Below are 41,824 nucleotides of genomic sequence, written 5' to 3' on the forward strand. Positions count from 1 at the left end.
TGCCCTAACTATATTTAGTTAGCATTCACACGTCGTTCCGGCGGAGGCCGGAACCCAAGTTCCGCAAAGTTACCGAGACGCCAAACTTGGGCCCCGGCCAAGGGGGACGCCGAGTCCCGGGGCGACGGTCTTTAAGCTAACTAATTTCAATAGCGGCGCGGGCCTGCTTTACTCTTCCGGCTTCTCGAACACCAGCTTCTTGTCCGCGTCGAGGTGGAACACCCCCAGCGCCTGGCCGGTGACGGCGTCGGCCTCGGGGGCTTCCAGCCGGGTGCAGCCGCGCGTCTCGACCTGCCAGGCCTCGTCGTCGGCGCGCAGGGTATAGGTGCCGTTGCCGTTGTCGAACAGCTCGATTTCCAGGCCGGGCAGGCGCACTTCGCCCAGTTCCATCTGGCGCTGGCAGTCCGGCATGCGCGAGACGATCAGGCGCAGGCTGGCTCGCTTGCTCCAGAAATAGTCCTGGTCGATCCGCACGATGAGGGCGTGCTGGCGGTCGTCGATGGCGTAGCTGGCCGTTTCGCTGATGCAGCCGGCCAGGAACAGGGGAGCCAGGAAGATGAAGGGTAGGCGCATGGGAGTCCGTTCGGTAATGCAACAGTGCATTTCCCGCCGAGTATAGAAGCGCCACCGGCCGCACGCAAGGCGCGAGCGGCCTCAGAAGTCCGTACCCACCGTCAGCGAACCGAAGGTATGGCGCGGCACCCGGCACGGCGAGCAGAACTCGGGCGAGCGCCGGGTCGCGCGGAACTGGATGAACCAGGGACCGTGGCCGGTCCCGCGCGTGTGCGGAAAATCGAGGCGCAGGCCGGCCATCAGGTCGCCCACCTTGCGGCGCGGCGGCACGTCCGGATCGTCGCGCCAGGGCCGGCCCTGGAGGAACAGGTTGTAGGCCATGTAGCGCCCTTCCACGCCGGCGAAGGCGGTGCACTGGAGCCAGTCCCACAGGCAGGAGCTGTCCTGCTTGCCGCTGCTGAGGCTGTGCGTGATCCCGGGCGGCATCGGCGATACGGCCGGCAAGTCCTTGCCGATCGCCACCGTGAGGCCGGCGGCGGCATAGCTCATCAGCGTGCCGGCGGCCAGGCGCCAGTAGGCATTGGTCCGCAGCTGCACGCCGGGGCCGATGTCGCCGGACAGGAAGGAGAGCGCGTGGCGCCGCTCCACCGACAGCACGAAGGCCAGCGAGTTGCCTACCTGGTGGTCCCAGCCGCGCGGCTCCGGACGGTCGAGCACGCGGTGCACGAACTTCTGCGTCTGCTCGGCCAGCGATGCGCGCCCGGTGAAGCCGGCCTGGCCCGTCAGCGTGGTCAGCGCCTTGCCGTCGGGCGACAGGAACAGGTGGTCGCGCTCCAGGTAGAGAAAGCCGGCATAGGGACGGTCGTGGCGCTGGTAGTTGGGGGTCTCGATATTGCCGGGTGTGTACATCAGCTGCCCGGCACTGTTTTGCGTGAACAGCAGGCGCGCATCGGCGCAGCCGAGCCAGCGGCACAGGCCGTCCGTGAAGCTGCGTTCGCCGGGCAAGCGTGTGTCCTGGGCGTGGCGGGACGCGAACTGGATGCCGCTGGTGTAGTAGCGGTCGGTATTGAAGAACTTGTCGTTCTCGTAGGTGACGAAGCCCGAGTCCTGGGCGCCGGCGGGGCCGGACCAGCATGCTGCGCATAACAGTGCGGTGGACAGCGGCAGCGGCAGGGCCGCAAGGCGGGATAGCAAGCTCGGCATGGACGCCCCCTTTGTTCGAAATCTCTTTCAGTGTCGAACTTGCGCGCAGGATGTGTTTGATCTGCAACAGCCCAGGCTGCCGATCGGGACGCGTTTCAGCAGGACTCCACCAATTTTCGAATTACGCGATGATAGGCCGCATGGACCAGAATGCGTACGAACTGCTCGGCGGCGCCAAGGGACGTCCGGTCAAGATGTGGACCCGCGGCGTGCCGGTCGAGGCGGAAGCGAAGGAACAGCTGTCCAGGCTGGCGCAGCTGCCCTTCGTGTTCCATCACGTCGCCGTCATGCCGGACGTCCATGTTGGCAAGGGATCGACCATCGGCAGCGTGATCCCGACCCTGGGCGCGGTGATCCCGGCGGCGGTGGGCGTGGACATCGGCTGCGGCATGATGGCGGCCAAGACCACCCTGCGCGCGGACGACCTGCCCGATAACCTGAGCAAATTGCGCAGTGCCATCGAACAAGCGATCCCGCACGGCATGTCGCCCAAGACGCGCAACGCCAAGGGCCGCGACGTGGGTTCCTGGAACAATCCGCCGCCTGCTGCCGAGGCCGGCTGGATGAAGCTCAAGGACGAGTTCGACGAGATCTGCCGCAAGTATCCCAAGCTGCGTGGCAGCAACAACTACAAGCACCTGGGTACCCTCGGCAGCGGCAACCACTTCGTCGAGGTCTGCCTGGACGAGGACAATTTCGTGTGGCTGATGCTGCACTCGGGCTCGCGCGGCGTCGGCAACGCCATCGGGACCCACTTCATCGAACTGGCGCGCCAGGACATGCGGCGCCACATGGTCAACCTCCCCGACCAGGACCTCGCTTACCTGGAAGAGGGCACGCAGCACTACGACGACTACGTCGAGGCGGTGGGATGGGCGCAGAAATTCGCCCGCATCAACCGCGAAGTCATGATGCACAACCTGGTCCACGCGGTGCGCAGCGTGATCAGGAAGCCTTTCGAGACCCACGTGGAGGCGGTCAACTGCCACCACAACTACGTGCAGCGAGAGCGCCACTTCGGCAAGGATGTACTGGTCACGCGCAAGGGCGCGGTGTCGGCACGCGAGGGCGAGCTGGGCATCATCCCCGGCTCGATGGGCGCGCGCAGCTTCATCGTGCGCGGCAAGGGCAATCCCGAGAGCTTCAACAGCTGCAGCCACGGCGCCGGCCGCCTGATGAGCCGCACCGAAGCCAAGCGGCGCTTCACCCTGGCCGACCAGGAGCGCGCCACCGCCGGCGTGGAATGCCGCAAGGACGAGGGCGTGATCGACGAGATCCCGATGGCCTACAAGGACATCGACGCCGTCATGGACGCCCAGCGCGACCTGGTGGAAGTGGTCCATACCCTGAAGCAGGTGGTGTGCGTGAAGGGATAAGGTTTTCCGACCGCGCGGACGCGACAAGGCGCCGCGATTTTTAAGCGAGCAATGCCATGCAAGACGACCAGAAGCTGACCAGCGGGCGGCGCACGTCCGCCCCCGAGCGCATGCGCCGCGGGCCGCGTTCCCTCCTGCCGGCGCCTGCCGGCGAGGCCGGCCACGGCCACGATCCCTGCGCGGGGGAAGACGCGGCGCTGTGCCGCGACACGACCTATGCCGGCCTCGTGACCGCGGTGCGCAGCGCCGTCGAGCGCAACGCGGGCTTTGGCGCCTGAGCCGGGGCGCTCAGGCGCACCGCAGCGACAGCAGGTCGCCCGGTGCGGTGAACTCGTGCTGGGGTTCGCTGCGGCGCAGGGCCTCGATCGGCGCATAGCCCCAGCTCACCGCCCCGAACGCCACGCCGGCCTTGCGCGCGGCGTCGGCGTCCGTGGTCTGGTCGCCGACATAGAGCGCCTGGGCCGGCGCCACGCCCGCCACCCGCAGCACCTTGCGGATGCGCGCGGCCTTGCCGAACACCGACATCCCGCATTCGTACTGGCGCACCAGCGCCGCCAGGTCCGGGCCCAGCACCTGGCGCACGTTCTGTTCCGAATTCGAGGACACCACGGCCAGTTCCAGGCCGCTGCGCACCAGCTCGCGCAGCATCTCGCCGACGCCGTCGAACAGCGGAATGCGCGCCGTATTCTCGCGCATGCGCTCGATGAAGGAACGCGAGGCCAGCGGCAGCTTCCAGGCCGGCATGCCCACGTGGCGCATGATGTCGCGCGGCCCGTAATGGCGCAGCCGCTCGGCCTGCTGCGCATCGACGCGCCGGAAGCCGTGCTGGTCGGCGATCTCGTTGAACACGCTCATAAAGAAGGGGAACGAGTCGGCCAGGGTGCCGTCGAAGTCGAAGATCGCCAGGCGAATGGACATGCGTGTGCGCGGGAGTCGGAAATAGCCGAATTATAAAGTCCTCCAGCGCCGGCGCTCAGGCCAGGCCGCCATTGGCGCGCAGCACTTGCCCGTTGACCCAGCCCGAATCCGGCCCGGCCAGGAAGGATACGACCCTGGCGATGTCTTCCGGCTCGCCCAGGCGCTCTAGCGGCGGCATCCTGGCGTAGTACTCGATCTGTTCCGGGGTTTTTCCGTTGAAGAATAATTCGGTGGCGACCGGCCCCGGCGCCACGGCATTCACACGCAGCTGGCGGCCGCGCAGCTCCTTGGCGAAGATCCCGGTGAGGGCTTCGACCGCCGCCTTGCTGGCGGTGTAGGCCGCATAACCCGGCAGCCTGGTGGCCACCACGGTGGTCGAGAAGTTCACGATGCGCCCGCCGTCGTTCATGCGCCGGGCCGCTTCGCGCAAGGTATTGAAGGTCCCTTGTACGTTGACGGCGAAGGTCTGGGCGAACAGCTCGTCGGTGGTCTCGGCCAGCGGCATGGTTTTGAGGATGCCCGCATTGTTGACCAGCACATCGATCTTGCCCAGCTCGCGTTCCGTGGTCTCGAACAGGGCGCGCACCTCGTCCGGCCTGGACACGTCGGCGCGCACCGCCAGCGCCACATGGCCGGCGGCCTGCAGGCCCTCTACCGTCCGTTCGGCCTCCTCTACATTGCCGGCGTAGTTGACGGCCACCTTGTAGCCGTCCTCGGCCAGCCGCCAGGCGATGGCGGCGCCGATGCCGCGCGAGGCCCCGGTGACGATGGCGACTTGTTGTGTCCTGGCGTTCATGTTTCCTCCTGGTTTCGTTGAATGGATGGATACATGATGGACTGTTAGCCGAAAAAGATCATTGCCTCTGTATGCGCATCTTCATTCCATATTCCTTAACAATAAGTCCTTGTTCAACTGTGTGTTTCTTCGGGACGCCCAGCCTTACAATAGTGTCAATTCTCTTGAGGAGGCGTTGACCACTTATGGCCTACATCCATCCTGCCGGCTGGCGCGAGATGTCCGTGACCGGCGCCGCAGCGCGCGAGATCGAAACCCTCGCCTACCTCGACCAGCGCCTGTCCGACGCGCCCTATCACGTGTATCACGGGGTGCACTGGACCAATGTCGAGCAGGGCTATTCGGTCTACGGCGACATCGACTTCATCGTGGTGGCGCCGAATGGGCGCATCCTGGTGATCGAGCAGGTGGCGGGCTTCCTGACCGAGACCAAGGACGGCCTGGTCAAGAACTACCTGGGCAAGCCGCGCAAGATCCGCAACCAGATCCTGTCCACCATCGAGGGCCTGACCAAGCGCTACCAGGGCGAGCTGTCGATCGACTACCTGCTCTACTGTCCCGACTACATCGTGCGCGACCAGCAGCTGGCCGGGATCGACCCGCACCACATCATCGACGCCACCAACAAGCCGAAACTGGCGCGGGTGATCCGCGAGGCCCTGCCGCTCACGCCCAAGACCGACGAATTCGACAAGGTGACGCGCTTCCTGGGCGACACCCTGAACCTGCGGCCCGACCCGAGCTCGATGATCGGCCACGCGGTGAGCATGGTGACGCGCCTGTCGGGCGGCCTGGCCACCTGGGCGCGGCGTCTCGAGTTCGAGCCTTTCCGCCTGCGCGTGGTGGGCACGGCGGGCAGCGGCAAGACCCAGCTGGCGCTGGCCGAATTCACGGCCGCGATCGACGCCGGCCTGCGCCCGCTCTACGTCTGCTTCAACCGGCCCCTGGCCGACCACATCGAGCGCCTGGTGCCGGCGGGCGGACGGGTCGCCACCTTCCACACCTTGTGCGACGCCTGGCTGCGCGCCCAGGACCTGACGCCCGACTATTCCTCGCCGGAGGTCTGGACCGAGATCGAGAAGTCGCTGGCGGCGGCAGACCTGCCGGAGACCTGGCAGTACGACGTGGTGATCGTGGACGAGGGCCAGGATTTCTCGACCGTGTGGCGCGACATCGTGCTGCGCATGCTGAAGGAAGGCGGACGCGCGATCTGGCTCGAGGACCCGGACCAGAATTTATATGGCCGCGAGATGGTGCCGCTGCCGGGCTGGGTGACCCTGCACTCCAACACCAACTACCGCAGCCCGCGCCAGATCGTGGACATGCTCACCTCGATCGGCGCGGCGCGCCAGCCGGTGGAGGCGGGCAGTCCGTTCAAGGGGGCGGATATCGAGGAACTGACTTATCCGGAAGGCGATACGGAAGCCATGCTGTCGCAGACGCGGCGCGCGGTGACCCTGTGCCTGGCGGCCGGGTTCGGGCGGCAGGACATCGCGATCTGTTCGTTCCGGGGGAGGGAGAAGTCGACCATCCTCAAGCTGGACAAGCTGAGCGACGCGCACACGCTGCGCTCGTTCACGGGCGGGTATGACTTGTTCGGGAATCCGCTGTTCCGCGAAGGGGGGCTGCTGGCGGAATCGGTGTACCGCTTCAAGGGGCAGTCGGCGCCGGCGCTGATCTTTACCGAGATTGATTTCGAGGAGCTCGACGAGCTGTCCTTGCGCAAGCTGTTCGTAGGGATGACGCGGGCGAGGCTGAAGCTGGTGCTGGTGATGAGCGAGAGGGCGTCGGTGCAGATACTGGATCGGGTCAGCGTTCATTGAAGTTATTGGCTGCGGAGCGAACTTGGGTCCCGGCCTTCGCCGGGACGACGTTGTTTGCGTTAGCCTCTAACTTCAAGACCGTCGTTGCGGCGAAGGCCGGAACCCAAGTTCCTTAGCAGTACCCGAACGCGATTCAAGCCGCGATCTTCCCCGCTTCCACCCCCGAAGCCGCCACATGCCGGTTCACCGCCGACAGCACCGACTTGAACGACGCCGTCACGATATTGCTGTCGATGCCGACCCCAAACAAGGTCGGCCCATTCCCCACGCGCAGCTCCACATAGCAGGCCGCCTTGGCATCCGCCCCCGAGCCGATCGCGTGCTCGTGGTAGTCCATCAGGCGGATCTCCAGCCCCAGCGCGTTCACGAACGCATCGATGGGCCCGTTGCCGGTTCCCTTGAACGCCTGCGGCGCATGATGGCGCGCCACGTTGACCTCCAGCTGCACATCCTCGCCACTGGCTTCCGTCATGCGGTGCCCGATGTAGTGATACGGCTCGTCCTGCTCCAGGTATTCGCGCGCGAACAGCGCGTGCAGGTCGCTCGCCGCGATCTCGCGGCCGCTCTCGTCGGCCACGCGCTGCACGGCGCGCGAGAACTCGATCTGCAGGCGGCGCGGCAGCTGCAGGCCGTATTCCTGCTCGAGCAGGTAGGCCATGCCGCCCTTGCCCGACTGGCTGTTGACGCGGATGACCGCATCGTAGCTGCGCCCCAGGTCGGCCGGGTCGATCGGCAGGTAGGGCACTTCCCAGATCGCATCCGCCTTTTGCTGCGCGAAGCCCTTCTTGATCGCATCCTGGTGCGAGCCCGAGAACGCGGTGAACACCAGGTCGCCCGCATACGGATGACGCGGGTGCACCGGCAGCTGGTTGCATTCCTCGACCAGCTGGCGCACCGCGTCGATGTCCGAGAAATCCAGGCCCGGATCGACGCCCTGGGTGTAGAGGTTCATCGCCAGCGTGACCAGGTCGACGTTGCCGGTGCGCTCGCCGTTACCGAACAGGCAGCCCTCGACGCGGTCGGCGCCGGCCATCACCGCCAGCTCGGCCGCCGCCACGGCGGTGCCGCGGTCGTTGTGCGGGTGGACGCTGATGACCAGCGACTCGCGGCGCTCCAGGTGGCGGCACATCCACTCGATCTGGTCGGCGTACACGTTGGGCGTGGCCGCTTCCACGGTGGAGGGGAGGTTGACGATCATCTTGTTGCCTGGTGTCGGCTGCCACACGGCGCTGACGGCGTCGACGATCTGCTTGGAGAAATCGAGCTCGGTGGTCGAGAAGGACTCCGGCGAATACTCGAGGCCCCACTGGGTTTGCGGATGCCGGGCCACCAGCTCCTTGATCAGCTGCGTGCCCTTGACCGCGATCTGCACGATCTCGTCGCGCTCCATGTTGAAGACCACGCGGCGGAACACCGGCGCCACCGAGTTATACACGTGGACGATGGCGCGCTTGGCGCCGACCGCCGATTCCACGGTGCGGCGGATCAGCTCTTCGCGCGCCTGGGTCAGGACGATGATGGTGACGTCGTCCGGAATCCGGTTTTCCTCGACCAGCATGCGCACGAAATCGAAGTCGGTCTGCGAGGCAGAGGGGAAACCGACTTCGATTTCCTTCACGCCGACCTTGACCAGCATCTCGAAGAAACGCAGCTTCTTTTCCGGGCTCATCGGCTCGATCAGGGCCTGGTTACCGTCGCGCAGGTCGGTGCTCATCCAGATCGGCGGCTGGGTGATGCGGCGGCTGGGCCACTGGCGGTCGGCCAGGTCGACGGCGGGGAAAGGACGGTATTTGGCGGCGGGGTTCTTCAACATGATCGGTGCTCCTGAATGGTGGTCACAAGGGGGAATGTGTGGCGGAGGCTGCCGGACGGGCCACGAACGCTAGGCCCGGCAACCGATCGGTAGCTTTAGCAGCAGGCGGAACTGCGCGCGCATGCCGACCGCCAGGAGGAGCCCTGGATGACGAAGCGACGGTGCGATACGGAGATTGGGTGACATCGGTACAACTTTCCTGGCTGCTGGGGAGGCCGGCGGTGGCCGGACGGGGCGGCGGTGATTACGCGCGTAGTAGCAGGGCGGCCAGCGATAGTGCGCCGGCAGCAGGTAGGGAAGTCGACAGATGCAGTGGGAAGGACATAATTTCGACTTTATGGGATGCTGGACCGTATGTCAAGCGGATAATAGTCGAGTGTGGCGAAGAAAGTATGGGATTTAAAGAAGTTCCCTGGGAAGGCGGCCACGCTGGCGGGGCGCAGATTATGCGTGTCTCATGGCCGGGGCATAGGCGGGCAGGGGCGCCGCGTGCTAGCATCTTCGGCAACTTCCTCTGGAGATCTCCATGCGTTGCAAACCCGCCACCCCGGCCGCCCGCCTGCGTCTGAACCTGATTGGCGCGGCCGCGCTGATGCTGCTGTGTAGCGCGTGTGGCGACGGCATCCCGAAGGACAGGGGCGACGACGACGACGATCCTCCGCCGCAGTCGACCGCCATGACCGTCTTTGCGGGAGACGCATCGGTGAACGGCACCATGGACGGCACCGGAACGGCCGCGCGCTTCAACAATCCGCGCGGGCTCGCCATCGACGCCGACGGCAACCTCTACGTCGCCGACACGGGCAACGCCACGGTCCGCAAGATCACGCCGGCCGGCGTGGTCACCACGATGGCGGGTGCGGCGGGGATGACCGGGACCGCCAACGGCAGCGCCGCCAATGCGCGCTTCGAGAATCCCGTGGCCGTGGCGGTGAACAAGGACGGTACGGTGTTCGTCGCCGACAACCGGAATATCCGCAGCATCACGACGGGCGGACAAGTGAGCACCTACTCGACGCTGCCGATCGGAACGGGCGTCGCCCCCGGCAGCATCCCGGACGTGGCAGCCGGCGCGCTCGCGCTCGACGCCGACGGCAACCTGTTCATCACCAATGCCTATGGCAGCCGCAGGCTGGCTCCCAACAAGGAATTCGTGATGATGGAGGGCCAGTCGGTGGTGAACGGCCTGTCCGGCACGCGGCAGCTGCTGCCGCGCGGCGTGGCGACCGACGCCAACGGCAACACCTACCTGTACGACCTGGACGGGAGGATCAGCAAGTGGGCGCTGACTTCTTTCAATACGATGACCCTCACGGGGCTGGCGGGCGCGCCGGGCACCAAGGGTGCGGCGAACGGCACCGGCACGGCCGCCCGCTTCGAGCAGGTGGTGGGGCTGACCGTGGACCCGAAAGGGAACGTGTACGCTGCCGACACTACCAACAACCTGGTGCGCAAGATCACGCCGGCCGGCGTCGTCACGACCCTGGCGGGCACGACGCGGGCCAATGTCCTGACCCCCGGCGGACTGCCGGGCAGCCTGGCCGAGGTCCGCGGCATCGTCACCGACGGCAAGGGCAATCTCTACGTCACGTCCGGCAACGCCATCGTCAAGATCGTCCTGCCCTGAGCGTTCACAGCGCGCGCACCGCGCGCACGAACTCGTCGCTGAACTTCGGCAGTTTGGCGTCCTGCTGCGCCAGCTCCTGGTAGCGCAGCAGGAACTGCTTGGGCTCTCCCTTCAGGAGCGCGAACACCGCCGCCTTGCCGTCGTGACGCTCGATGGTGCTGGCCATGATCCAGCCCAGGTCGTAGGCCGGCTCGTCGAAGGTGCCGTAGAACAGCAGCCCGTAAATCGCTTCGTAGCCATGCTCGTCGCGCGGCGGATTGGCCAGCAGCCGCAGGCCGATCGTCTCGACCATGGTCACGATGCCGTCCATGCGTTTGGTGTTGCGCTCGATGCGCGTCTTGCTGCGCGTCGAGTAGCCGTTCGCGGGACGGTCGGCCAGCGGATGGGTGAACAGTTCCGCGGTCCCTTCCTGCAGCAGGTCGTTGAGCAGCCGGCGGGCCCAGACCGGGCCGAGGCTTGACGCCGCCGTGTCCGCCGAGGGGCGCGGCACCGGGGGCATCACATACGCCTGCACGCCGTGGAACAGCTCGTGCGAAACCAGTTCCGCCAGATCCTGGGTGCTCGCTTCGGCCATGCGCGCCAGGTTCACGTAGACATCGTTCGGGGTCTCGTCCAGGGTGAAGCCGCCCGCATTGCCGCCGAAGATGAAATAGACCCGCAAGCGGCCGGCGAACTGAGCGGGCACATATTGCTTGAGCATGCGCGTGACTTCGTTCGCCAGCGGTGCATAGCCCTCATCGGCCAGGCGATCGCGGATCCGCTCGGCCGCCGCTTTCGTCTTCGGGTTCGCGGACAGTTCGCGCAGGTGGACGATCAGCTCGTCCATGCTCTTGAGCTTCATCTTCTTGACCATCGCCGCGCTGGCCGGATGGGCGCGGATCGCGGCGATCGCCGCATCGTTGAACTGGCCTGCCGCGACCGACTGGCTGACCAGCCGGGCCAATTCGTAGTCGAAGACGAATTCCAGGCCGCCCAGGGTGCGCGCCTGGCTGGCTTGCGCCGGGCTGGCGGCATGTGCGGAGGGCAGGGCGAGAAGGGGAATGCTGAACAGGGCTGCGAGCATGGCGGACTTCATGTGTCTCCTCGAATCGGATCGGTGCGGGCGATTGTAGAGAAAGGCTCATCAATAGTGAATATCTGCATGTCATGATAAGCAGCTCAATACATCGATTCGTGAATGGCCCTTAATGGAGAGATATCGGTCCGATACTGGAACATGGCGCATGAAGAAAAAGATATCGGCGCTATTCATCTCCCTGATTATCGCGCCACCCCTGCCGGCAACCGAGCAAATGCCCGAGGACGTGCAGGATTTTATCGAACAGAGGGACACGTGCGATCGGTTTCGTGGAGAGCTTCCTGATCCGGAAGAGCACGAACGAATGAGAGAGGTAAATCTGCAGCTCAAGAAATTCTGCAGAGGCAGTGACCGGAAGCTGGCTTCACTGAAGAAGAAGTACAGGAGCAGCGCCGCCGTTCAACGACGATTGGCACAATATGAACCGCAGATCGAATCAGAACGCCGGTCGTCTGAGGGAAAGACGCTCATTCAGGAGTAAAGGGCATTGCATTCCAGCCGGGGCCGCATGGGGCGATCATGCGGCCCCGGCGTCTGATGGGGATGCTGAATTATTAAGTCGCCATTACGACAGCTTGGCTGCCATACGTGACAACGCGGCCGCCATGTTCGCGCTGCCAGGTCTGCGCAGACGGCAAGTCTGAAAACCAGATGTGCTCGTAATCGCCGAAGGCGCCCAGGTCCAGTCGGAAGCGGTCCAGCATCTCCGCCGGCTGGCGCTCGATATCGCGCTTGCACGCGTCCCAGCTGTCGTAACCCAGCTCGATCGCGAGGGTGCGGAACATGTGCTTGAGCTGCAGGGTCTCGCGCACATGATAGAGCTCGGTCACGCGCTCGACCGGAACTGCGCGCGCCGCATGCACGCGGCGCACGACGGGCAGGGCTTTGCTGGGCTGCTCCGATCGCGCTGCGCGCAGCATGAGGCGCGCGTAGCGACGCAGGAAGTCGGTGTTGGTCTCGGGAGAGGCCGATGGATGGGATGGCGAGTGCATACCAGATTCCTTTTCACATTTGCATACCGTTCTCGCTGCGGCATCCATGATTGGAAGGTATGAACCTAAAACGAACGTAGTGGACAACGTTGGCAGGTGCGCTGGCTTTCGCGAGAGTGGGCGTCCTGCTCAGCCCAGGCGGAATCCTAGCACGGAAAGCGGGCTTGTGGACGCCTTCATATTGTGGTGTGACTGGACGGCAGTCGTGCGCCGCCGCGCCGCGCGGGGCGTATAGTGAAGGAATCTGACCACCCTGGCCAGACAGGGAGGCATCATGAACGATTCGTCGCCGCAGTCCACCTTCCATGGATTGCCGCTTTCAGCCGAGCAAGACCGGCAGATCACGTCTTACATCCACCGCCAGCAAAAGGCGAACCAGCCATGGGATACGGCAGAGCTGCAGGCCATGCTTGCCGACATGCTCGACCCGCCCGAAACGGTGCCCGAAGACAGCGCCGAGCTGAACCAGTCCATCGAAGCGGAACAGGCGACCGCCACCCATGAAGAGCCCAGCCAATTGATGTAAGCAATTGTTGGGTTTTGTGCGGCGAGGAGTCATTGCTGCTATACTGGCGGTACTACTCATAGCTCCAGCACGCACCTGACGTGCGCGTTCGAGCGACGACCTGCACGCATCACTTGAAACGACGTCCGCGGCATGCGGACTGTTTTCTCCTCCTCCTGTGCTCCCGGCCAGGCCCTTTCACTTCGCGACCTGCATTAGCTCGCGACGCATTCCGCAATGTCCCTGGAACGTGCCCGCGCACGCTCCCTCAACGCTATTGGAGAGCCGCATGGCAAAAGAAGAACTGATTGAAATGAATGGCCTGGTATCCGAAGTCCTGCCCGAGATGCGCTTCCGCGTCGACCTCGACAATGGACACAAGATGATCGCCTATACCGCAGGCCGCATGAAGAAGAACCACATCCGCATCCTGGCCGGCGACCGCGTGACACTGGAGTTGTCGCCTTACGACCTGAACAAGGGCAGGATCGTGTTCCGCCATATCGAAAACCGTGGCCCGTCCGGTCCGCGCAGCGGTCCCCCGCGCCGTCGTTAAATCTCGCCGCGGGGCCCTCGCGGCCTCCCGAATCGCTTGATCTGGCGTGCGCGCCCGCGCTGAAAAACGCGCATACTGTGCATGGCCGCCGCCAGCGCGGCCGCATCCGCGGTAGCCATCACGCTGGCCTTTCATGCGATCGCCGTCCGGCGCAAGTCCGGATGGCGCAGTAACACGGGACGGCACGCAGTGCCTACGGTGCACGCGCGACGCCGATCCGCACGAGGAGAAGGCGATGACAGAGTTCTTGCGTTTCCTGGACACCGGCATCACGCACGCATCGTGGATCGGCATTGTCGCCTACACGCTGGTGGCGACCCACATCACTATCATCGCCGTCACCGTCTACCTTCACCGCCACCAGGCGCACCGCGCCCTCACCCTTCATCCCATCGCGAGCCACTTCTTCCGCTTCTGGCTGTGGCTCACCACGGGTATGGTCACACGCGAATGGGTCGCCATCCACCGCAAGCACCATGCGTTCTGCGAGCGCGAGGGCGACCCGCACAGTCCGCGCCTGGTGGGCCTGCGCACCGTGCTCCTGCGCGGCACCGAACTCTATCGCACCGCCAGTCGCGACAAGCCTGCGATCGACCGCTATGCGGCCGGCTGTCCCGACGACTGGATCGAGCGCAATTTGTATAGCCGCTGGACCTGGCAGGGCGTGGGCGTGCTGCTGATCCTCGATGTGGCGCTGTTTGGCGTGATCGGCCTGTCGGTCTGGGGAATCCAGATGCTGTGGATTCCGATGCTCGCGGCTGGCGTCATCAACGGGGCCGGGCACGCGATCGGCTACCGCAATTTCGATTGCGCGGAAGCCGCGACCAACATCGTACCGATCGGCCTCCTGATCGGCGGCGAGGAACTGCACAACAACCACCATACCTTTGCCAGCTCGGCCAAGATGTCGGTGAAATGGTACGAGTTCGACGCGGGCTGGATGTACATCCGGCTCCTGCAGTGTCTCGGCCTGGCGAAGGCCAGGCCGGTGCCGGTGGCGCCGCGCATTCGTTACAAGCATACGGAAGTGGACGACCACACCTTGCGCGCGGTGCTCGCCAATCGCGCACGTGTGATGGCTGCGCTGTCGCAGCGCCTGGCGCCGGTCTGGAACCGCGAATTGCGCAACATGCCACTCCCTGCCGGGATCAGCCGCCGCATGGCGCTGCGCCTGCTTGCGCGCGACCCGGGCTACCTGGACGCGGACGAACAATCCAAGCTCAGCATGCTGCTGGGCGCCAGCGAAAGACTGCGCCACGTCCAGGCCTTGCGTGTGCAGCTGGCGGCATTGTGGCAGCGCTCGCTCGCCACCGAGGATCAATTGCGCGAAGCCCTGTCCGGATGGTGCGCCCGCGCGACCAGGGCGATGTGCCCGCAGCTGCGTTCCTTTGCGCGCGAGCTGCGCGCCTATGCCTGAGCCGGCATTGCTAGTGTCCGATGGCGGCAATCGCCACGCCCTGAGCGACGCTTGTAGTGCTGGTGGTGACGGTGAGCGAGAACAGGGGCTTGGCCTGCGAATCGTCCTTGATCCATTCATAGGCCACGGTGCTGTTGACGCTGCCGTTGGCGGTGGCTGAACTGGCCCGTTTCTTCTCGCTGCGGAAAGGGGCGGGCGCATTGCCGACGACCTTCTCGAACAATTCCTGTGCCGCGGCCGCGGGCACGGTCTTCGCGTACAGCGCGCACAGCTTCTTTTCCGTATTGATGACGAGGATGAACTGCCCATGTGGACTGGGCACCATCCAGGCCTTGCCGCTCGAGCCCTTCAGGAACATCGCCGCCTTGTCGGCCGACAGCTGGGGCGCGGCGCCCAGTTGCTTGCGCAGGCCATCAAAATCGTGCAGGTACTTGATGCAGTGCGAAGCGTAGATATCCATGAACGCCGCTGCCTGCATATCGGGAGCGGCGACCGCGAGTGTGGGAAGCAGGCTTCCGCCGAGCGTGACGGCGGCTTTTCGAAGTCGCATGGGGATGGGCTCCGGCTGGTTGTGGTGAGCCACTATAGCAATATCGTCCACGGATTCCGGGATGCATTCCGGCAATCGAAGCGCCCCTGGGCAGGGTGGGAGCGTGGATCTGTCGTATGAAAGGCACGTGGTCTTTCGAGAGCTCAATATCTTTCGCCCCTGGAGCGCCTCGTTTGGTAGCATCCTGCAATGAACGATATTTCCGCTAATCAAGTAACCCCGCCACGCATCCGTCGTCGTCAAACCCTGGCCCTTGTGCTGCTGGTGGTCACGGGTGTCATCAATTACCTGGACCGTGCCACGCTGGCCGTCGCCAACGAATACATTCGCGCGGATCTCGACCTCTCGCTCGGCCAGATGGGCCTGCTCCTGTCGGCCTTCTCGTGGAGCTATGCGCTTTGCCAGCTCCCGGTCGGAGCGCTGGTCGACAAGATCGGCCCGCGCTGGCTGCTCGGCATGGGGCTGGTGCTGTGGTCGCTGGCGCAGGCTGCCGGCGGCATGGTGTCGACCTTCGGCTGGTTCGTGCTTGCGCGGATCGTGCTGGGTATCGGCGAAGCGCCGCAGTTCCCGGCCGCGGCGCGGGTCGTCAGCAACTGGTTCCCGCTGCGCGCGCGCGGTACGCCGACGGGTGTCTACAACTCGGCATCGCCACTGGGCGTCGCGCTCGCGCCGATCTGCCTGACGCCCTTGATCATGGCGACCAGCTGGCATTGGGCCTTCTTCGTCACCGGCGCGCTTGGCTTGGTGGCTGCTGTGGTCTGGGTGGCCCTTTATCGCGATCCGGTCCGCGAGCGGTTGTCAGATGCCGAGCGTGCCTACCTCGACGAGGGCCAATCCACCGAGGCTGCGCCGAAGACCAGCTTTGCGTCCTGGCGCGCCTTGTTCCGGCACCGCGCCACCTGGGGCATGCTGCTCGGCTTCTTTGGCTCCGTGTACCTCAACTGGGTGTACCTGACCTGGCTGCCGGGCTACTTGCGCACCGAGCGCCATATGGATCTGGCCCAGGCTGGCTTCGCCGCCTCCATCCCCTTCCTGTGCGGCTTCGCCGGCGCCTTGGTGGCCGGCTGGGCTTCTGATCGTGTCACCCGGCATGCGGAATCGCCGGTGACCGGGCGCCGCAAGGCGGTGGTGGCGTCGATGCTGGGCATGGTGGCGTTCACGATTCCGGCCGCCCTAGTCGAGAGCAACACGGTGGCCGTGGCCTGCATCTCGATCGTCATCTTCCTCGCGAATGCTTCGTCGGCGTGTTCGTGGTCGCTGGCCACGGCGGTGGCGCCTCGCAGCCGCATCGCCTCGCTCGGCGCCATTCAGAACTTCGGCGGTTTCCTTGGCGGCGCGCTGGCGCCGATCCTGACCGGTTATATCGCGCAGAGCTGGTCGTTTGTCCCCGCGTTGCTGACTGGTGCAGGCATCGCCTTCCTTGGTGCGATGTCGTATCAATTCCTGGTAGTCCGGCCCATTCCCGAGCAGAACTGAAAATAAAAAGGCCCAGCAGTGCTGGGCCTTTTGCTTGGTAGGGACGACGCTTAAACGTCGATGTTACCTGCCTGGAGTGCATTGGTCTCGATGAAGTTACGACGCGGTTCCACTTCATCACCCATCAGGGTAGTGAAGATCTGGTCCGCCGCAATCGCGTCCTCGATCTGCACCTTCAGCAGGCGACGAACGGTCGGATCCATCGTGGTTTCCCACAGCTGCTCCGGATTCATCTCGCCCAGACCCTTATAACGCTGCTTGGTCACGCCACGTTCCGCTTCTTCACGCAGCCAGATCATCGCCTCGTGGAACTCGCGCACCGCGAACTCCTTCATCTTCTCGCCTTCACCGCGGCGCATGATCGCGCCTTCGCCCATCAGGCCCTGGAAGGTGGCTGCCGCATTGGCCAGCACGGCGTAGTCATTGCTCTGCACGAAGTCCGCATCGATGGCGGTCACCTGCACGTTACCGTGGCGCATACGCTCGATACGCAGCGAATACTTCTCCGACAGCTCGTCCGAACGCACCACGACCTTGACGGCCGGGTCCTTGATCGCCGCTTCCATCGCACGCGCGGAAGCCTCGGCGTTCTCCAGCGAAGTCATGTCCAGGGTCACGCCGCTCATGATCGCGGTCAGCGCCGCGCGGTCGATCACGCGGGTCAGGCGCATCATGATGGCGTTGGCCAGGTTGTACTGGCGCACCAGCTCGCCCAGAGCTTCGCCGTTGATCGGCTCTGCGCCTTCACGCGGGATCAGCGACGCGCTGTTCAGCGCCACCGTCATCATGTAGCTCGCCTCTTCGACGTCGTCCTTCAGGTAGCGCTCGTCGCGGCCGGCCTTGACCTTGTACAGCGGCGGCTGCGCGATATACACGTGGCCACGCTCGACCAGCTGCGGCATCTGGCGGTAGAACAGGGTCAGCAGCAGGGTACGGATGTGGGCGCCGTCGACGTCCGCGTCGGTCATGATGATGATGCGGTGGTAGCGCAGCTTGTCGACGTTGAATTCGTCCGGGCCGATCGAGGTGCCGAGGGTCGCGATCAGGGTGGTGATCTGTTCCGACGACAGCATCTTCTCGAAGCGCGCCTTCTCCACGTTCAGCACCTTGCCGCGCAGCGGCAGGATGGCCTGGAACTTACGGTCGCGGCCCTGCTTGGCCGAGCCGCCTGCGGAGTCACCCTCGACGATGTACAGTTCGGCCAGCGCCGGGTCGCGTTCCTGGCAGTCGGCCAGCTTCGAGGACAGGCCCAGGCCATCCATCACGCCCTTGCGGCGGGTCAGGTCGCGCGCCTTGCGCGCCGCTTCGCGCGCACGGGCTGCTTCCACAATCTTGCCGCAGATGATCTTGGCGTCGTTCGGCTTCTCCATCAGGAAGTCGGTCAGCGTCTTCGCCACGATCTCTTCGACCGGGCCGCGCACTTCCGACGACACCAGCTTGTCCTTGGTCTGCGACGAGAACTTCGGCTCAGGCACCTTCACCGACAGCACGCAGGTCAGGCCTTCGCGCATGTCGTCGCCCGAGATCTCGACCTTGGCCTTCTTGGCGAAGTCGTTCTCGTCGATGTACTTGTTGATCACGCGCGTCATCGCCGCGCGCAGACCGGTCAGGTGGGTTCCGCCGTCGCGCTGCGGGATGTTGTTGGTGAAGCACAGCACCTGTTCGTTGTAGGCGTCGTTCCATTGCATCGACACGTCCACCGAGATGTTGGTGCCTTGGTCGGACAGGCGGTCGCCGGTCGCCTGGAACACGGTCGGGTGCAGGACGGTCTTGGCCTTGTTGATGTATTCCACGAAGCCGCGGGTGCCGCCTTCGAAGGCGAACACTTCTTCCTTGCCGGTGCGCTGGTCGCTCAGCTTGATGTTGACGCCGTTGTTCAGGAAGGACAGTTCGCGGATGCGCTTCGACAGGATCTCGTAGTGGAACTCGACGGTCGTGAAGATTTCCTCGTCGGCCCAGAAATGCACTTCGGTGCCGCGCTTGTCGGTCTCGCCGATGACCTTCATCGGGGAGACTTCGACGCCGTCGACGACTTCGATCAGGCGGTTCAGCGGGACGCCGCGCTCGAATTCCAGCTGGTGCACCTTGCCGTTCTGGCGCACGGTCACGCGCAGCAGTTTCGACAGTGCGTTCACGCAGGACACACCCACGCCGTGCAGGCCGCCCGACACTTTATAGGCGTTCTGGTTGAACTTGCCGCCGGCGTGCAGCTCGGTCAGCGCGATCTCGGTCGCCGAGCGCTTCGGCTCGTGCTTGTCGTCCATCTTGATGCCGGTCGGGATGCCGCGGCCGTTGTCGGTGATGGAGATCGAGTTGTCGGAGTGGATGGTGACGTGGATCTCGGAGCAGAAGCCGGCCAGCGCCTCGTCGATCGAGTTGTCCAGCACTTCGAACACCAGGTGGTGCAGGCCGGTACCGTCCGAGGTGTCGCCAATGTACATGCCCGGACGCTTGCGGACCGCTTCCAGGCCTTCCAGGATCTGAATCGAGGAGGCGCCGTATTCATCGCCCTTCGGGGCGGACATTTGAGCTTGGGTATTCTCGGACATGGACTGCTTTCTATAAAACGGGTGATTCAAGCTGCAGTCTTTTTGAGAGCTACAGCTTGAACCGTCATCCCGGCGCAGGCCGGGATCCAAGTTGCGTGCGCATCAGCAAACTTGGGTTCCGGCCTGCGCCGGAACGACGAGGTAACAATGTGTCTCGGCCGACGGTATTACTTAAATGCGCATCGGCATGACGACATACTTGAAGTCGCCATTGTCGGGAATCGAAATCAGCGCCGACGAGTTCGAGTCGCCCAGGGCGATGTTCACCTGGTCGCACTTCAGGTTGTTCAGCACGTCGAGCAGGTAGGTGACGTTGAAGCCGATGTCGATCGCGTCGCCGCCATAATCGATCTCGAGTTCTTCCACCGCCTCTTCCTGGTCGGCATTGGTCGAGCTGATCTTCATGCTGCCCGGGGTGATGATGCAGCGCACACCCTTGAACTTGTCGCTGGTCATGATCGCGGCGCGCTGCAGCGAACGCAGCAGCTCGTCGCGGCTGATCGTGAAGTCGTTCTTGTAGCCCTTCGGGATCACGCGGGTGTAGTCAGGGAACTTGCCCTCGACCAGCTTCGAGACCAGCTCGATGTCGGCGAAGGTCAGCTTGACCTGCGAAGCCGCGATGTCCAGGCGGACTTCCTCATCGCTTTCTTCCAGCAGGCGCTGCAGTTCGATGATGGTCTTGCGCGGGATGATCACTTCCTGGCGCTCGAAGGACTGCTCCGACGCCACCTGGCAGAAGGCCAGGCGGTGGCCGTCGGTCGCCACGGCGATGATGTTGTTGCCGTCCAGGACCAGCAGCAGGCCGTTCAGGTAGTAGCGGATGTCCTGCTGGGCCATCGAGAAGTGCACCATGTTGAACAGGTGCTTCAGCGTCTTCTGCGGCAGGGTCACCGAGGCGTTGTAGCTGTCGGCCACCGAAACGGTGGGGAATTCCTCGGCCGCCAGGGTCTGCAGGGCGAAGCGTGACTTGCCGCTCTGGACGGCCAGGCGCTTGTTCTGCAGGGTCATGGTCACGTCGCCCGACTCCGGCAGCGCGCGCAGGATGTCCAGCAGCTTGCGCGCGGCCACAGTCGTGCCCGTCACCTCGTCGCCCGAACCGATGTTGGCCAGCGTGGTGATCTGGACTTCGGTGTCGGTCGACAGGAAGGACACGCTTTCACCGTTCTTGCGAATGAGGATATTGGCCAGAATCGGCATAGTGTGCCGACGCTCGACAATACCACTCACGATCTGCAGTGGCCGGAGAAGCGTGTCTCGGGTGGATTTGACCAATTGCATAGTTATCCTCGATCTGAGTTGTTTTCGTGATTTATTGCTATTGCACTATTTTGCCAATTGCCCGGACTAAACACAAACCCGGGCCAAGGGAGGCGGTTTACCCTTTGAGGGTCTGTTCCAGCACGTGCAGCTCGTGGTTGCACTCGGCGTTCTTCTGGCGGTCCTGGGCGATCTTGCGCACCGCATGCAGCACGGTGGTGTGGTCGCGGCCTCCGAACAGCTCGCCGATCTCCGGCAGGCTCTTCTGCGTCAGTTCCTTGGCCAGGTACATGGCGATCTGGCGCGGGCGGGCGATGTTCGCCGGGCGGCGCTTCGAATACATGTCCGCGACCTTGATGTTGAAGAAGTCCGCGACTGTCTTCTGGATGTTTTCCACTGAGATCTGGCGGTTCTGCACCGAGAGCAAGTCCTTCAGGGCTTCCTTCACCACGTCGATCGTGATGTCCTTGCCGTGGAAGCGCGAGTAAGCCAGGATCTTGCGCAGCGCGCCTTCCAGCTCGCGCACGTTGGAGCGCAGGTGCTTGGCCACGAAGAAGGCCACGTCGTCGTTCAGCGTAACGCCTTCCGATTGCGCCTTCTTGAGCAGGATCGCCACGCGCATCTCGAGCTCCGGCGGCTCGATCGCCACCGTCAGGCCCGAGTCGAAGCGCGAGATCAGGCGGTCGTCCATGCCCGTGATTTCCTTCGGATAGGTATCCGAAGTGATGATGATCTGCTTCTTGGCCGCGATCAGCGCTTCGAACGCATAGAAGAACTCTTCCTGCGTACGGCTCTTGCCGCCGAAGAATTGAATATCGTCGATCAGCAGCATGTCGAGCGAGTGGTAATAGTGCTTGAAGTCGTCGAAGCCCTTGCGCTGGTAGGCGGTGACGACGTCGCGCACGTACTGCTCGGCGTGGATGTAGCGGATGCGCGCCCCCGGCTGGTCGGCCATGACCTGGTTGCCGATCGCATGGATCAGGTGGGTCTTACCCAGGCCCACGCCGCCATAGAAGAACAGCGGGTTGTACGAGATGCCCGGGTTGTTGGCGACCTGGATCGCGGCGGCGCGCGCCAGCTGGTTCGCCTTACCGGTCACGAAGCTGTCAAACGTCAGCTCGGTGTTGATCCGGCTTTGCTCGCGCTTGGGCGAGTTGGCGATGTTCAGGTTCTGGGTCTGGTTATCCGGAACCGGGGCAGGGCGCGGGGCATCCAGGCCCTGGGCGCCGGCGCCGGACGAAGTGGAAACCACCGGCTTCTTGGCCGGGTTGTTCTTCGGGTCGAGCACGAACTGCACCTCCACCGGCGCTTCCCAGTACTGGGCGGCGAGCTCGGTGATGCGCGTGGCGAACTGCGTCTTCACCCAGTCGAGCTTGAAGCGGTTGGGCGCGGCGATGCGCAGCTTGCCGTCTTCGTAGTCGAGGGCGACCAGCGGTTTGATCCACGCACTGTATTGCTGGGGCGTCAATTCGAGCTCCAGCTGCGCGGAACAGGTCTGCCAAAAGTTTTCCATACTTCGCTAATTGATACGTAACACGCTATTTTACCTGTCTCTTCGGTAGTTATCCACAGGTTGTCGCTACTATTTTCAACTGGATGAGCACTTGGTGGAGCACCTTTGGCAGAGTTGGGGACTGGTCCGCGAAACAACAGCCGCCTTGACAGCTGGGCCGGAACTAGGGTCTAATTCAGGGTTCCCCGTCCGGTCACCTTATCAAGCTGTCACTAACAGCGGATGCAGTCCGGGCGAAGAGTATCTGCTGTGGCGTGACGCTGGCTTAACATCTGCGAACTGTCATTGGCGCCGAATCCTGACGACGAGACGTCAGACCCGATTTTGCAATTTCTTTTGCTTTAAGCGAGACCACCATGAAACGTACTTACCAACCTTCCGTCGTTCGTCGCAAGCGCACGCACGGCTTCCGCGCACGTATGGCTACCCGTGGTGGCCGTCAGGTTCTGAACGCCCGCCGCGCCAAGGGCCGCAAGCGCCTGGCAGTCGTCTAAGCCGGCAAGCCGCAGAGCGACGCGGTTGGCCATGACAGGCGAAGGTTCGCACGACTTCGCGCGCGCTCGGCGCATCGTTAAAACGGATGAATTTTCATCCGTTTTTCGTTTGCGGCCGGCACAAAAATCCGCGCATTTCGTGCTCTATACCCGTCCCAGCACGCTGCCGCATGCGCGGCTGGGCGTCGTCGCGGCCAAGCGTTTCGCCCCGCGCGCGGTCACGCGCAACACGATCAAGCGCGTCACCCGCGAACTGTTCCGCACCAGCGAGCTCCAGGCCGTCGATTGCATCGTGCGCCTGTCGCGCCCGGTCAACAGCAAGGACGGCCCGGCCACCACGCGCGCCCTCAAGGCCGAGCTGCGCGCCGAGCTGGCGCGCCTGTTCGCCTCGCAGCGTCCGCGCCGCGCTTCCGGCAATCCTTCGGCCCCATCATCATGAAGACGCTGCTTGTCTGGTTGCTCCGCGGCTACCAGCTGCTGCTGTCCCCGATGCTCGGGCAGAAATGCCGTTTCTTCCCGTCCTGCTCGACTTACGCGATCGAAGCGCTGCGCATCCATGGCGCCGCGCGCGGTTCGCTGCTGGCCGCGCGCCGCGTGTGCCGCTGCCATCCGTGGAATGCGGGTGGCGTCGACCTGGTGCCGCCCGCGCGCACCAAGGATTCCTCACCAGCCTCCCCAGGCTGTCATCATTCCTGACTAGACCCAATGGATATCAATAAACGTACCGTCCTGTGGATCGTGTTCGCCGTCTCCCTGATTGTTCTCTGGAACAACTGGATGGTGGCCAACGGTAAACAGTCGCTGTTCTCGCCGGCGCCGCCGGCCAAGGTCGCCCAGCAGCAGCCGGCCAAGCCGTCCGACGTGCCCACCGCCGCCCAGCCGGGCAGCACCGCCGTCCCGGCGACCCCGGGTGCGCCGGCCGCCGTACCGGCCGCTTCTGCCGCCCCGGTCAGCCAGATCGTCACCATCACCACCGACGTGGTGAAGGTCAACATCGACAGCGCCGGCGGCGTCATCAAGCGCCTCGAACTGCTGCAGTACCCTGACCACTTCGACAAGACCAAGAACCAGGTCCTGTTCGACGTGGGCGGCAACAACGTCTACCTGGGCCAGACCGGCCTGATCGGCACCAGCGCCGCCGGTGTCCTGCCGAACCACAACACCGTGTACACCGTCCGTCCGGGCGTGCGCACCTTGAATGGCGGCAACCAGATCCAGCTCGTGATGGATGCGGAGCAGGGTGGCGTGCGCCTGACCAAGACCTTCACCTTCCGCAAGGGCGACTACGTGATCGGCATCCGCCACGACGTGACCAACGTCGGCGCAGCGCCGGTCCAGCCTTCGCTCTACCTGCAGCTCCAGCATGACGGCAACAAGCCGGCCAACGATTCGTGGTTCATGTCGAGCTATACCGGCCCGACCCTGTACACCGAAGCCGACAAGTACCAGAAGCTGACCTTCGAAGAGATCGAGAAGAACAAGGCCGAGCATTCGACCAAGGCCGACAACGGCTGGGTGGCGATCTCGCAGCACTTCTTCGTCTCGGCCTTCATCCCGGCCGACAAGGTGCAGCGCGACATCTACACCAAGAAGATCGCGGCCAACCTGTATGCGATCGGCACCGTGCAGCCGCTGGGCACCGTGGCCCCGGGCGCGACCGTGTCGACCGACACCCGCCTGTACTCGGGTCCGCAGGATGAAAAGACCCTGGAAAAGATCGCACCGGGCCTGGAGCTGGTGAAGGACTACGGCATGCTGACCGTGATCGCCAAGCCGATCTTCTGGGTGATGGACCAGCTGCACTCGCTGCTGGGCAACTGGGGCTGGACCATCGTCGCCCTGACCATCCTGATCAAGCTGCTGTTCTTCCCGCTGTCGGCCGCCGGCTACCGCAGCATGGCGAAGATGCGCGTGGTGACGCCGAAGATGCAGGCGATCCGCGAGCGCTACAAGAACGACCCGATGAAGATGCAGCAGGCCACCATGGAGCTGTACAAGGCCGAGAAGATCAACCCGCTGGGCGGCTGCCTGCCGATCCTGGTGCAGATGCCGGTGTTCTTCGCCCTGTACTGGGTGCTGCAGGCCTCGGTCGAGATGCGCGGCGCGCCGTGGGTGGGCTGGATCACCGACCTGACCCAGCCGGATCCGTACTTCATCCTGCCGATCCTGTACGCGGTGTCGATGTACATCACCACCAAGCTCAACCCGCAGCCGACCGATCCGGTGCAGGCGAAGATGATGCTGTTCATGCCGCTGGCGTTCTCGGTCATCTTCTTCTTCTTCCCGTCGGGCCTGGTGCTGTACTGGGTGGTCAACAACATCCTGTCGATCGCGCAGCAGTGGGTGATTACCAAGAAGTTCGAGACGGCGAAGTAATTCTTCGGCGGCTTCGTGAAAAACCCGCGCCTGGCGCGGGTTTTTTTATTGCGTTGCCGGTCTGCGAGCAAACTTGGATCCCCGCCTTCGCGGGGATGACGGTTTTAAGGCTAGCGGAATGATGCAGATGCCGGTAGTCCGCTGCCCATCACCGTCGTTCCCGCGCAGGCGGGAACCCAAGTTTGCCAGCACACCCCCACCCCCCCGAATCCCTTACAATCCCCCCATGAAACTCGACACCTCCCCCATCGCCGCCATCGCCACCGCCCCCGGCCGCGGCGGCATCGGCGTCGTGCGCGCCTCCGGCAAGTCGCTGGCCCCGCTGATCGACGCCCTGTTCCCCGGCACCAAACTGGCCCCGCGCCACGCCACCTACATCCCCTTCAAGGCCACGGACGGCAGCGTGATCGACCAGGGCATCGCCCTCTATTTCAAGGGCCCGCATTCCTACACCGGCGAAGACGTGCTCGAGCTGCAGGGCCACGGCGGCCCCATCGTCCTGCAGATGCTCCTGCAGCGCGTGCTGGAAGCCGGCGCCGAACATGGCCTGCGCCTGGCGGAACCGGGCGAATTCACCCGCCGCGCCTTCCTGAACGACAAGCTCGACTTGGCCCAGGCCGAAGCCGTGGCCGACCTGATCGACGCCTCCACCGAAGCCGCCGCCAAGTCGGCCTCGCAGTCGCTGTCGGGCGCCTTCTCGCAGGTGGTGCACAAGCTGGTCGACCAGACCATCAACCTGCGCATGCTGGTCGAAGCCACCCTCGACTTCCCGGAAGAGGAAATCGACTTCCTCGAGAAATCGAACGCGCGCGGCCAGCTGGCCGGCATCATCGAATCGCTGGAAAACGTGTTCCGCCAGGCGGCGCAGGGCGCGCTGCTGCGCGAAGGCCTGAACGTGGTGCTGGTGGGCCAGCCGAACGTCGGCAAGTCCTCGCTGCTGAACGCCCTGGCCGGCGCCGACGTGGCCATCGTCACCCCGATCGCCGGCACCACACGCGACAAGGTGAGCGAGACCATCCAGATCGAAGGCATCCCGCTCAACATCATCGACACCGCCGGCATCCGCGCAGTGGATGAAGGCGTGGACGTGGTGGAAGCCATCGGCATCGAACGCACCTGGGGCGAAGTCGGCAAGGCCGACGTGATCCTGCACCTGCTCGACGCCAGCCTGGGACCGAGCAAGGCCGACGAGGACATCGTGGCCGCCTTCCCGCAGGGCGTGCCGGTGGTGCGCATCTGGAACAAGATCGACTTGTCGGGCCACAAGCCTTCGAAAGAGGACGGCTCGGACGCCACCCACCTGTACCTGTCGGCGCACGAGAAGATCGGCATCGAGCTGCTGCGCGCCGAGCTGCTGCGCATCGCCGGCTGGCAGCAGACCGGCGAATCGCTCTACCTGGCGCGCGAACGCCACCTGATCGCCCTGCGCGCCGCCCGCGAGCACCTGGAATTCGCGCGCCAGCACGCGATGCAGGACGACCAGTCGCTCGACCTGTTCGCCGAGGAGCTGCGCCTGGCCCAGGATCAACTCTCCAGCATCACCGGGCAATTCACGCCGGACGATCTGCTGGGCGTGATTTTCAGCCGCTTCTGTATTGGTAAATAAGCGTGGTAAATAAGCGGCAATGAGCGGAGGCTCGTGCTAGGCTAGCCATCCAAGGAGAGTCGTCACGATGCAGCCGCTTATCACCCAACCCCGCCGAACCATTTTCCGCCTCGCCGGCGTGCTGGCCCTGTCCGGCATGCTGGCTTCCTGCGCCAACCTGGCCGGCCCGCGCGAGGTCGAGCTGCCCCTGCACAAGCTGCAGGCCGGCCTGGAGCGCCGTTTTCCGCTCGACAGCCGCATGCTCGACATGCTCAACGTGCGCTTCTCGCGGCCATTGTTGTCGGTCGAGCCGGAAACCGACCGCGTGGGGCTGGCCCTCGACGCCTCGGTCAGCCCGCCTTTCATGAGCCAGTCCTGGAACGGCAGCCTTGCCTTCTCGGGCCGCCTGTACGTCGATCCCGGCCGCCTGGCCGTGATGATGGCCGAGCCGCGCGTCGACCGCCTCGATTTCGGCGCAGGCAGCGGCCTGGCCGAGCGCCAGATGGCCAAGGTCGCCAACGGCATGATGGGCATCCTGGCGCGCGATATCCCGGTCTATTCCTTCAACACGGACGACCTGCGCTACGCCGGCATACAGTTCACCCCGACCCGCATCCGCACCACGCGGCGCGGCCTGCTCGTCACCCTGGAGCCGGTGCGTTAGGGGAATTGTTGCGGTGATGCTTCAAATCAAGCCTGTCGATAAGTACAGGATTGCGCGGGCAGGGCATTGGGCGCACACTGTGTCGGGCTGATTGAGCTTTCTCATGCACACGGTATTCCACTGAAGTAATCTTTTTTAAACTTCAGGCAGCCGTGTTAGGGGGTGGATCTTGGAAACGACACACGAGAGTTTTCCGGACAACGGGCTGCCCGCCGAGCCGCCCATTGCGGCCGTGGTGAGCCCTTTGCCTTCCCGCCAGAGCCTTCCGGCCAAGGGATCGTGCTGGTATTGCGAGAAGCCGCTCGACAGCGTACGCCGTTTCTGCGGCAAGACCTGCGCCGATTCCTTCGACGAGGAAGCGGAATACACACGCTGAGCGGACCGCCTCAGCTCCCCCTGTTTTTTTCCAGTACCGCGAGCGCGCGCTCGAAATCGAAGCTGCCGACGGCGGTGTCGAGCTGGCGCATGCGCTCGGGGCCGAGCGCGGCGAGGAAGGCGGCGTGGCGCGCTTCCAGCAGGGCGGGGGCGGTGCCGTCCCCGACGTCGAGCATGGCGCGCAGGCAGGCCAGTTCGCCCCTGCTGGCCGCCGCACCGCTGCCCGTGTCCTCGGGCGCCGACAGCAGCAAGTCCAGCTGGACCAGCACGCGCGCCAGTTCCGTTTCCAGCGTGTCGATCAGGCGGGGATCCGCATTGCCTTGTGCGCGGAGGGCGAGTTCGGTATCGAGTGCCAGCTGGCGCAATGCACGCGCCTCGATCATGGCCGCGGCGCCCTTGAGCGTGTGGACGACGCGCTGCGCCAGCACCGGTTCGCCATCCCCGATCGCCTGGCGCAGGCGGCCCACCGTGTCGCGATAGTCGGCGCGGAAGCGTCCGAGCACCCGCAGGTGCATGGCATGGTCGCCCATCATCCGGTCGAGGCCAGCCGCCAGGTCGATCGCCTGGTCGCCGGCCGGAGGAGGGGCGCTTGGCGGCATCAGCGCGTGGTGAAGGACCAGTCGCGCGTCACCGGCGTGCCGTTGACCGTGCCGGAGAAGCTCACGTCATAGGTGGTGGCGGCGCGCAGCGGCTGCAGGGGAACGATGGCCGCCGCGGTCTTGTTGCCGCTCGGGTCGACGCGCTGGGTGCTCAGGTTGGCGCCGCCGCGCGGACGCACGGTGAAGCTGGTCACCGCCACCGTCGCATCGAGGTTGGCGTGCACGCTGATCGGGTAGCCCACTTCGTTCTGGTTCGGGACCGGATCCGGTTCTTCGGTGTTGCTGAAGAAGTTAGGCGTCACCTGGGTCTGGCCGTTGAAGGGCCAGGTCGCCAGGGTGTTGCGCGCGATGCCAGCGCCCCAGCCGTTGCGCGCGGCGAGGTTCGCGGTGAAGTAGTGGTAGCCGCTCGCGGAAGTGGCCGCGCCCGTGCCGATTTCCTTGAACATCGGCTCGAACATCACGAAGCGGTGGTAGATCGCGGTGACCAGTTCTTCGGCCATGTAGAAGCCCGAGTTGTTGGTGGTGCCCGAGATGATCTCGCCGTAGGCATAGCCGTTGGACAGGGTATAGCCGGCCGCGTTCAGGCGGTCGCCCAGGTTGGCGCCGGTGAAGCCCTGGCGGCCCGGCACTTGCTCATGGCTCATGATGTTGTTGATGCGCTGGTATTCCGAGTGGCCGAGCGCCGCATTGTTGATCACGGCGTTCTCGGTCACGACGGGCACGCCGGCCTGGGCGCGGCGGTAGTTGATCCATGCGCGGCCGTCCACGGCGATATTGCCGGTCTGGGTAGGCGCATTGACGCCCGTTGGCGTGGTCGGGTTATCCGCTGGCGGCGTGGAGCCAACCGGCGCGGAAGGGGCGGATGCAACGCTGTCGCTGCCTCCACCGCCGCACGCGGCCAGGGCCATCGCGGTTCCGAGTGCCACAACAAACGACTGCCAACGAGGCATATAGCTCATGTTACAACTCCTGTCAATACGTAAGAACGAAGGCGACATTCTAGGGCAAAATCAGTTTTCGTGATGGGGTTGGGGTGAAGCGGCCACACTCTTATTTTGCGCCCTGTAGAATAAGGCATCGATTCTCTTGCCGAGTTACTAATTTGAACCCGACCCGCCAGCAGCGCCTCGCGCGCGCCAAGTTCGCCCTGCCCAGCTTCGTCACCCTGTTGTCGATCGCCTGCGGCTTCGGCAGCATCGTGATCTCGGTCGACAACGCCCATGTGGGCAACCCGGACGATTACCGCCTGGCCGCGATCCTGCTGGTGCTGGCCGGCGTGTTCGACGCCCTCGACGGCTTCGTGGCGCGCGCCACCAATACCCAGTCCAGCTTCGGCGTGCAGCTCGACTCGATCGCCGACGTGATGAACTTCGGCTGCGCTCCGGGACTGCTGCTGTATTGCTACGGCTTTGCCCAGATGAGCGTGGACCATCCGACCCTGGTGCGCATGGGCGGCCTGGCCTGCTTCGTGTTCGTGGCCTGCGGCGCGCTGCGCCTGGCGCGTTTCAATATCAGCCATGGCCGCACCGACCCGCGTTATTTCGTCGGCATGCCGATCACCGCGGGCGCGGCCTGCGTGGCCTCGGTGGTGGTGGCCTGGCCGGCGCCGGCCACCTCGATGTCCCAGGCCTTCATGATCGCGGGCCTGATGGTGGCGGTGGGCGCGCTGATGGTGTCGACTATCCGCTTCCCCAGCTCCAAGCACCCGCGCGGCAAAGTGATGATCGGCCTGCTGGCCGTGTGCGCGCTGCTGCTCGCGCTGCTGCAGACGCGCTTCTTCGTGCTGTTCTTCCTGCTCTACGTGTGCGCGACGCTGCTGCTGAACATCGCCTGGAAGACCGGCTGGACCGGCGTCGCGCCGCCGCGCGTGTACGAAGACTAAGCTCAGGCCAGCCTCACGCAAACTTGTCCAGCATGGCCGCGAGGTGAGCGGCCCGCTGGCGCGCTTCCTCGAGGTCGGCGGCTTCGCCGGTCTGGGTGAGGATCGAGGCGGTCAGCAGCTGCACGAAGGAGCGGTCCAGGGCCTTGCGCGCCGCCGCCATCTGCTGGGCGACCGCGTCGCAGTCCTCGGGGGCGTCGGCCAGCGCGATCAGCTTCTGCACGCCGCGCAGCTGGCCCTCGATGCGGGCCAGGCGGTTCAGCAAATCCTTCTTCTGCTGGGCGCTCAGGGCCCGGCCTTCCACGATCTTCAGCTGGCCGTCGGCCATCTCAGGCCACCTCGTGTCCGCGCGCCGCGCGCAGGATGCGGAACCAGTCTTCGCGCGCCAGGGTGAAGCCGGCGCCGGCCACCGCCACCTTGATCGCTTCCAGGCGCCCGGTGCCGGTCAGCGGGAGCGGGCGGCTCGGGAGCTGCATGATCCATGCGAACACCACGCTGGCGAAGGGGCGCTGCAGGCGGTCGGCGATTTCCTTGATCACCAGGCGCAGGTTCTCGGCGCCGGCGTCGCCCGCATTGAACAGGCGCCCGCCGCCCAGCGGCGACCAGGCCATCGGCGCGATGCCCAGGTCCTGCAGGCCGTCGAAGGTCTCGTCGAACATCGGCGCCGTGGTCAGCGGCGAGAATTCGACCTGGTTGGTGGCCAGCGCGAAGCGGCGGTTCAGGCACTCGAACTGGTGGCGCGTGAAGTTCGACACGCCGAAGTGCAGCACCTTGCCGCTTTGCCTGAGGCGGGTGAAGGCTTCGGCGATCTCGTCGAAATCCATCAGCGGGTCCGGGCGGTGGATCAGCAGCAGGTCGAGGCGGTCGGTGTGCAGCTGGCGCAGGGATTCCTCGGCGGACGCGATGATGTGCGGCGCCGTGGTGTCGTAGTGCTGGATCGTGTGTTCGGGACGCGCGGGCGAGATCAGCTTGATGCCGCATTTGCTCACCAGCTCGATGCGGTCGCGCAGCGAGGGCTGGGCGCGCAGGGCTTCGCCGAACAGGCCTTCGACGCCGTAGTTGCCGTAGATGTCGGCGTGGTCGAAGGTGGTGACGCCCATGGCGACGCACTGCTCGATGAAGCTGACTCTCTGTTCCACCGACATGCCCCATTCGGTCATGCGCCACATGCCGGCCACGATGCGCGACAGTTCCGGGCCGCCTTCGCGGGTGGCGATGCGGGGGCAGTGCAGGTCGGCGGGGAGCGGGTGGGTCATGGGGGGCTTTCTTGTTGGCGTGGTGGCATCATTATAGCGGTGGGAGCAAGGGGTGTTGGTACGCGACGAACTTGGGCGGAACAATGCCAGTGGCATTGTTCCGGCCTTCGCCGGAAGTCGTAGCTGCCAGTGGCAGGTACGACGGTCTTTGGGCTAGAGGTAAACTTAAACAACGTCGTCCCGGCGAAGGCCGGGACCCAAGTCCGCACCGCAGCCACCAAAACAAAAGCCCGCCCGGGCTTTCGCACGGACGGGCTTTGCGTCAAGAATGACAGCAGATTACTGCATCCAGAGCCGCATCGAATCCCAAGCACGGCCAAAGATGCTCGCTTCGCCCACTTCTTCCAGCGCCACCACCGGCAGCACCAGCAGCGGCTTCCCGTCCGCCATCATCTTGAGCGTGCCCACCTGGCCATTCAGGGCCAGCGGCGCGACCAGCGGATCCTTACGCTCGAGCACCGGCTTGAGCTTGCCCGCCACGCCCTTCGGCACGGTCACCAGCACGTCGCGGGTGAAGCCGATCTTCACGTTCGATTGCGAACCCTTCCACACTTCCGGCGTCGCGATGGCCTGGCCCTTCGAATACAGCTTGACGGTGTCGAAGTTCTGGAAGCCCCAGTTCAGCAGCTTCTGGCTTTCCGCGGTACGTACGGAGTCCGAGCTGGTGCCCAGCACGACCGAGATCAGGCGGCGCTGGCCGGTGGTGCCGTTCGGGCGGCGCGCCGAGGCGATCATGCTGTAGCCCGAGGAATCGGTGTGGCCGGTCTTCATGCCGTCCACGGTCGGGTCCAGCCACAGCAGGCGGTTGCGGTTCTGCTGGGTGATCTTGTTATAGGTGAACTGCTTGACCGAGTCGATCTTGTAGAACTCGGGGAAGTCGCGGATCACGGTGGTCGCCAGGGTCGCCAGGTCGTGCGCGGTCGAGTAGTTGTTCGCGTCCGGCAGGCCGTGCGGGTTGGCGAAACGGGTGCCCTTCATGCCCATGCGCTGCGCTTCGCGGTTCATCAGGGTCACGAAGGTGCCTTCGTCGCCGGCCACGGCTTCCGCCAGCGCCACCGCCGCGTCATTGCCCGACTGGACCATCAGGCCGTGCAGCAGGTCGTTCACCGACACCGGGGTGGCCGGATCGATGAACATCTTCGAGCTCGAGCCGTCGACTTTCCAGGCGCGGGTCGAGACGGTCACCATCTGGTTCAGCGCCAGGCGCTTGTCGCGGATCGCGGCGAAGGTCACGTAGGCCGTCATGACCTTGGTGAGCGAAGCCGGCTCGATGCGCGCATGCGGATCCTGCGAGGCGATGACCTGGCCGCTCGTTGCGTCGAGCAGCAGCCACGATTTGGCGGCGATCGCCGGGGCCGGCACGGTTTGCGCGCTGGCCGAGACCATCACCAGGCTGGCGGCAAAGGCCGCGAACAGTTTTTTCATGGGAGTGTGTCAGTCAATCAGTAGTGGTGGAGCGCAAGACAATGCCCTAAAGCATTGCCTCAAGAGAAGTCCAACATTATAGGACAGTGTTACGCCGAAATGTTCACCGATGCCACATTTGTGCAACGAGATTTTTGATGTGTCCGAGCTTGCGGTGGAAGAAGTGGTCGGCGCCCGGGATCACAATGACCGGAATGTCAAGAGGACGCGCCCAGTCGTAGACTTCCTGCAAGGTGATCGTATCGTCAAGTTCGCCGTGGATCAGGATGCTGTCTTGCGGGACCGGCGGCATCGGCCATTTGCCGGCGGCGGTGCCGACCAGCACCAGGCGCTCGGCCGGGCGGCCTTCGGCGATGAGGCGCTGCTGGAACTGGGCCTGCACGAAGGTGCCGAAGGAGAAGCCGGTCAGGGTCACCGGCAGGTCCGGATAGCGCGCGCGCATGTGTTCGTACATGATCGCCATGTCGTCCACTTCGCCGCGGCCGTCGTCATGCACGCCTTCGGATTCGCCCACGCCGCGGAAGTTGAAGCGCGCCGCGGCGTAGCCCATGTTGACGAAGGTGCGCGCCAGGGTCTGGGCCACCTTGTTTTCCATGGTGCCGCCGTACAGCGGGTGAGGGTGGGCGACCAGCGCGATGCCGCGCGGTTCGCTATCGGGCAGGTCCAGCAGGCATTGCATCTTGCCGGCGTGGCCATCCAGGGTGAACTTGTGCGAATGGATATTCATGGTCCTTCTTGCTAATTAAATCTTCAAACGATCGACGGGCTTGCCGCCGATGAGGTGCTGGTCGATGATGTCGTCGATATCGGCCGTGTCCACATAGGTGTACCAGGTGCCTTCCGGGTAGACCACGACTACCGGGCCTTCCTCGCAGCGGTCGAGGCAGCCGGACTGGTTGATGCGCACCTTGCCCTGGCCGCTCAGGTTCAGTTCCTTGATGCGCTTCTTCGCGTGCTTCTGCGCCTTCTCGGCGCCGCACTTGCCGCAGCTCTGGCGCGCGTCCTTGCCTTCCCGCTCGTTCATGCAGAAAAACACGTGGTATTGATAAAACGGTGCGTCCTTGGTGTCGTTCATGTCGTTCTCGTCGAAAGGTGGCGGCGCCAAAGCGCAATGATACGCGTTCTTTACTGCCGATTGAGCTTGTGAGAGGGAAGCAGCAGGAACCAGAGCGCGAAAAACGGCCACATCAGGGACAGGAACTGGGCCGCGCCATTGAAATTCAGGAATTTACCCTGCACCCAGCCCTGCAGGGTCGAGGAGAAATACGGGTTCACCGGGATCGTATTGACGACGATGAGGCTGAGCACCAGGGTGACCACGGCCAGGCGCCGCTGGGCAACCTGGGGCGCGAACACCAGGCCGGACAGCATGATCAGGCCGATCAGGAAGCCCCCTTCGGCTCCCGGCGTCACCCAGACGAAGGCGTTATCGGGCCGGAACAGCAGCGAACTGGCGAGGGCCTTGACCACCAGCGCCGACGCCAGCAGGGCCAGCATCAGCAGGAAGCGCGGCGCGCCGCGGCGCACCAGGCACATCAGGGTTAGGGCCGCGCCGGTCATGCCGCAGGCGGTGATGATGGTTTCGGACAGCCAGTACTGCTCCACGCTCATCATGGCGCCCGGACGCAGCATGGCCACCAGGTCGATGTCCTCGTCCAGCCATTTCGACAGCCAGCCCGAGATGATGGGCAATACCTGGCCATGGCCGAACAGGTAGCTCTGCGGGTAGATCTGGGCCAGCGGCCACAAGGCCACCAGCACCAGGCCCTGGCTGGCGTGCGAAGCGAACCAGCGCCGCCGCAAATGAAACAGGCGGCTGCGGTCCAGCAGCAGCGGCGCCCACAGCGCGCCCAGGATGGCGCCCACCAGGCAGCCGCCGGAATTGGTGATGAAGTCGAGATTGGACGGCACCCGGCTGGGCAGGTAGTTCTGCACCGCTTCCATGGTCCCGGAAACCAGGATGCCGCCGACGGCCGCCGCCAGCACCGCCCAGACGCCGCGGATGCGCGGGTAGAGCGACAGCACCAGCAGCACCCCGAAGGGAATGTAGCCGACGATATTGACGGTGACGTCGAAGCCGGTCCAGTAGCGCTGCTTGGCCAGGTTGAGGAAGGCGAGCGGCGGTACCCCGCTGTCGCGCCAGCCGGAGAACGGGTACCAGCTGGCGTAGATGATCAGCAGCAGGTAGGCCAGCAGCGTGGCGCGCGAGATCGGCGAGCCGCGCGGGCGGCCGGTCACTTCCGGCTCGGTCATTTGCTCACGGTCGGGGGCGAGGTCACGGGCAAGGTCGCCAGCCAGGCCAGGATATCGGCGCTGGTGGCGTCCAGGCTCTGGGCCAGCGCGCGCGCGCCGCCCGCCGCGTCGGCGCTGGCGGCCGGCGTCGTGCGCGAGAAGCTGCGCTGGTCGACCAGGCGGTGTTCGTTGAAGACGGAGGCGCGCAGCGCCAGCTGGCCTTCGCTCTGCGCCGCGCCGGAGAAGCTGTGCATCAGCTCATCGACTTCGATGCGCAGGATCGGTACGCCGGTGGAGGCGTCGGTGGCCGACAGCACCTTCATGCCCGACTGGGCCAGGCGGGTCTTGACGCGCTGGGTCACCAGGGCCAGCGGGTTGCCGCTCCATCGGCTGTTGGCATAGGTGCGCGCCTGGAGGGCGTCGGCGTAGTTGAGGCGGTAGTACATGCGCTCGTTGTCGAGGATGGCGGCGCCGGTGGCGTCCATCACGACGATGGCGGGCATGCTGGCCGGTGCTGCGGCAGCGCCCTGCGCGGCCGGCAGGGCCGGGCCGAAGTCGAATACGGTCGAGGGCGTGCTGCTCTTGCTGCTGGCGCAGCCGCCGAGGATCAGGGCAAAGGCAAGAGTGCTGAGAAGGCGTGGTGCGATCATGGTCACGGTGATCCTCATTTGGTCGGGGGCACGAAGCCCGGCTCGCCCGGGCCGGGCTGCTCGCCCGGCGCGCCGAACAGGATGCTCTGCGGGCGCTCGGACAACGAATTGGCGGTGCGGCGCACGGCGCGCAGCGACAGGCGCGCCTCGTCGGTCATCTGCACCACGTGCGGCAGGGTTTCGAGTTCCAGCTCGCTGGTGGCGGCCTGCAGCGAACCGATGGCGCCGTTCAGGCGCTCGACCGGGCCGTCCGGCGACTGCAGGCGGATGGCCAGCTGGTCGTAGTTCTTGATCATGCTGTTGGCGCTGCCGGCCACGGTGTCGAAGGAGTCCAGGCTGCGTTCCAGCTTGGCCGACAATTGCGGCAGACGCTCGATGGTCGGCTCCAGCTTCTGCGGAATGGCGGCATAGGCGTCGGCGGCCTTGCCGATGCTGTCGAACGCCCCGATGATGGTCTGCTGGTTTTCCGGGCCGACGATCTTGGCCAGGCTGTCGGTGATCTGCTCGGTCTTTTCCAGGATCGCCAGGCCGCGCTTTTCCAGCATGTCGAGCAGGCCAGGGCGCAGCGGGATGCGCGCGGTACGGTCCTGGCTGGTCTGCAGGCGCGGCGAACCGGTGCGGTCGTCGTCGAGCTGGATGAAGGCGATCCCAGTCACGCCCTGGTAGCCGAGGGTGGCGAAGGTGGTGGTGGTGACCGGCGAGTTCTCGTCCACCGACAGCTTGATGAGGATCTGGCCGGTGACGCGCGGGTCGAACACGATCTCGTCGACGCGGCCCACTTCCAGGCCGCGGTAGCGTACCGTCGCCTGCGGGTTCAGGCCGGGGATCGACTGGGTGGTGACGATTTCGTAGGGGTCGTAGTCGGTGTTGTCGCGGTTGAGCCAAAGGCCGACCAGCACCGCCGCTATCAGGAGCGCAATCGTGAACACGCCGGTCATCAGGGCATATGACCTGTTTTCCATATCAAGTCTCCGAATCGTTCTGGGCCTGGCGCTCTTCGAGCACTTCCAGCGCCCGCTGGCCGCGCGGGCCCAGGAAAAAGTGTTTGATGAACGGATGGTCGACGCGCAGCACGTCGCACGACGGACCGACCGCCAGCACGTGTTTTTCGGCCAGCACCGCGATGCGCGAGGACAGGGCGAACAGCGTGTCGAGGTCGTGGGTGACCATCACCACCGTGAGCTTGAGCTCGCGGTGCAGGGTCTGGATCAGCGCCACGAAGGCGTCCGACAGGTCGGGGTCGAGGCCCGCCGTCGGCTCATCCAGGAACAATAACTGAGGTTCGAGCGCAAGGGAGCGCGCCAGCGCCGCGCGCTTGACCATCCCGCCCGACAGGTCGGACGGCATCTTGTTGGCGTGCTCGGGGCCGAGCCCCACCATGTCCATCTTGAGCAGCACCGCGTCGCGGATCACGTCCTCGGGCAGGGCGCGCAGCTCGCGCATGGGCAGGGCGATGTTGTCGAACACGGTCAAGGCCGAATACAGCGCGCCTTGCTGGAACAGCATGCCCCAGTGGTTGCGCATGCGCTGCAGGTCTTCCGGCTCGGCCGCACTGATGTCCTCGCCGAACACGTGCACCGAGCCTTGCGAAGGGCGCTCCAGGCCCAGCATCTGGCGCAGCAGCACGGTCTTGCCGGTGCCGGAACCGCCGACGATGGTCAGGATCTCGCCGCCGTAGATGTCCAGGTTCAGGTCCTGGTGCACCACGGTGCGGCCGAAGCGCGTCCACAGGTTGCGGATCTGGACCACCGGCGCGCCGACTTCCTCCTCGGGGCGCATGTTGAGGCGCTGGGGGCCGCGTTTATGGTCCGCCATCAGAACCCCACTCCGCTGAAGATGATCGCGTACACCGCATCGGCCAGGATCACCACCGTGATCGCCGTGACCACCGAGGTGGTGGTGCCGCGGCCCAGGCTTTCGGTGTTGGCCTTGATGCGCAGGCCGAAGTGGCAGGCGATCAGCGCGATCAGCACGCCGAAGGTCACGCCCTTGAGCAGGCCGATGGTGTAGTTCACGTAGGGCACCGCGTCTGGCAGCTTCTGGATGAAGTAGCGGAAGGACAGGTTCAGTTCGATCTTGGCCGAGACCATGCCGCCGATCAGGGCCATGGCGTCGGTCCACACCACCAGCAGCGGCATCGAGATCGCCAGCGCGATCACCTTGGGCATGATCAGGCGGTAGCCGTGCGAGATGCCCATCACCAGCATGGCGTCGAGTTCTTCCGTCACCCGCATCACGCCCAGCTGCGCCGTGATCGAGGAGCCGGAGCGGCCGGCCACCAGGATCGCGGCCAGCATCGGCCCCAGTTCGCGGATCACGGCCATGCCGAGGATGTTGACCAGGTAGATGTCGCCGCCGAACATGCGCAGCTGCTGCGACGACAGGTAGGAGAGCACGATCCCGATCAGGAAGCCGACCATGGCGGTGATGCCGAGCGCCTGGAAGCCGGAGTGATAGATGTTGGCCGAGATCTCGCGCCACGGGCCGGTCTGCGGACGGCGCAGGAAGCGTCCCAGGTCCTGCACCACGACCCCGATCAGGCCGACGAAGGCGCGCAGGTGCTCGAAGAAATTCAGGATCCCGGCGCCGAGGGTGATGATCCAGTGCAGGGGACTGCGGCGCTGGCGCGGCAGCTTGATGCTGCCGGCCTTTTCGATGCGCGCGAACAGGTCTTCCTGGCGCGGATCGAGCTTCAGGCGCGGCGGGCGCTTCTTGTGCCAGGCATTCCAGAACATCTGGGCGCCGATGTGATCGAGGCTTTCGATGCCGGACAGGTCCCAGTCGCAGGCGCCCTTGTCCTTCAGGGTGGCCAGCTGGCGCGTGATGCCCTTGAGGGTGCCGCGCCGCGACAGCGCGTGCACCTGCCAGACCCCGTTCGCCACGACAGATTGACCCGCCCCAGAGGCGGAATGCTGGATAGTTAATGTTGGCGCATTTTCAATCTGCATTGTCGCAGTGTAAAAGAGAATCGTTTGCGCCGCCAGCGACGATCCTCTAGCGTATCAGGCGGCCAGGTGGCGCACCTGGCGCTGCGGGGCGGCGGCCGGAGCCACTGCCTGGACGGCCGGCTTGTCCACCTTGCCGGCGTAGTCGCTGGCCAGCAGGGCGGCGGCTTCCTCGCGTCCCATGCCGCGCGCCTGCAGCCATTCCTGCACCAGCTTGGCAAGGCGGTCGAGGGCGATGCGGTGGGTGGCGTCCGTTTTCGTATAGATCCAATCCGAGAAGGTCATGAAGTTCTCGAACGGGGCGTCGGCCAGCATCGCGCGGGTGGTGTTGGCGAAGCGGCCCGAGTTGGCCACCAGGTCCCAGTAGCGGGCGAAGCGCACCAGGCGCTGCATGGTGGCGAAATCCACCTTGTTCGTGGCCAGCACGGTGTAGGGTGGATAGGGATCGTAGACCATGCCGAAAGGCTCGGTGTGGCGGATGATCGGCGTGCCGCGCAGGCGCTTGAGGATGCCGAACTGGATCTCCTGCGCGCCCAGGCTCACCAGCTGGTCGAAGCCGCGCGCGAAGCTGGCCACGTCCTCGCCCGGCAGGCCGGCGATCAGGTCCACGTGCAGGTGGGCGGTGGAGTGTTCGCACAGCCAGCGGATATTGTCGGCTGCCTTCTCGTTGTTCTGACGCCGGCTCACCAGGGCTTGCACATCGGGGTTGAAGCTCTGGATGCCGATCTCGAACTGCAGCGCGCCCGGCGGGAACCTGGCGATGGTCTCCTTCAGCGCTTCCGGCAGGTGGTCGGGCACCAGCTCGAAGTGGGCGTAGACCGGGTCAATGGGGTTCGCCTCGATCTTATCGAGGAAGAACTGCATGATCTGCAGGCTGGTCTTGACGTTTAGGTTGAAGGTGCGGTCGACGAACTTGAACAGGCGCGCGCCGCGTGCGTACAGCGATTCCAGCTCCGCCAGGAAGGACTCGAGCGGGAAGGGCCAGGCGGTCTTGTCCAGCGAGGACAGGCAGAATTCGCACTTGAACGGGCAGCCGCGCGAGGCTTCCACGTAGAGCGTGCGGTGGGCGATGTCGTCCTCACTATATAGAGAGTAGGGCAGGACGATGTCGCCCATCGGCGGCTGGACGCCGGCATGCACCTTCATCAGGGGCTTGGGACCGTTCAGGATCTCGCCGCACAGCTTGGGGAAAGTCACGTCACCCCAGCCGGTGACCACGTAGTCGGCCAGCCTGGCGATTTCCTGTTCCCCGGTCTCGTAGGAGACTTCCGGGCCTCCCAGCACGATCGCGATGTGCGGCGCGACCCGCTTGAGCATGGCCACCAGCCTGGTGGTTTCCTCGACGTTCCAGATATAGACGCCGAAGCCGACGATGCGCGGCTGGTGGGCCAGGATGCGTTCGACCAGGTCGGTGGTCTTGGCGCCGATGACGAATTCCTGGATGCGGGTCTGCGCATGCAGCTCGCCCATGTTGGCAAGCAGGTAACGCAGGCCGAGCGAGGCGTGCGTATAGCGAGCGTTGAGGGTGCTGAGCAGGATGGTCATGGCGGCGGGGCGGTTCGGCAAAGGCGTCATTTTACTGTGCTCGCGCACGGGGGTACGGAGATATGCATAATGAATTGCCAGTAGTAAATTTACGTGTCTACAATCAACCACTCTTTTTATTGGTGGCCGCTCATGCTTCTTACAAATATTGAAACCATTCCCGGCAAGTCGATCGCGGTCTGCCATGGCGTCGTCTCCGGCAGCTCGGTGCGCTCCAAGCATGTGGGACGCGACATCATGGCCGGCCTGAAGAACATCGTGGGCGGCGAGCTGCGCGGTTATACCGAGCTGCTCGAGGAGTCGCGCGAGCAGGCGACCGAACGCATGAAGGCGCAGGCGTCCCAGCTGGGCGCCAATGCGATCGTGAATGTGCGCTTTTCGACCTCGTCGGTGGCGGCGGGCGCGGCGGAAATCTATGTCTATGGCACCGCGGTGACCGTCGAGTAATGGAATACCTGATCCTGCTGGCGTTCTGGTCGGTGCCTATCGCACTCGGCTATATCTTCGGCCGTTCCGCCGAGGCCCGGCACTACCGCGCCATCCACGAACGCGAAAAGGCGATCGTGCACCTGCCGGCCACCTCGCTGAAAAAGCCGCTGGGGAGCGGCGCCGTGGCGCGCAGCGAACTGGTGACCGGGAGCGTCGTGGTGTCGGTGGACTATTTCAAGAAGGCGGCGTCGGCGCTGCGTTCCCTGGTCGGCGGACCGGTCAAGTCCTATGAGACCCTGCTCGACCGCGCCAAGCGCGAAGCCGTCCTGCGGCTGAAGGAAAGCTGCCCGGGAGCGGGCGAGATCGTCAACCTGCGCCTGGAAACCATGCCGCTGTCGAAGAACGTGCGCGGCGAAGTGACCGGCGTCGAGGTCCTGGCCTACGGGACGGCGATCTATTACGCATGAAATACCAGGCCTCGCTTCCCGAGCATAACGACAACATCTCGCACGAGCATCCCCTCAAGGATTTCCTGCTGATCCTGGGCGCGCTGTCGGCGCTGGTGGTGGCGGGGATCTGGCTGCTCGGCCTGATGATCGATGCCGTGGTCGACCGGATGAGCCCGGAGACCGAGAAGCGGCTGACCGGCCTGCTTGCGATTCCTGCGCCGGCGCCGGTGAAGGCGCTGCAATCGAAGGAAGCCTATATACAGTCGCTGGTCGACAGCTTGCGCAGTTGCGCCGGCGTCGACACGCCCGTGACGGTCCGGTTGACGGCGTCGAAGGATGCCAACGCGGTCGTGATGCCGGGTGGGACCGTGCTGGTGTTCTCCGGCTTGCTGGATCATGTCGAGTCCGAGAACGGGCTCGCCTTCGTGCTGGCCCATGAGCTGGCGCACCTGGCCAATCGCGATCACCTGCGCGGGATGGGGCGCAGCATCGTCATCATTACCGTCGCAACCTTGATTACCGGGGATGGCTCGTGGACTGCGGGATTGCTGGCGCCGGCGCAGCAGCTGGGCGAATCCGGCTACTCGCGCGGACGCGAGTCAGCGGCGGATGCGCTGGCGCTCAAGGTCCTGCAATGCCGCTACGGACATGCTGGCGGCGCGAGCGAATTGTTCGCTTCGCTGGGCAAGGAGGACGATACCCCCGCCATCGCTCACTACCTTGCTTCCCATCCTTCCATGGGCGCGCGGATCGCAGCGATCGAACAAGCGATCAAGCAGGCCGGACTGCGCAAAGCCGAAGTGCGTCCGCTACACCATCCTTGAGTCTGCTTGCTTCAACAAAAAAGTGTGTGCCGACGCAAAAAGAGGGTTGACGTAGATCAGCCTCTCCCGCATAATCTCATTCCTCTGCTGCTGACGAACACAACGCTTCGTCGAACAAGCAAGCAGTACAGAGCA

General features: G+C 64.8%; 44 protein-coding genes. 20 read left to right on the top strand and 24 right to left on the bottom strand.

The window, feature by feature from the left end:
• Positions 1-168: 168 nt before the first annotated feature.
• Entirely contained in the window at positions 169-573 is a 405-nt protein-coding gene (locus tag J8847_RS13290) for a hypothetical protein (protein ID WP_229429715.1), read from the bottom strand.
• 81 nt (positions 574-654) lie between these two features.
• On the bottom strand, positions 655-1,716 hold the full coding sequence (locus tag J8847_RS13295; protein ID WP_211525190.1) for a lipid A deacylase LpxR family protein: 1,062 nt from the start codon (positions 1,714-1,716) through the stop codon (positions 655-657).
• 140 nt (positions 1,717-1,856) lie between these two features.
• Between J8847_RS13295 and J8847_RS13300 the strand changes: the two genes are divergently transcribed.
• Together J8847_RS13300 and J8847_RS13305 are read left to right on the top strand one after the other, a co-directional pair.
• Entirely contained in the window at positions 1,857-3,092 is a 1,236-nt protein-coding gene (locus J8847_RS13300; protein WP_211525191.1) for an RtcB family protein, read from the top strand.
• Between the two features lie 56 nt (positions 3,093-3,148).
• Positions 3,149-3,370, top strand: coding sequence for a hypothetical protein (locus tag J8847_RS13305; protein WP_211525192.1), 222 nt, complete (start codon positions 3,149-3,151; stop codon positions 3,368-3,370).
• Positions 3,371-3,380: 10 nt separating this feature from the next.
• On the opposite strand, the gene J8847_RS13310 is transcribed toward J8847_RS13305, so the two are convergent.
• Both J8847_RS13310 and J8847_RS13315 read right to left on the bottom strand, forming a co-directional pair.
• A complete protein-coding gene (locus J8847_RS13310) occupies positions 3,381-4,010 on the bottom strand; it encodes an HAD hydrolase-like protein (protein WP_211525193.1) in 630 nt (209 codons plus the stop codon).
• A 55-nt stretch (positions 4,011-4,065) separates the two neighbouring features.
• The gene (locus J8847_RS13315; RefSeq protein WP_211525194.1) at positions 4,066-4,806 is read right to left on the bottom strand and encodes an SDR family oxidoreductase; all 741 of its coding nucleotides are present in this window, start codon (positions 4,804-4,806) and stop codon (positions 4,066-4,068) included.
• A 185-nt stretch (positions 4,807-4,991) separates the two neighbouring features.
• On the opposite strand from J8847_RS13315, the gene J8847_RS13320 reads away from it, so the two are divergent.
• Positions 4,992-6,629: an ATP-binding domain-containing protein gene (locus J8847_RS13320; protein WP_211525195.1), complete on the top strand. Its 1,638-nt coding sequence runs from the start codon at positions 4,992-4,994 to the stop codon at positions 6,627-6,629.
• Between the two features lie 133 nt (positions 6,630-6,762).
• Here the strand turns inward: J8847_RS13320 and leuA are convergent, their stop codons facing one another.
• Positions 6,763-8,445 (bottom strand): 2-isopropylmalate synthase, encoded by a 1,683-nt coding sequence (gene leuA / locus J8847_RS13325; RefSeq protein WP_211525232.1) that lies wholly within the window; start codon positions 8,443-8,445, stop codon positions 6,763-6,765.
• 523 nt (positions 8,446-8,968) lie between these two features.
• Here leuA and J8847_RS13330 point away from each other — a divergent pair.
• On the top strand, positions 8,969-10,069 hold the full coding sequence (locus tag J8847_RS13330) for a hypothetical protein (protein ID WP_211525196.1): 1,101 nt from the start codon (positions 8,969-8,971) through the stop codon (positions 10,067-10,069).
• Positions 10,070-10,073: 4 nt separating this feature from the next.
• Here the strand turns inward: J8847_RS13330 and J8847_RS13335 are convergent, their stop codons facing one another.
• Positions 10,074-11,144, bottom strand: a complete 1,071-nt coding sequence (locus tag J8847_RS13335; RefSeq protein ID WP_211525197.1) for a DUF5700 domain-containing putative Zn-dependent protease — start codon at positions 11,142-11,144, stop codon at positions 10,074-10,076.
• Positions 11,145-11,292: 148 nt separating this feature from the next.
• Between J8847_RS13335 and J8847_RS13340 the strand changes: the two genes are divergently transcribed.
• On the top strand, positions 11,293-11,628 hold the full coding sequence (locus J8847_RS13340) for a hypothetical protein (RefSeq protein WP_211525198.1): 336 nt from the start codon (positions 11,293-11,295) through the stop codon (positions 11,626-11,628).
• A gap of 73 nt (positions 11,629-11,701) precedes the next feature.
• Here J8847_RS13340 and J8847_RS13345 read toward each other — a convergent pair whose 3' ends face one another.
• Complete coding sequence (locus J8847_RS13345) at positions 11,702-12,139, bottom strand: hypothetical protein (RefSeq protein ID WP_211525199.1); 438 nt, start codon at positions 12,137-12,139, stop codon at positions 11,702-11,704.
• 274 nt (positions 12,140-12,413) lie between these two features.
• On the opposite strand from J8847_RS13345, the gene J8847_RS13350 reads away from it, so the two are divergent.
• The 3 genes from J8847_RS13350 (at position 12,414) to J8847_RS13360 (ending at position 14,617) form a co-directional block, all read left to right on the top strand.
• A complete protein-coding gene (locus tag J8847_RS13350; RefSeq protein ID WP_211525200.1) occupies positions 12,414-12,665 on the top strand; it encodes a hypothetical protein in 252 nt (83 codons plus the stop codon).
• A gap of 268 nt (positions 12,666-12,933) precedes the next feature.
• Positions 12,934-13,200 carry a translation initiation factor IF-1 gene (gene infA, locus J8847_RS13355; protein ID WP_211525201.1) on the top strand — a complete coding sequence of 89 codons (267 nt, stop codon included), beginning with the start codon at positions 12,934-12,936 and terminating at the stop codon, positions 13,198-13,200.
• Between the two features lie 235 nt (positions 13,201-13,435).
• Positions 13,436-14,617 (top strand): fatty acid desaturase, encoded by a 1,182-nt coding sequence (locus J8847_RS13360; protein WP_211525202.1) that lies wholly within the window; start codon positions 13,436-13,438, stop codon positions 14,615-14,617.
• A 10-nt stretch (positions 14,618-14,627) separates the two neighbouring features.
• On the opposite strand, the gene J8847_RS13365 is transcribed toward J8847_RS13360, so the two are convergent.
• The gene (locus J8847_RS13365; RefSeq protein ID WP_211525203.1) at positions 14,628-15,167 is read right to left on the bottom strand and encodes a hypothetical protein; all 540 of its coding nucleotides are present in this window, start codon (positions 15,165-15,167) and stop codon (positions 14,628-14,630) included.
• A 189-nt stretch (positions 15,168-15,356) separates the two neighbouring features.
• Here J8847_RS13365 and J8847_RS13370 point away from each other — a divergent pair, with 189 nt between their 5' ends.
• Positions 15,357-16,643: an MFS transporter gene (locus tag J8847_RS13370; RefSeq protein WP_211525204.1), complete on the top strand. Its 1,287-nt coding sequence runs from the start codon at positions 15,357-15,359 to the stop codon at positions 16,641-16,643.
• Between the two features lie 50 nt (positions 16,644-16,693).
• Here the strand turns inward: J8847_RS13370 and gyrB are convergent, their stop codons facing one another.
• The 3 genes from gyrB to dnaA form a co-directional block, all read right to left on the bottom strand.
• On the bottom strand, positions 16,694-19,168 hold the full coding sequence (gene gyrB / locus J8847_RS13375) for a DNA topoisomerase (ATP-hydrolyzing) subunit B (RefSeq protein ID WP_211525205.1): 2,475 nt from the start codon (positions 19,166-19,168) through the stop codon (positions 16,694-16,696).
• 195 nt (positions 19,169-19,363) lie between these two features.
• Positions 19,364-20,470, bottom strand: coding sequence for a DNA polymerase III subunit beta (gene dnaN, locus J8847_RS13380; protein WP_211525206.1), 1,107 nt, complete (start codon positions 20,468-20,470; stop codon positions 19,364-19,366).
• Between the two features lie 97 nt (positions 20,471-20,567).
• On the bottom strand, positions 20,568-21,962 hold the full coding sequence (gene dnaA / locus J8847_RS13385; protein WP_211525207.1) for a chromosomal replication initiator protein DnaA: 1,395 nt from the start codon (positions 21,960-21,962) through the stop codon (positions 20,568-20,570).
• Positions 21,963-22,318: 356 nt separating this feature from the next.
• On the opposite strand from dnaA, the gene rpmH reads away from it, so the two are divergent.
• From rpmH to J8847_RS13420, 7 genes are all read left to right on the top strand, one after another.
• Complete coding sequence (gene rpmH / locus J8847_RS13390) at positions 22,319-22,456, top strand: 50S ribosomal protein L34 (protein ID WP_078035393.1); 138 nt, start codon at positions 22,319-22,321, stop codon at positions 22,454-22,456.
• Positions 22,457-22,487: 31 nt separating this feature from the next.
• Positions 22,488-22,895 (top strand): ribonuclease P protein component, encoded by a 408-nt coding sequence (rnpA, locus tag J8847_RS13395; protein WP_211525208.1) that lies wholly within the window; start codon positions 22,488-22,490, stop codon positions 22,893-22,895.
• A complete protein-coding gene (yidD, locus tag J8847_RS13400; protein WP_211525209.1) occupies positions 22,892-23,152 on the top strand; it encodes a membrane protein insertion efficiency factor YidD in 261 nt (86 codons plus the stop codon). Before rnpA ends, yidD begins: the two co-directional genes overlap by 4 nt.
• Before the next feature lie 9 nt (positions 23,153-23,161).
• The gene (yidC, locus tag J8847_RS13405) at positions 23,162-24,832 is read left to right on the top strand and encodes a membrane protein insertase YidC (protein WP_211525210.1); all 1,671 of its coding nucleotides are present in this window, start codon (positions 23,162-23,164) and stop codon (positions 24,830-24,832) included.
• A 226-nt stretch (positions 24,833-25,058) separates the two neighbouring features.
• Entirely contained in the window at positions 25,059-26,438 is a 1,380-nt protein-coding gene (gene mnmE, locus J8847_RS13410; protein WP_211525211.1) for a tRNA uridine-5-carboxymethylaminomethyl(34) synthesis GTPase MnmE, read from the top strand.
• 67 nt (positions 26,439-26,505) lie between these two features.
• Entirely contained in the window at positions 26,506-27,081 is a 576-nt protein-coding gene (locus J8847_RS13415; RefSeq protein ID WP_211525212.1) for a DUF1439 domain-containing protein, read from the top strand.
• A gap of 169 nt (positions 27,082-27,250) precedes the next feature.
• A complete protein-coding gene (locus J8847_RS13420; protein ID WP_211525213.1) occupies positions 27,251-27,457 on the top strand; it encodes a hypothetical protein in 207 nt (68 codons plus the stop codon).
• Positions 27,458-27,467: 10 nt separating this feature from the next.
• On the opposite strand, the gene J8847_RS13425 is transcribed toward J8847_RS13420, so the two are convergent.
• Positions 27,468-28,055 carry an Hpt domain-containing protein gene (locus tag J8847_RS13425; protein WP_229512796.1) on the bottom strand — a complete coding sequence of 196 codons (588 nt, stop codon included), beginning with the start codon at positions 28,053-28,055 and terminating at the stop codon, positions 27,468-27,470.
• The gene (locus tag J8847_RS13430; RefSeq protein WP_229512798.1) at positions 28,055-28,963 is read right to left on the bottom strand and encodes a CAP domain-containing protein; all 909 of its coding nucleotides are present in this window, start codon (positions 28,961-28,963) and stop codon (positions 28,055-28,057) included. The genes J8847_RS13425 and J8847_RS13430 overlap by 1 nt, the downstream gene beginning before the upstream one ends.
• Positions 28,964-29,157: 194 nt before the next feature.
• On the opposite strand from J8847_RS13430, the gene pssA reads away from it, so the two are divergent.
• Entirely contained in the window at positions 29,158-29,937 is a 780-nt protein-coding gene (gene pssA, locus J8847_RS13435) for a CDP-diacylglycerol--serine O-phosphatidyltransferase (protein ID WP_211525215.1), read from the top strand.
• 13 nt (positions 29,938-29,950) lie between these two features.
• On the opposite strand, the gene J8847_RS13440 is transcribed toward pssA, so the two are convergent.
• The 11 genes from J8847_RS13440 to J8847_RS13490 all read right to left on the bottom strand — a co-directional run bounded on the left by J8847_RS13440 (position 29,951) and on the right by J8847_RS13490 (position 39,987).
• Positions 29,951-30,262 (bottom strand): metal-sensitive transcriptional regulator, encoded by a 312-nt coding sequence (locus J8847_RS13440; protein WP_211525216.1) that lies wholly within the window; start codon positions 30,260-30,262, stop codon positions 29,951-29,953.
• Between the two features lies 1 nt (position 30,263).
• The gene (locus tag J8847_RS13445) at positions 30,264-31,190 is read right to left on the bottom strand and encodes an aldo/keto reductase family oxidoreductase (RefSeq protein WP_211525217.1); all 927 of its coding nucleotides are present in this window, start codon (positions 31,188-31,190) and stop codon (positions 30,264-30,266) included.
• A gap of 279 nt (positions 31,191-31,469) precedes the next feature.
• Positions 31,470-32,615, bottom strand: a complete 1,146-nt coding sequence (locus J8847_RS13450) for a D-alanyl-D-alanine carboxypeptidase family protein (RefSeq protein WP_211525218.1) — start codon at positions 32,613-32,615, stop codon at positions 31,470-31,472.
• Positions 32,616-32,718: 103 nt separating this feature from the next.
• Positions 32,719-33,342, bottom strand: a complete 624-nt coding sequence (locus tag J8847_RS13455; protein WP_211525219.1) for an alpha/beta hydrolase — start codon at positions 33,340-33,342, stop codon at positions 32,719-32,721.
• A 15-nt stretch (positions 33,343-33,357) separates the two neighbouring features.
• The gene (locus J8847_RS13460) at positions 33,358-33,690 is read right to left on the bottom strand and encodes a ferredoxin (RefSeq protein ID WP_211525220.1); all 333 of its coding nucleotides are present in this window, start codon (positions 33,688-33,690) and stop codon (positions 33,358-33,360) included.
• A 50-nt stretch (positions 33,691-33,740) separates the two neighbouring features.
• Positions 33,741-34,868 (bottom strand): VanZ family protein, encoded by a 1,128-nt coding sequence (locus J8847_RS13465; protein ID WP_211525221.1) that lies wholly within the window; start codon positions 34,866-34,868, stop codon positions 33,741-33,743.
• Complete coding sequence (locus tag J8847_RS13470) at positions 34,865-35,497, bottom strand: ABC-type transport auxiliary lipoprotein family protein (protein WP_229429719.1); 633 nt, start codon at positions 35,495-35,497, stop codon at positions 34,865-34,867. Before J8847_RS13470 ends, J8847_RS13465 begins: the two co-directional genes overlap by 4 nt.
• Positions 35,498-35,511: 14 nt before the next feature.
• Positions 35,512-36,459, bottom strand: coding sequence for an MlaD family protein (locus J8847_RS13475; RefSeq protein WP_211525223.1), 948 nt, complete (start codon positions 36,457-36,459; stop codon positions 35,512-35,514).
• 1 nt (position 36,460) lies between these two features.
• A complete protein-coding gene (locus tag J8847_RS13480) occupies positions 36,461-37,312 on the bottom strand; it encodes an ATP-binding cassette domain-containing protein (protein ID WP_211525224.1) in 852 nt (283 codons plus the stop codon).
• A complete protein-coding gene (locus tag J8847_RS13485) occupies positions 37,312-38,445 on the bottom strand; it encodes an ABC transporter permease (RefSeq protein WP_211525225.1) in 1,134 nt (377 codons plus the stop codon). Before J8847_RS13485 ends, J8847_RS13480 begins: the two co-directional genes overlap by 1 nt.
• A 54-nt stretch (positions 38,446-38,499) precedes the next feature.
• Entirely contained in the window at positions 38,500-39,987 is a 1,488-nt protein-coding gene (locus J8847_RS13490; RefSeq protein WP_211525234.1) for a B12-binding domain-containing radical SAM protein, read from the bottom strand.
• Between the two features lie 132 nt (positions 39,988-40,119).
• On the opposite strand from J8847_RS13490, the gene J8847_RS13495 reads away from it, so the two are divergent.
• Genes J8847_RS13495 through J8847_RS13505 form a run of 3 tightly spaced genes read left to right on the top strand, consistent with a single transcriptional unit; the run spans position 40,120 to position 41,689 of the window.
• Complete coding sequence (locus J8847_RS13495; RefSeq protein WP_211525226.1) at positions 40,120-40,434, top strand: YbjQ family protein; 315 nt, start codon at positions 40,120-40,122, stop codon at positions 40,432-40,434.
• Positions 40,434-40,883 carry a YbjQ family protein gene (locus J8847_RS13500; RefSeq protein WP_211525227.1) on the top strand — a complete coding sequence of 150 codons (450 nt, stop codon included), beginning with the start codon at positions 40,434-40,436 and terminating at the stop codon, positions 40,881-40,883. The genes J8847_RS13495 and J8847_RS13500 overlap by 1 nt, the downstream gene beginning before the upstream one ends.
• On the top strand, positions 40,880-41,689 hold the full coding sequence (locus tag J8847_RS13505) for a M48 family metallopeptidase (RefSeq protein ID WP_211525228.1): 810 nt from the start codon (positions 40,880-40,882) through the stop codon (positions 41,687-41,689). The genes J8847_RS13500 and J8847_RS13505 overlap by 4 nt, the downstream gene beginning before the upstream one ends.
• Positions 41,690-41,824: the final 135 nt, after the last annotated feature.

This window comes from Massilia sp. AB1 (assembly GCF_018119385.1).
Classification (GTDB): Bacteria; Pseudomonadota; Gammaproteobacteria; order Burkholderiales; family Burkholderiaceae_D; genus Telluria.

Bases quoted from the DNA above. Each gene is read 5' to 3' on its own strand.
- gyrB (WP_211525205.1), bottom strand. From the start codon at position 19,168: ATGTCCGCCCCGAAGGGCGATGAATACGGCGCCTCCTCGATTCAGATC.
- J8847_RS13415 (WP_211525212.1), top strand. From the start codon at position 26,506: ATGCAGCCGCTTATCACCCAACCCCGCCGAACCATTTTCCGCCTCGCC.
- J8847_RS13370 (WP_211525204.1), top strand. From the start codon at position 15,357: ATGAACGATATTTCCGCTAATCAAGTAACCCCGCCACGCATCCGTCGT.
- J8847_RS13340 (WP_211525198.1), top strand. From the start codon at position 11,293: ATGAAGAAAAAGATATCGGCGCTATTCATCTCCCTGATTATCGCGCCA.
- mnmE (WP_211525211.1), top strand. From the start codon at position 25,059: ATGAAACTCGACACCTCCCCCATCGCCGCCATCGCCACCGCCCCCGGC.
- J8847_RS13460 (WP_211525220.1), bottom strand. From the start codon at position 33,690: ATGAACGACACCAAGGACGCACCGTTTTATCAATACCACGTGTTTTTC.
- J8847_RS13445 (WP_211525217.1), bottom strand. From the start codon at position 31,190: ATGACCCACCCGCTCCCCGCCGACCTGCACTGCCCCCGCATCGCCACC.
- J8847_RS13300 (WP_211525191.1), top strand. From the start codon at position 1,857: ATGGACCAGAATGCGTACGAACTGCTCGGCGGCGCCAAGGGACGTCCG.
- J8847_RS13495 (WP_211525226.1), top strand. From the start codon at position 40,120: ATGCTTCTTACAAATATTGAAACCATTCCCGGCAAGTCGATCGCGGTC.
- rnpA (WP_211525208.1), top strand. From the start codon at position 22,488: ATGACAGGCGAAGGTTCGCACGACTTCGCGCGCGCTCGGCGCATCGTT.
- J8847_RS13365 (WP_211525203.1), bottom strand. From the start codon at position 15,167: ATGCGACTTCGAAAAGCCGCCGTCACGCTCGGCGGAAGCCTGCTTCCC.
- J8847_RS13305 (WP_211525192.1), top strand. From the start codon at position 3,149: ATGCAAGACGACCAGAAGCTGACCAGCGGGCGGCGCACGTCCGCCCCC.
- J8847_RS13470 (WP_229429719.1), bottom strand. From the start codon at position 35,497: ATGATCGCACCACGCCTTCTCAGCACTCTTGCCTTTGCCCTGATCCTC.
- J8847_RS13440 (WP_211525216.1), bottom strand. From the start codon at position 30,262: ATGGCCGACGGCCAGCTGAAGATCGTGGAAGGCCGGGCCCTGAGCGCC.
- J8847_RS13335 (WP_211525197.1), bottom strand. From the start codon at position 11,144: ATGAAGTCCGCCATGCTCGCAGCCCTGTTCAGCATTCCCCTTCTCGCC.
- J8847_RS13345 (WP_211525199.1), bottom strand. From the start codon at position 12,139: ATGCACTCGCCATCCCATCCATCGGCCTCTCCCGAGACCAACACCGAC.
- infA (WP_211525201.1), top strand. From the start codon at position 12,934: ATGGCAAAAGAAGAACTGATTGAAATGAATGGCCTGGTATCCGAAGTC.
- J8847_RS13455 (WP_211525219.1), bottom strand. From the start codon at position 33,342: ATGAATATCCATTCGCACAAGTTCACCCTGGATGGCCACGCCGGCAAG.
- J8847_RS13490 (WP_211525234.1), bottom strand. From the start codon at position 39,987: ATGACCATCCTGCTCAGCACCCTCAACGCTCGCTATACGCACGCCTCG.
- J8847_RS13450 (WP_211525218.1), bottom strand. From the start codon at position 32,615: ATGAAAAAACTGTTCGCGGCCTTTGCCGCCAGCCTGGTGATGGTCTCG.
- J8847_RS13320 (WP_211525195.1), top strand. From the start codon at position 4,992: ATGGCCTACATCCATCCTGCCGGCTGGCGCGAGATGTCCGTGACCGGC.
- J8847_RS13430 (WP_229512798.1), bottom strand. From the start codon at position 28,963: ATGGCCCTGGCCGCGTGCGGCGGTGGAGGCAGCGACAGCGTTGCATCC.
- J8847_RS13500 (WP_211525227.1), top strand. From the start codon at position 40,434: ATGGAATACCTGATCCTGCTGGCGTTCTGGTCGGTGCCTATCGCACTC.
- J8847_RS13475 (WP_211525223.1), bottom strand. From the start codon at position 36,459: ATGGAAAACAGGTCATATGCCCTGATGACCGGCGTGTTCACGATTGCG.
- J8847_RS13465 (WP_211525221.1), bottom strand. From the start codon at position 34,868: ATGACCGAGCCGGAAGTGACCGGCCGCCCGCGCGGCTCGCCGATCTCG.
- dnaN (WP_211525206.1), bottom strand. From the start codon at position 20,470: ATGCAATTGGTCAAATCCACCCGAGACACGCTTCTCCGGCCACTGCAG.
- J8847_RS13290 (WP_229429715.1), bottom strand. From the start codon at position 573: ATGCGCCTACCCTTCATCTTCCTGGCTCCCCTGTTCCTGGCCGGCTGC.
- J8847_RS13315 (WP_211525194.1), bottom strand. From the start codon at position 4,806: ATGAACGCCAGGACACAACAAGTCGCCATCGTCACCGGGGCCTCGCGC.
- J8847_RS13295 (WP_211525190.1), bottom strand. From the start codon at position 1,716: ATGCCGAGCTTGCTATCCCGCCTTGCGGCCCTGCCGCTGCCGCTGTCC.
- J8847_RS13350 (WP_211525200.1), top strand. From the start codon at position 12,414: ATGAACGATTCGTCGCCGCAGTCCACCTTCCATGGATTGCCGCTTTCA.
- J8847_RS13505 (WP_211525228.1), top strand. From the start codon at position 40,880: ATGAAATACCAGGCCTCGCTTCCCGAGCATAACGACAACATCTCGCAC.
- yidD (WP_211525209.1), top strand. From the start codon at position 22,892: ATGAAGACGCTGCTTGTCTGGTTGCTCCGCGGCTACCAGCTGCTGCTG.
- J8847_RS13360 (WP_211525202.1), top strand. From the start codon at position 13,436: ATGACAGAGTTCTTGCGTTTCCTGGACACCGGCATCACGCACGCATCG.
- J8847_RS13425 (WP_229512796.1), bottom strand. From the start codon at position 28,055: ATGCCGCCAAGCGCCCCTCCTCCGGCCGGCGACCAGGCGATCGACCTG.
- J8847_RS13485 (WP_211525225.1), bottom strand. From the start codon at position 38,445: ATGCAGATTGAAAATGCGCCAACATTAACTATCCAGCATTCCGCCTCT.
- rpmH (WP_078035393.1), top strand. From the start codon at position 22,319: ATGAAACGTACTTACCAACCTTCCGTCGTTCGTCGCAAGCGCACGCAC.
- J8847_RS13310 (WP_211525193.1), bottom strand. From the start codon at position 4,010: ATGTCCATTCGCCTGGCGATCTTCGACTTCGACGGCACCCTGGCCGAC.
- yidC (WP_211525210.1), top strand. From the start codon at position 23,162: ATGGATATCAATAAACGTACCGTCCTGTGGATCGTGTTCGCCGTCTCC.
- J8847_RS13330 (WP_211525196.1), top strand. From the start codon at position 8,969: ATGCGTTGCAAACCCGCCACCCCGGCCGCCCGCCTGCGTCTGAACCTG.
- dnaA (WP_211525207.1), bottom strand. From the start codon at position 21,962: ATGGAAAACTTTTGGCAGACCTGTTCCGCGCAGCTGGAGCTCGAATTG.
- J8847_RS13480 (WP_211525224.1), bottom strand. From the start codon at position 37,312: ATGGCGGACCATAAACGCGGCCCCCAGCGCCTCAACATGCGCCCCGAG.